This window comes from Pseudomonas sp. B13(2017) (assembly GCF_002113245.1).
Classification (GTDB): Bacteria; Pseudomonadota; Gammaproteobacteria; order Pseudomonadales; family Pseudomonadaceae; genus Aquipseudomonas; species Aquipseudomonas putida_Z.
Map to the genome: position 1 here is coordinate 1 of NZ_NEJX01000023.1, position 55,602 is coordinate 55,602.

Consider the following 55,602-nt stretch of genomic DNA (forward strand, 5'->3'; position numbering starts at 1 on the left):
AAGGGGTGGGGCGAGTTCTCCCACGGTCTGTACTGCTGTGAACAGTCAGATTCGGCTTTTTCGTCCCACCACCCCTTCGAGTATCACCATACAAGCGGCTTTAGCCGCGAAGAGGCCGGCACAGGTTTGCACCTATGACCGAAAGAGGAGGGATACAAAAATCGCAGGCAAGAAAAAACCCACTAGCAAGCTAGTGGGTTTTTGTATGGTGCCCAGGAGAAGACTCGAACTTCCACGACCGTTAAGTCACTGATACCTGAAACCAGCGCGTCTACCAATTCCGCCACCTGGGCAAAGCTTTACATCATCTGGAGAAGGCGACTATCGTTCGCTTTCACACAGTAGTAACAGATCCTTGGTCATCTGTTACTTGAAAATATTTGGTGCCCAGGAGAAGACTCGAACTTCCACGGCCGTTAAGCCACTGATACCTGAAACCAGCGCGTCTACCAATTCCGCCACCTGGGCACACATTCGAGATTACTTGATGCTTTACAGCGCCGCTCATCTCTACTACAACTTCGGGGTTGTCCGTCGTTGTGGTGCGCACTATACGGACGGTCCGGGGGGCTGTAAACCCCCCAAGCGAAAAAAATTTCAAAAAATTCAACTTGTTGATTCCGCAGGCCTATTCCTGCTCGCCGGAGGCGCCGGTGGGGCTGTCCAAGGCTGACATTTCCGGTTTCAATACGCCTATGCCAGAATTCCTATCTATATACCCCAAGGTGAACCCCTTCTGATGGCCGATTGGCAATCCCTCGATCCCGAGGCCGCTCGCGAAGCGGAAAAATACGACAACCCCATTCCCAGCCGTGAGCTGATCCTGCAGCGCCTCGCCGACCGTGGCGAACCGGCCGCACGCGAGGAGCTGGCGGCCGAGTTCGGTCTTTACGACGAAGACCAGATCGAAGCCCTGCGCCGCCGACTGCGTGCAATGGAGCGCGATGGCCAGCTTATCTATACCCGGCGCGGCACTTATGCCCCGGTAGACAAGCTGGACCTGATCTGCGGTCGCGTCTCCGGTCACCGCGATGGCTTCGGCTTCCTTATTCCGGACGACGGCAGCGAAGATCTGTTCCTCAGCCCGTCGCAGATGCGCCTGGTGTTCGACGGTGACCGCGGCCTGGCCCGCGTATCCGGCGTCGACCGCCGTGGCCGCCGTGAAGGCGTGCTGGTCGAAATCATCTCCCGTGCCCACGAAAGCGTGGTCGGCCGTTACTTCGAAGAAGGCGGTATCGGCTACGTGACCCCGGACAACCCGAAGATCCAGCAGGAAGTGCTGGTCACCGCCGGGCGCAACGGCGGTGCCAAGATCGGCCAGTTCGTCGAGATCAAGATCACCCACTGGCCGACCCCGCGCTTCCAGCCGCAAGGCGATGTGGTCGAGGTCATCGGCAACTACATGGCGCCGGGCATGGAAATCGACGTTGCCCTGCGCAGCTACGATATCCCGCACGTCTGGCCCAAGGACGTGATCAAGGAAGCGCGCAAGTTCCGCTCCGAAGTCGAAGAGAAGGACAAGGAGAAGCGCGTCGACCTGCGCCACCTGCCGTTCGTCACCATCGACGGCGAGGACGCCCGTGACTTCGACGACGCCGTCTATTGCGAACCGCTGGGCAAGCTGCGCCTGTTCTCCGGTGGCTGGCGCCTGTATGTGGCCATTGCCGACGTGTCCAGCTACGTGCGCCTGGGCTCGGCCCTGGACGTCGAGGCCCAGCAGCGCGGCAACTCGGTGTACTTCCCCGAGCGCGTGGTACCGATGCTCCCCGAAGAGCTGTCCAACGGACTGTGCTCGCTGAACCCGCATGTCGATCGCCTGGCCATGGTCTGCGAAATGACCATGAACAAAGCCGGCCAGATGGTCGACTACCAGTTCTACGAAGGCGTCATCCACTCCCACGCCCGCCTGACCTACAACAAGGTCAGCAGCATGCTCGAGCACTCCCGCACCCGTGAGGGCAAGGCGCTGCGCGAGGAGTACAAGGCAGTCGTGCCGGACCTGAAGAACCTGTACAACCTGTACAAGGTGCTGGTGGAGGCCCGTCACACCCGCGGCGCGATCGACTTCGAGACCCAGGAAACCCGCATCATCTTCGGTGACGAGCGCAAGATCGCGGAAATCCGCCCGACCGTGCGCAACGACGCCCACAAGCTGATCGAGGAATGCATGCTGGCGGCCAACGTGGCCACCGCCGAGTTCCTGCAGAAGCATGGCGTGCCGGCCCTGTACCGCGTGCACGACGGCCCACCGCCAGAGCGTCTGGAAAAGCTGCGCGCCTTCCTGGGCGAACTGGGCCTGACCCTGCACAAGGGCAAGGACCCGTCGCCGAAGGATTACCAGGCACTGCTGGCGAGCATCGCCGGGCGCCCGGACTTCCACCTGATCCAGACCGTGATGCTGCGTTCGTTGAGCCAGGCGGTGTACAGCACCGACAACAACGGCCACTTCGGCCTGAACTACGAGGCGTACACCCACTTCACCTCGCCGATCCGTCGCTACCCGGACCTGCTGGTGCACCGCGCCATCCGCAGCATCATCCGTTCCAGGGTCGAAACCCCGCACGTCAAGCGTGCCGGCGCCATGAGCATCCCCAAGGCGCGCATCTACCCGTACGACGAGAACACCCTCGAGCAGCTTGGCGAGCAGTGCTCGATGACCGAGCGCCGGGCCGATGAAGCCACCCGTGACGTGGTCAACTGGCTCAAGTGCGAGTTCATGAAGGACCGCGTGGGCGAGACTTTCCCGGGTGTGATCACCGCGGTGACCGGTTTCGGCCTGTTCGTCGAGCTGACCGATATCTATGTGGAAGGCCTGGTGCACGTCAGTGCGCTGCCGGGCGACTACTACCACTTCGACCCGGTGCACCACCGCCTGTCTGGCGAGCGTACCGGGCGCAGCTTCCGCTTGGGCGACACGATCGAGGTCAAGGTCATGCGCGTCGACCTCGACGAGCGCAAGATCGACTTCGAAGTGTCGGAAAAGACCCTCGCCGCCCCGATCGGCCGCAAACAACGTGGTGCCGCACCGGCTGCCGGCCAGGCCGAGCAGGCCCCGGTCGAGGCCAAGGCCACGCCGAAGCCGCGCAGCCGCAAGAGCGAGACCGCCGAGGCGTACTTCCCGAAAGACGCTGTGCAGCGTAACGCCGAAGTGCGCAAGAGCCGCGAAATGAAGAAGGCGCTGATGAGCGAGGCGCGCAGTGGCGGCCATGCCAGCAGCAAGTCGGAAAAGGGCGGCAAGGCCTCCGGCAAGCCGACCAAGCACCGTAAAGGCCCGTCGAAGTCCGGCGCGCCACGCAAGAGCAAGAGCAAGTCATGAGTCAGCTGGAAAAGATCTACGGCGTGCACGCCGTGCAGGCATTGCTGCAGCACCATCCGAAACGGGTCAAGCAGATCTGGCTGTCGGAAGGACGCAGCGAGCCACGCCTGCAGGCGCTGCTGGCGCTGGCCGCGGAAAATCGCGTGGCGGTCGGCCAGGCCGAGCGCCGTGAGATGGATGCCTGGGTAGAGGGCGTGCATCAGGGTGTGGTTGCCGAGGTGAGCCCGAGCCAGGTCTGGGGCGAGTTGATGCTCGAGGAATTGCTCGAACGCACCGAAACACCACCGCTGATCCTGGTGCTGGATGGCGTGACCGACCCGCACAACCTTGGCGCCTGCCTGCGTACCGCCGATGCCGCCGGTGCCACGGCAGTGGTGGTGCCCAAGGACAAGTCTGCAACCCTGACGCCGGTCGTGCGCAAGGTGGCCTGTGGCGCTGCGGAGGTCATCCCGCTGGTGGCCGTGACCAACCTGGCGCGCACCCTGGAAAAACTGCAGCAGCGTGGCCTGTGGGTGGTAGGTACCGCCGGCGAGGCCGAGCAGGAGATCTACCAGCAGGACCTGACCGGGCCGCTGGTGATGATCATGGGCGCGGAAGGCAAGGGCATGCGCCGGCTGACCCGCGAGCATTGCGATTTCCTGGTGAAGTTGCCGATGGGCGGTAGTGTCAGCAGCCTGAACGTGTCGGTGGCGACAGGCGTGTGCCTGTTCGAGGCTGTGCGTCAGCGTCAGGCCAAGCGCTGATCTATAACCTGCGCCGGCCTCTTCGCGGGCGCGCCCGCTCCCACAGGTAATCTGCAATGCCAAAGGCAGCAGTTGATCTGTGGGAGCGGGCGTGCCCGCGAATCGGGCCTGACACATTCTGAATATTTTTCAGGCTGTTCAAATATTCACCAATCACCTTGCTTGTACGCCTCGCCTTCTCTACAATTGCGCCCCTTGCCGAGCTGGCAGGCGCACATGTGCCTCCCCTCCGTGCAAGACATACAGTGTCATTCACTCCTTGTCTGACCAGATTCGCTGGCAGACTACTAACCCGTAAGGAGCATTCATGCGTCATTACGAAATCATCTTCCTGGTTCACCCGGACCAGAGCGAGCAAGTCGGCGGCATGGTTGAGCGTTACACCAAGCTGATCGAAGAAGATGGTGGCAAGATCCACCGCCTGGAAGACTGGGGCCGTCGTCAACTGGCCTACGCAATCAACAATGTTCACAAGGCTCACTACGTGATGCTGAACGTTGAGTGCACCGGCAAGGCCCTGGCCGAGCTGGAAGACAACTTCCGCTACAACGATGCCGTTATCCGTAACCTGGTCATCCGTCGCGACGAAGCCGTTACCGGCCAGTCCGAGATGCTGAAGGCTGAAGAAAACCGCAGCGAGCGCCGTGAGCGTCGTGAGCGTCCTGAGCATGCTGAATCCGCCGATGGCGACGACAGCAATGACAGCGACTCCAGCGATAACGCTGACGAGTAATCCACGGACCTTTAGAGGAGCCTATTAAATGGCACGTTTCTTCCGTCGTCGTAAATTCTGCCGCTTCACTGCTGAAGACGTGAAAGAGATCGACTTCAAAGATCTCAACACCCTGAAAGCTTACGTATCCGAAACCGGCAAGATCGTTCCAAGCCGTATCACCGGTACCAAAGCTCGTTATCAGCGTCAGCTGGCTACCGCTATCAAGCGCGCCCGCTTCCTGGCCCTGCTGCCCTACACCGACAGCCACGGCCGCTGAGACCGGGTCGTCGACAAGCAGTAAGGGATTAGCATGCGAGCGTTAGCAAGTTTCATCATGCGCGGTCGTGTGCAGGCCACCCTGGTGGTGGTCATCAGCGCGGTACTGCCGCTGCTGTTCTGGTTGAGTGCCGCTGCCGGCAGCCTTGTGCTGCTGCGGCGTGGGTTCAAGGATGCTACAACGGTCATCGCCGGCGGCCTGCTGGCCGGGCTGGCCGTGTGGGTCATGGGCGATCCCATCACCTTTCTGGTGATCGCGGGTGCCTTGGGCCTGGCTGCGCTGTTGCGCGCCGAGCATCCCTGGAGCCGGGTGTTGCTGGTCAGTGCCGTGTTCGCCGTGGCTTTCAGCCTCGTGCTCGATCTGGCGCTGGCACAAACCTTCGATGTGCTGGCCAAGGCGTTTGCCGAAGCCATGCCGAAAATCGAGGGGCAACCGGTGCTCTCCGGTGAGCTGATCCGCCCTGTGCTGGTCGCTTCCACAGCAGTGACGGTGCAATTGTTCAGTGTGCTGGCCCTGGTGCTGGCGCGCTACTGGCAGGCAGCGTTGTACAACCCTGGAGGCTTCGGTCGCGAGTTTCGCGCGCTGAGGTTGCCGAAACAGACCATGGCGGTCTTGGTGGCAGTGATGGTGGTGGCCCCGTTCATCGGGCCGCAGTTCATCGTCCTGGCATCGGCCTCCAGCCTGGTACTGGTGCTGGCCGGCATCGCCTTGATGCACGGGCTGGTGGCGCAGGGGCGACTGGCCGGTTTCTGGCTGGTGGGCATGTACGTGACGTTGCCGCTGATCATGCAGCTGATTTATCCGTTGCTGGTGGTTTTGGCCATTGTCGACAGCCTGATTGATTTTCGCGGTCGCAAGTCCCCCAAGGGGAATGACTCCGCGAACGGTGAAGGTTAAAAGTTAAGAGGTTTTACCAAATGGAACTGATCCTGCTGGAAAAAGTCGCTAACCTGGGCAACCTGGGCGACAAAGTAAAAGTTAAGGCTGGTTACGGCCGTAACTTCCTGCTGCCATTCGGCAAGGCCACCGTTGCCAACGCCGCCAACCTGGCTGCGTTCGAAGAGCGTCGCGCCGAGCTGGAAAAAGCAGCTGCTGACAAGAAAGCTTCGGCTGAAAGCCGCGCTGCCCAACTGGCCGAGCTGGAAGTGACCATCACTGCCACCGCTGGCGACGAAGGCAAGCTGTTCGGTTCGATCGGCACCCACGACATCGCTGACGCCCTGACCGCCTCCGGCGTTGAAGTGGCCAAGGCTGAAGTTCGTCTGCCGAACGGCACCATCCGTCAGGTTGGCGAATACGACGTAGCCGTGCACCTGCACAGCGACGTTGAAGCCACCGTACGCGTGGTCGTCGTAGCTGCCTAAGCTGCGCTGACTGGCTGGCTCCTTGTGGGTCAGGCGGTTAACATCGGGCACGGTCCTGTTTTCGACAGGCCGTGCCCTTTGTCTTTTTCATCCTCCAGAATTCTTTCGTGGCCATGAACGAGATCACCACCTCCGAACAGCTAGACCTGCAAACCGCAGCCCTGAAGGTACCGCCGCATTCCATCGAGGCCGAACAGGCCGTGCTCGGTGGCCTGATGCTGGACAACAATGCCTGGGAGCGGGTGCTGGACCAGGTATCGGATGGCGACTTCTACCGGCATGACCACCGCCTGATCTTCCGTGCCGTGCACAAGTTGGCCGACGCCAACCAGCCATTCGACGTGGTGACCCTGCACGAGCAGTTGGACAAGGAAGGCCTTTCTTCGCAAGTCGGTGGGTTGGCGTACCTGGCCGAGCTGGCCAAGAACACCCCGTCGGTAGCCAACATCAAGGCCTACGCCGCGATCATTCGCGAGCGCGCCACCCTGCGCCAGCTGATCAGCATCAGTACCGATATCGCCGACAACGCGTTCAACCCGCAAGGGCGCAACGCCGAAGAGATTCTCGACGACGCCGAGCGGCAGATCTTCCAGATCGCCGAGGCCCGCCCGAAAACCGGCGGCCCGGTGGGGGTCAACGAACTGTTGACCATGGCCATCGACCGTATCGACACGCTGTTCAACTCCGACAGTGACATCACCGGCGTGTCCACCGGCTTCACCGACCTCGACGAGAAGACCAGCGGCCTGCAGCCAGCCGACCTGATCATCGTCGCCGGCCGACCGTCGATGGGTAAGACCACCTTCGCCATGAACCTGGTGGAAAACGCCGTACTGCGTACCGACAAGGCGGTGCTGGTGTTCTCCCTCGAGATGCCAGGTGAATCGCTGATCATGCGTATGCTCTCGTCCCTGGGCCGTATCGACCAGACCAAGGTGCGTTCCGGCCAGCTGGACGACGACGACTGGCCGCGCCTGACCTCGGCGGTGAACCTGCTCAACGACCGCAAGCTGTTCATCGACGATACCGCCGGCATCAGCCCCTCGGAAATGCGCGCCCGTACCCGCCGCCTGGCCCGCGAGCATGGCGAAATCGCCATGATCATGGTCGACTACCTGCAGCTGATGCAGATCCCGGGTTCGGCCGGCGACAACCGGACCAACGAAATTTCCGAGATCTCCCGCTCGCTCAAGGCCCTGGCCAAGGAGTTCAACTGCCCGGTCATCGCCCTGTCGCAGCTGAACCGCTCCCTGGAACAGCGCCCGAACAAACGCCCAGTGAACTCCGACTTGCGTGAATCCGGTGCGATCGAGCAGGACGCCGACGTGATCATGTTCGTGTACCGCGACGAGGTGTACCACCCCGAGACCGAGCACAAGGGCGTGGCGGAAATCATCATCGGTAAACAGCGTAACGGCCCTATCGGCTTCGTGCGCCTGGCGTTTATCGGTAAGTACACCCGCTTCGAGAACTTGGCGCCGGGCATGTACAACTTCGACGATGACGAGTAACGCCCGTTTCATGAAGTTGCGCATGATTCACTGAGTTAGCAGAAACCCTGTGGGAGCGGCTTTAGCCGCGAAGAATCCACCGCGTTAGCTGGAACCGGCTGCGCCGGTGTTCGCGGCTAAAGCCGCTCCCACAGGGTGTGCGGATCGCCGGCTAGCTCAGCGTTATGAGCGATCTTTGCTTTCACTTGGCTGACTATCCGTCCCTCGCTCATGGTGATCACCCGATCAAAACGTGACAGGGCATTCTGATCATGCGTCACGCATATCAGCCCCCTCCCTCGGAATGTTTCGAACAGCAGATCCCAGGTACGCGCAGCCGATCCGGCATCAAGCCCAGCTGTGGGTTCGTCAAAGAAATTGAATTCGCCTGGCTGATTTAGGAGGCGTAGCAACGTCAGCCTGCGTGCTTCTCCACCCGAAATGGATTCTGCGCGTGCATCCAGATCAAGTTCGTACCAGTCTTTGCTCAGGCCCAGTTGTTCAAGCCATCGTTCGATTTGAGCGCGATCATGAGCATGTTCGAACAGCACTGCGCGGGGCAGTGGGCCGGGTAGGAAGTGCGTATCCTGAGGGCAGAGTCGTAAACGGCTGAACTGCTCACAAGCGTCGAGCGCAGCCAGGCACCTGCCGTGCAAGTGAACATGCCTACGCAACTGGAATACCGTTCCTGCCAGCGCATGCAGAAGTGTCGATTTACCACAACCGCTGGGCCCAACCAGCGCGACACGTTCTCCCGCACGTAGCACCAAGGGCTTATCGATCTGCAGTTGCAGCGCGTTTCGAGCGCTGAGTTGGCAGGGGGTAATGCGAAGCCCTGCGTTTTCATTTTGGGGCTCTGTCTCTATGGAAAGTGTCGGGCCGAACACAGGGAGTTGAAGCCAGTGTTCGAGCTTGCGTTTGTCGAGCCGGAACTGGTCGAGTACTCGCCAGGCTTCCGCCAGTTGTGCAACGCCTGCGAGCAATCCACTCACCAGAGTAAAGAGGGCAACAAGCTCGCCCAGGCTTAAATGCGGTGTTGCCTGAGATTGATCATGAATACCCCACAAGAGCAAACCACCACTGCCCAAGCCAATGAACAGAGTACGCAGTCCTTGAAGCCATCCGCCACTGTAGGCAACCCCTACCGCTGAGTCGGCATAGCCCGACAGTGTCTGGTTGACGGGAATCATTGCTGCATCCTCAGCCTTCTCCAGTTTGACCGTTGACGCGCTGGCGAAGGTATCTACCCATTGTTCCGCCAGTTCGTCTTCCTGCGAGTTGACTGCCTCGATATGGGGGCGACGCCAGCGCACCAGGCGATCGTTTGCCCACAGATACGCCAAGCTCAAGGGGACGAGGCCGATCAATACCGAGGTAGCCCCGAGGTATGCGAACAGCGTGACCAGCACCACAGCTTCAGCCAGCACCGGCCATGCCGAGCCAATCAGAAAACCTAACCACCGCTCTTGTGCCGTTATTCCTCTATCCAGAACCTTTACCAGTGTTCCTCCATGGAGTTGTCCATAGGCCTCGAAGCGTTTGTCCAGCAATGCTCGGCACCAGCGGATGGATAGTTGCTTCACGCGTTCTTGGCAGAGCCGCGCCAGGCACCAGGCTTGCAAAGGGGTCAGTGAGGCTTGTAATGCGACAAGGCATATGAAGGCTCCGAGCAAAAGCTGGGGAGGCGAGGCCGAGGTGGACAGGTTGTCAATAATGTCAGCCAAGATCAGGGCAGGTACGACGGTCGCGATTTTCAGTACTAATGTTGCGCTCAGGGCGGCGAAGATACCTCGATAGATATGCATGTCATTGCCTTATGCCTTTGAATGCGCTCTGCGGAGCGACTGGAATGCCAGACCTGATCAAGTGGAATCGCTCCAGGCCGGGTATGAAAACTTGCACAATCGTTGCGAGATTCGGATGCTCATAAAGTGTGCGATAGAATACAGCTTTGTTTTGATTTCCCAAGTTGATCAGTGTGCGCTTGATCTGCCCGCGTACGCTGAGCTCGGTGCGTGGTGGATGAAGAATCGGTACGGAGTGAGTTGGGCTCGGATGTAGAAGTGAAGCAAGACGTGCTGAGCGGGAAAGCATCTTCTCTGCAGCGAGGTCCTCTTGTTTTTCAGTCGGACCATAAAGTTGCGCGCACTGAAGCTGCTCCGTAACGGCACGATACATTGCAATGGACGGGTTGATGGAGCTGCCGGAGCCTACGCTGCTAAGTGAGACTTTATTTTTATCCCGAGAAATGGCAATGCAAAATGGCACATCATAAAAGTCGTGTGTCAAGAAAATGTCTAAGTTCCTTGCATGACGAAAAAGCGCGGTGTCATGTGCGAAGGTTTCTTCCAGAAAGGAACTCGAGGGTTGGTAAAGCTCTGGTGGGGAGATCAGGTCGCAAAGAGACAGATAGTACATCGACAGGGCATGGCGCTCGATAGCTTCATTTATGGCGTGTAGCAGAGCCTCGCTCTCTGTGCAGCCAAGTGCTGTTCCTGAGTTGGTGCCATATTTGGCAAGGAAGCCAGCAGCCGTTTTTTCGATCTCATCAATATTTCTGAATGAAGGAGCAATCATTATCGCAGGTAAATTTATCTTGTCGTAGCTATTCAGGGCTTCCAGTTTGAAATACGGTATCTGGCAAGCAGGCGGTATGGATTTGAGCAGCCAGTCGTCAAACGGGGCTATCGACTTCAAGATTTGGTCGCTGTCGATGGTCGCTGGGGTAGTCTTGTCGACGAAATAATGCTCTAGGCTTTCGGCAAGTGCCCCGAGTTCACAGTGCTCTCCTTTACCTGCGCCGCAAGAAACCTCTTTGTAGGCGCTGTCGTATAGGTGGCAAGTGGCGACCAATCCATTAGGTTTTGATAGTTTTATTTTTGAATGAAGTCCCAAATGCTGAAGCAGCCTTGTCAGCCGGTTGTAGGCTTCTTCTGTATTTAGCTCGCGCTCGGTAATCATCTTTGGCTCCTTGATATGGACAGAAGGGGCTAGGCCCCTTCTGGCTTATTGCTTACAGCAGGTTAAGGAACTCGGTCTCGGATTCGGTGAATGTGTAGTTCATCACGCGAGGGATTTGCAGAGTATGGATTTCAGAACGACGACGTCCCATGGCTAGTGCTCCTATAGAGTTGGTTTGAGTACGCTTTTCAGCGCAGGAGTTTTGTATCACTTGTTTTTTCCTTGGTTCAATATCTGCCCGGCATTCGTTGGGGAAAGTTGACGTAAGAATTATTTCTGGTGCTTGTAGTTCAGCTCCTACAATTTTCCGGAGGGCAGAAAAATCACCTATTAATGAATCGGTTAGCGCTTGAAGAGGGTTGGAGGGGTTAAATATTTTGTAAAAAACTGAAAGGATTACCGTCTCTCAGCAGGGGGGCGCGGTCATGATTGGTCCGAGCGGACATAGTTTTTCTGTGGGGAATCGCCTAGCTCTCGGGGCTCACCTCGATATAGCGCCGAACCTTTGAGCTGCGCTGTTGCGTAGAGAACAAAGCCTCATCAAGCGCCGCTTTATCCTGTGGGAGCGGCTTTAGCCGCGAAGAATCCAGCGCGGTGCATGGCACCGGCTACGCCGGTGTTCGCGGCTAAAGCCGCTCCCACAGGGTTTCTGCTAAATCAGTGAGTTATGTGTTGTTCTATGCAAGCAGCCTTGTGCTGCGAAGCGCCGCGCGGGCGGCGCTCGGTTGGCGCGCCACCGCAAACCCAAAACCAGGCACTTGGCGACCCATCCCCAACCGTCGCCCACCCCACCAATCCCCACGAATCCAGTCGGATTTGGTCAAAATTTGTGCTATCCTCCGCGCCCGCGATTTCCCTGCACACCAGAACCGGTCACTGACATGCAAGCAGCCAAACCACTCTACGACTATCCCAAGTACTGGGCCGAATGCTTCGGGCCAGCACCTTTCCTGCCGATGAGCAGGGAGGAGATGGATCTGCTCGGCTGGGATTCCTGCGACATCATCATCGTGACCGGTGATGCTTACGTCGACCACCCGTCGTTCGGCATGGCCATCATCGGCCGCCTGCTGGAGGCCCAGGGCTTCCGCGTGGGCATCATCGCCCAGCCGAACTGGCAGTCGAAAGACGACTTCATGAAGCTCGGCGAGCCGAACCTGTTCTTCGGCGTGGCCGCGGGCAACATGGACTCGATGATCAACCGCTACACCGCGGACAAGAAGATCCGTTCCGACGACGCCTACACCCCTGGTGGCCTGGCCGGCAGCCGACCGGACCGCGCCAGCCTGGTGTACAGCCAGCGCTGCAAGGAAGCCTACAAGCATGTGCCGATCGTGCTTGGCGGCATCGAGGCCTCGCTGCGCCGCATCGCCCACTACGACTACTGGCAGGACAAGGTCCGCCACTCGATCCTGATCGACGCCAGCGCCGACATCCTGCTGTTCGGCAACGCCGAGCGCGCGGTGGTCGAGGTGGCCCAGCGCCTGTCCAACGGCGAGAAGATCGAGACCATCACCGATGTGCGCGGCACTGCTTTCGTGCGTCGTGATACACCTCAGGGCTGGTACGAGATCGATTCGACCCGCATCGACCGCCCGGGCCGCGTCGACAAGATCATCAACCCGTACGTGAATACCCAGGACACCCAGGCCTGTGCCATCGAGCAGGCCAAGGGCGACCAGGAGGACCCGAACGAAGCCAAGGTCGTGCAGATTCTCGACAGCCCGAGCATGACCCGGGAAAAGTCGGTGATCCGCCTGCCGTCGTTCGAGAAGGTGCGTAACGACCCGGTACTCTATGCCCATGCCAACCGGGTGCTGCACCTGGAGACCAACCCGGGCAACGCCCGCGCCCTGGTGCAGAAGCATGGCGAAGTGGATGTGTGGTTCAACCCGCCACCCATCCCCATGAGCACCGAGGAAATGGACTACGTGTTCGGCATGCCCTATGCCCGTGTGCCGCACCCGGCCTACGGCAAGGAGCGCATCCCGGCCTACGAGATGATCCGCTTCTCGGTGAACATCATGCGTGGCTGCTTTGGTGGCTGCACCTTCTGCTCGATCACCGAGCACGAAGGCCGCATCATCCAGAACCGCTCGCACGAGTCGATCCTGCACGAAATCGAAGAGATGCGTGACAAGGTGCCGGGCTTCACCGGCGTGGTCTCCGACCTTGGCGGCCCGACTGCCAACATGTACCGCATCGCCTGCAAGAGCCATGACATCGAGAAGCACTGCCGCAAGCCGTCGTGCGTGTTCCCGGGCATCTGCGAAAACCTCAACACCGACCACAGCTCGCTGATCGAGCTGTACCGCAAGGCTCGTGCCCTGCCGGGTGTGAAGAAGATCCTGATTGCCTCTGGCCTGCGTTATGACCTGGCGGTGGAGTCGCCGGAGTACGTCAAGGAACTGGTCACCCACCATGTCGGCGGTTACCTGAAGATTGCCCCGGAGCACACCGAGCGTGGCCCGCTGGACAAGATGATGAAGCCGGGCATCGGCACCTATGACCGCTTCAAGCGCATGTTCGAGAAGTTCTCGAAAGAGGCGGGCAAGGAGCAGTACCTGATCCCGTACTTCATCGCCGCGCACCCGGGCACCACCGACGAAGACATGATGAACCTCGCCCTGTGGCTGAAGGGCAACGGCTTCCGTGCCGACCAGGTGCAGGCGTTCTACCCGTCGCCGATGGCCTCGGCCACGGCCATGTACCACTCGGGCAAGAACCCGCTGCGCAAGGTGACCTACAAGAGCGAAGGTGTGGATATCGTCAAGAGCGAGGAGCAGCGCCGCCTGCACAAGGCGTTCTTGCGTTACCACGACCCGAAGGGCTGGCCGATGCTGCGTGAGGCGTTGCAGCGCATGGGCCGCGCCGACCTGATCGGGCCGGGCAAGCACCAACTGATCCCGCTGCACCAGCCGCAGACCGATACCTACCAGAGTGCACGCCGCAAGAACTCGACCCCTGCGGGTAGCCACAAGGTGGGCAAGGAGCAGAAGGTTCTTACCCAGCACACCGGCCTGCCGCCGCGTGGCAGTGATGGCAGCAAGCCGTGGGACAAGCGTGAAAAGGCCAAGGCCGAAGCGTTTGCGCGTAACCAGCAGGCGGCCAAGGAGCGCAAGGAAGCGGCCAAGGGTGGCAAGGGCAACAAGAAGCCGCGTCAGCCAGTGATCCCGCGCTGATTTCGGGGGCCGCTTTGCGGCCCAATCGCCGGCAAGCCAGCTCCCACAGGAATTGCACAAAGCCCAAGGCTTGCGCTGTACTTGTGGGAGCTGGCTTGCCGGCGATTGGGCTGCAAAGCAGCCCCTGTTACAGGTTTAGTCAGGCTTCTTGTCGACCCACTTCGGCGCCACCGGCGCAACAAAGCTGTCCATCCCGTCCAGCAGCTCATCAGGCTGCTGCCCCAGCAGCAACATCGCCCGATGCTGCGGCCGCACGAAGCCTTCTTCGACGATATGGTCGAGGAACCCGCCCAGCTTCTCGTAGAAGCCGTTCACATCCAGCAGCCCCAGCGGCTTGGCGTGATAGCCCAATTGGCCCCAGGTCCATACCTCGAACAACTCCTCCAGCGTACCCAGCCCACCGGGCAGGGCGATGAAGGCATCGCTCAGCTCGGCCATGCGTGCCTTGCGCGCGTGCATGCCGTCGACCACTTCCAGGCGGCTGAGGCCCTTGTGGCCGATTTCGGCATTCATCAGGCTCTGGGGGATGATCCCGATCACTTCGCCACCGGCCGCCATGGCCGCGTCGGCTACGGTGCCCATCAGGCCGACCGCGCCACCGCCATAGACCAGGGTCAGGCCGCGACGGGCAATCGCCTGGCCCAGCGCGATGGCCGCTTCACGGTAGGCAGGGTTGGCACCAATGCTGGCGCCGCAGAACACACAAACGGAACGTACGGGCATTGCTCATCTCCAGTCACTCAGGCTGACAGGGTAAGGCCCATGTCCTACAGTTCCAAGGCTGCTTTCACTCCGGTCGGGAGAATTCGCAGATGGCGCCGGTCGCTCCATGGGCGTAGGCCGCCAGCAGGCTGTTCATCAGGCTTCCAAGGGTCATTTCGTATTGCTCCTAAATGAGAGGTTGTCCCATCGTCCAATAAAAGGGCATGATGTGCCCTTGAATTGGTTGTATACAATCCATTGAACAATTCTACTGGCTGGCCTCTTGACAGCCCCTTGACCCATATCAGCAAGGGGCTGAACGGTTTCAGGCAGTCTCGCAATTGATAAAACCCTGCCAAGGAGATTCATGATGTTTGCGAAAGCTGTAGCGGTATCCCTGCTGACCCTCGCCAGCGCCTCTGTCTTCGCAGCCGAGTGCTCGGTGACTGTCGACTCCACCGACCAGATGTCCTACAACACCAAGGAAATCACCGTCGACAAGAGCTGCAAGGAATTCACCGTCAAACTGACCCACTCCGGCAACCTGCCGAAGAACGTCATGGGCCATAACCTGGTGATCAGCAAGACTGCCGACATGCAGGGCATTGCCACCGAAGGCATGAGCCAGGGTCTGGAAAAGGACTACATCAAAGCTGACAACGCCGCGATCATCGCCCACACCAAGATGATTGGTGCTCCTGAGAAGGAGACCGAGGTGAAGTTCGACGCTACCAAGCTGGAAGCCGGTGGCGACTACAGCTTCTTCTGCACCTTCCCGGGCCACATCTCGATGATGAAGGGCAAGGTCGTCGTCAAGTAATCAAAGGCTGACGGTGAACCCTGTGGGAGCGGGTTCATCGGGGCCGCCGCGAATACGTCGGTGGGTTCACCATTGCATTCGCGGCGGTTCGGCGTCCCGATGAACCCGCTCCCACAGGTCCGTCTATAGCCTTATCAAGGGGCGAACGGCAGTTCGCGCTTGTGCTGGGTCTTACGGTAGGTGGCGACGATAATGTCGAACGCTTCCTGGTCAACCGGCTGCCCATGCAGGAAGGCATCGATCTGCTGGTAGGTCACGCCATGGGAGGCTTCGTCCGGCTTGCCCGGCGCCAGGTCTTCCAGGTCCGCAGTCGGCACCTTTTCCACCAGTGACTCCGGCGCACCGAAGCTGCGCGCAATCGCCCGCACCTGGTTCTTCACCAGTCCGCTCAGCGGCGCCAGGTCGCAGGCACCATCACCGAACTTGGTAAAGAACCCCATCACCGCCTCGGCGGCGTGGTCGGTGCCGATCACCAAGCCTGCGCGGGCACCGGCGATGGTGTACTGGGCGACCATGCGGGTGCGCGCCTTGACGTTGCCGACCACGAAGTCCACCAGCGTCGGCGAGCCGTTCTTCAACTCCACCACTTCAGCCGCCAGCGCCCGTACTGCCGGGGCGATATCCACGGTGTGCACTTCGTCGGCCTTGATCACTTCCAGGCACGCCTGGGCGTCATGCTCGTCATGCTGGACCTGGTAAGGCAGGCGCACGGCGATGAAGGTGTAGGCCTTGTCGCCGGTTTCGGCGCGCAGCTCGTTGATGGCGCGTTGGGCTAGCAGGGCGGCGGTCAGCGAGTCGACGCCGCCGCTGATGCCCAGCACCAGGGTCTTGAGCCGGGCGTTGGCCAGGCAATCCTTGATGAACGCCACGCGCCGGGCCACTTCGGCCTCGAGCGCGGCGGCGTCGGCGAACGGCGGCTGTACCTTCAGCGCCTGGGCAATCTCTTGCTGAACCGCTTGCATGGGTTACTCCTTGCTGGGGACTTTGAATACATGGCGCATGTAGGCGACGAAGTTCTCGTCGCGGCATTGGGTCTTGGCGGCTTCGTCCGAGATCTTCGCCACCGGCGCGCCGTTGCAGTCGGTCATTTTAAGCACGATGCTCATCGGGGCCACGCCCGGGATATCACAGGTCAGGTTGGTGCCGATGCCAAAGCTGACGTTGATGCGACCGCGCAGGGCACGGAAGATTTCCAGCGAGCGGGTCAGGTTGAGACCGTCGGAAAACACCAGGGTCTTGGTCATCGGGTCGATACCCAGTTTCTGGTAATGGGCAATGGCCTTTTCCGCCCAGGCCACCGGTTCACCCGAGTCGTGGCGCAGGCCGTCGAACAGCTTGGCGAAGTACAGGTCGAAATCGCCGAGGAAGGCATCCATGGTGATGCAATCGGTCAGGGCGATGCCGAGCAGGCCGCGGTACTCGCGCACCCAGCAGTCCAGCGCGGCGATCTGGCTGTCGATCAGTCGCGGGCCGAGTTGCTGGTGGGCCATGATCCATTCATGGGCCATGGTGCCCAGCGGCTTGATATCCAGTTTCCATGCCAGGTCGACGTTGCTGGTGCCGACAAAGCGGCCCGGGAAATCGTCGCGCAGCACACGCACCACTTCTTCCTGCACACGGCTGGAAAAGCGCCGACGGGTGCCGAAGTCGGCCACCTGCAGTTCGGCCAGTTCATCGTCGCTGGCATGTGCGCGCAGCCAGTCGAACTTGCGGTACAGCTGGTCGCGGGCCTCGGCCAGGCGCATGCGCGGGTGCAGGTGGCGGTTGCGCACTTCGCTGATGATCGCCAGCAGCGGCACTTCGAACAGGATCACATGCAGCCACGGGCCTTTCAGGCGCAGAAACAGCTGGTCGTTTTCTATCCCCAGGCGTACGTAGCGCAGGTTGAAGCGGAACAGGCGCAGAAAGCGCAGGAAGTCAGGCTTGAGGAAGCTGATACGTTCGAGGAAGGCCAGCTGGCCGTCATCCAGGGTGAGGTCGCTGAGCAGTTCGAGCTGGTTGCGGATCTCGCCGAGGTAGGGGCGCAGGTCCTCGCCGTTGCGGCAGCGGAATTCCCACTCGACGTCGGCGTCCGGGTAGTTGTGCAGCACGCCCTGCATCATGGTGAGTTTGTAGAAGTCGGTGTCGAGCAGGTTGTGCACGATGCGCTCGGCGAATGCGCTCTCGCTCATCAATGGGGCTCCGGAAGCGGCGAATGGCGGACATTGTGCCAGCCTTTTCGTCCTTGTTGTGCCTGTTGCGGCCCTATCGCCGGCAAGCCAGCTCCCACAAGTAACCCACACGGCCGAAATTTGCAGTGTTCCTGTGGGAGCTGGCTTGCCGGCGATAGGGCCGGAACTGCCAAAACAGAGGTGTTTTTTCGTGCACCAGCTAGCCTTGAAACGGTGCCGCCTGTAGCAGTCGCGCACCAGCTGTGTGCAGTTCGGTGACGTCCGCTGTTACAGGGCGGTTGCACGTAAACACTTGCCAGGGTTGCAATGATGGCACTCGATGGTTGCTCCTTGTCTGTACGTGTGGTGGCGCCTGCCGCGTGGCAGACGGTTGCACGCTCAATAAAGAAAAGGCCGTCGGTCGCCTGCCGGCAACCTGCACAGTGTGTTTTCCCGGAAGACAAAACCTATGGCACGGCCCTTGCTCGGAGCACAGGGCTGAGAAGTTGTAGTGCCAACCAAAAAAAACTCTAGGAGCACCACCTCATGTCGCAGACGTTTTACAAGAAAGGTTTCCTGGCTCTGGCCGTAGCTACGGCACTGGGTGTTTCTTCGTATGTTCAGGCCGACGTCAAGATCGGTGTAGCGGGCCCGATGACCGGGGCTAACGCAGCGTTTGGCGAGCAGTACATGAAAGGTGCGCAGGCAGCGGCCGACAAGATCAACGCCGCCGGTGGCGTGAACGGCGAGAAAATCGTGCTGGTCAAGGGCGATGACGCCTGCGAGCCGAAGCAGGCCGTGGCCGTGGCCAACCGCCTGGTCGACCAGGACAAGGTGATCGGCGTGGTCGGCCACTTCTGTTCCTCCAACACCATCCCGGCCTCCGAGGTGTATGACGAGGCTGGCGTCATCGCCATCACCCCGGGCTCCACCAACCCACAAGTCACCGAGCGCGGCCTGGGCGCCATGTTCCGCATGTGCGGCCGTGACGACCAGCAGGGCATCGTCGCCGGCGATTACATCGTCGACGTGCTCAAGGGCAAGAAAGTCGCGGTGCTGCACGACAAGGACACCTACGGCCAGGGCCTGGCCGACGCGACCAAGGCACAGCTGGAGAAACGCGGCGTCAAGCCGGTGCTGTACGAAGGCCTGACCCGCGGCGAGAAGGACTTCAGCGCCGTCGTCACCAAGATCCGTTCCACCGGTGCCGACGTGGTCTACTTCGGCGGCCTGCACCCGGAAGCCGGCCCGCTGGTACGCCAGCTGCGCGAGCAGGGCCTGAAGGACGTCAAGTTCATGTCCGATGACGGCATCGTCACCGACGAACTGGTGTCCACCGCCGGCGGCGCGCAGTACGTCGATGGTGTGTACATGACCTTCGGCGCCGACCCGCGCCTGCTGCCGGACAGCAAGGCGGTGGTGGAGGAGTTCCGCAAGGCCGGTACCGAACCTGAAGGCTACACCCTGTACGCCTACGCCTCGCTGCAGGCCTTGGCTGCCGCGTTCAACGGCGCCAAGTCGAACAAGGGCGAAGCGGCTGCCGAGTGGCTCAAGGCCAACCCGGTTCAGACCGTCATGGGCGAGAAAAAGTGGGACAAGAAGGGTGACCTGACCGTGTCCGACTATGTGGTCTACCAGTGGGATGCCCAAGGCAAGTACCACCAGCTGGAAAAACAAAAATAACAACGGCCCACGGCCCGGGCGCGTCAGCCCCCGGGCCAAAGCCCCGCGGTACCTGTCTTTATCCGTAGATCTGCACAGTACTGCGCTGCGAGGGCCGCCTTGTCCCAGGCCCGCCGTGGTCGGCGCTCGTGCAATCTCAATCAGGTGAGATTGCGTTATGGATGGTATTTTCCTGCAGCAACTGGTCAACGGCCTGACCCTCGGGTCGGTCTATGGCCTGATCGCCATCGGCTACACAATGGTCTATGGCATCATCGGCATGATCAACTTCGCGCACGGCGAGGTGTATATGATTTCCGCGTACCTCGCGGCGATCAGCCTGGCATTGCTGGCTTATTTCGGTATCGAGTCGTTCCCCCTGTTGATGCTGGGCACCCTGTTGTTCACCATCGTCGTCACCGGCGTGTACGGCTTCACCATCGAACGCATCGCCTACAAACCCCTGCGCAACTCCACCCGCCTGGCACCGCTGATCAGTGCCATCGGCATCTCGCTGATCCTGCAGAACTACGCGCAGATCAGCCAGGGTGCCCGCCAGCAAGGCGTGCCAACCCTGCTGGAAGGTGCCTGGCGTGTCGAAGTGGGCACCGGCTTCGTGCAACTGACCTACACCAAGATCTTCATCCTGGTGGCAGCCTTCGTTGGCATGGGCCTGCTCACCTACGTGATCAAGTACACCAAGCTCGGCCGCATGTGCCGTGCCACCCAGCAAGACCGCAAGATGGCCTCGATCCTGGGCATCAACACCGACCGGGTGATCTCCTACGTGTTCGTCATCGGTGCGGTGATGGCCGCCCTGGCCGGCGTGCTGATCACCATGAACTACGGCACCTTCGACTTCTACGCCGGCTTCATCATCGGCATCAAGGCGTTCACCGCCGCGGTGCTCGGCGGTATCGGCTCGCTGCCTGGCGCCATGCTCGGCGGGATCATCCTGGGTATTTCCGAGTCGCTGTTCTCTGGCCTGATCAACTCCGACTACAAGGACGTGTTCAGCTTCTCGCTGCTGGTGATGATCCTTATCTTCCGCCCACAAGGCCTGCTGGGTCGCCCGCTCGTGGCTAAGGTGTGAACATGTCCATTGCCAAAACTGCCTCCGTTACTGAAACCAGAAGTTTCGACATCAAACGCAGCCTGCTGGAGACGATCGTCGCCGGCCTGCTGGCACTCATCGTATTTGGCCCTGTGGTCGGCGTGGTGCTCGACGGCTACACCTTCAATGCCGAGCCGCGGCGTGTGGCCTGGCTGGTCGGCGGGGTGATGCTGGGGCGCTTCCTGCTCAGCCTGTACCTGCAGACGGCCGCCGGCTCGCGCATGCTCCAGGGCTTCGAAAGCGGTGGCTCGGGCGTGCATGTGCGCGCGCCGGACTACGTATCGCGGCTGCGCTATATCATCCCTGCGCTGGTGGTGATTGCGATCATCTTCCCGATCTTCGCCAACAAGTACCTGCTGACCGTGGTCATCCTCGGCTTGATCTACGTGCTGCTGGGCCTGGGGCTGAACATCGTGGTCGGCCTGGCCGGCCTGCTCGACCTGGGCTACGTGGCGTTCTATGCCATCGGTGCGTACGGCCTGGCGCTGGGTTACCAGTACCTTGGCCTGGGCTTCTGGAGCGTGCTGCCACTGGCGGCCATAGCTGCGGCGCTGGCGGGGTGCATACTCGGTTTCCCGGTGTTGCGGATGCACGGCGACTACCTGGCGATCGTGACCCTGGGCTTCGGCGAGATTATCCGCCTGGTGCTGAACAACTGGTTGTCGTTCACCGGCGGCCCGAACGGCATGCCGGCACCGGCGCCGACCTTCTTCGGCCTGGAGTTCGGCCGTAGGGCCAAGGACGGTGGGGTACCGATCCACGAGTTCTTCGGCTTCGATTACAACGCCAACCTCAAGTTCGTGTTCATCTACGCAGTGCTGTTCATCGTCGTGCTGGCCGTGCTGTACATCAAGCATCGCCTGACCCGCATGCCGGTCGGCCGTGCCTGGGAAGCGCTACGCGAAGACGAGATCGCCTGCCGCTCGATGGGCCTGAACCACGTGCTGGTCAAGCTCTCGGCGTTCACCCTGGGCGCTTCCACCGCTGGCCTGGCCGGGGTGTTCTTTGCCACCTACCAGGGCTTCGTCAACCCGTCGTCGTTCACCTTCTTCGAGTCGGCGCTGATCCTCGCCATCGTCGTGCTCGGTGGCATGGGCTCGACCGTAGGTGTGGTGATCGCGGCCTTCGTGCTGACCGTGGCGCCCGAGCTGCTGCGCAGCTTCTCCGAATACCGCGTGCTGCTGTTCGGTGTGCTGATGGTGCTGATGATGATCTGGCGACCGCGTGGGCTGATCCGCATCAGCCGTACCGGTGTGACCCCGCGTAAAGGAGTGGCGCCATGAGCGACGATATCATTCTCTCGGTCGACAACCTGATGATGCAGTTCGGTGGCATCAAGGCGCTCAGCGATGTCAGCCTGAAGGTCCGGCGCAACCAGATCTTCGCCCTGATCGGCCCCAACGGTGCGGGCAAGACTACTGTGTTCAACTGCCTGACCGGGTTCTACAAGGCCAGTGGCGGGCGCATCGAGCTGAACGTGCGCGGCAGCCACACCAATGTCATCCAGCTGCTCGGCGAGCGCTTCCAGGTGGCGGACTTCGTCTCGCCGGCGCGCTTTGCCAACCGCATGTACTACAAGATGTTCGGCGGTACCCACCTGGTCAACCGCGCCGGCCTGGCACGCACCTTCCAGAACATTCGCCTGTTCAAGGAAATGTCGGTGGTGGAGAACCTGCTGGTGGCCCAGCACATGTGGGTCAACCGCAACCTGCTGGCCGGGGTGCTCAACACCAAGGCCTACCGCAAGGCCGAGAGTGACGCACTGGACCACGCGTTCTACTGGCTGGAGGTGGTCGACCTGGTCGATTGCGCCAACCGCCTGGCTGGCGAGTTGTCGTACGGCCAGCAGCGCCGCCTGGAAATTGCCCGGGCCATGTGCACGCGGCCGAAGATCATCTGCCTGGACGAACCGGCAGCTGGCCTTAACCCACAGGAAACCGAAGCTCTCAGCCGCATGATCCGCGTGCTGCGCGACGAGCACGACATCACCGTGGTGCTGATCGAACACGACATGGGCATGGTCATGAGCATTTCCGACCATATCGTGGTGCTCGACCACGGCAACGTGATTGCCGAAGGCGCGCCGCAGGATATCCGCCACAACCCGACGGTGATCGCTGCCTACCTGGGTGCCGATGAAGAGGAACTGGTATGAGTGCACCCATTCTCGAACTGAAGGACCTGGACGTGTTCTACGGCCCGATCCAGGCGCTGAAAAAGGTCTCGATGCACATCAACGAGGGCGAGACGGTCAGCCTGATCGGCGCCAACGGTGCTGGCAAGTCGACCCTGCTGATGTCGATCTTCGGCCAGCCGCGGGCGGCGTCGGGGCATATCGTGTACCGCGGCACCGACATCACTCGCAAGTCGTCGCACTACATCGCTTCCAACGGCATCGCCCAGTCGCCGGAAGGGCGCCGGGTGTTCCCCGACATGACCGTCGAGGAGAACCTGATGATGGGTACCATCCCCATCGGTGACAAGCATGCCGATGAAGACATGCAGCGCATGTACGAGCTGTTCCCGCGCCTGAAAGAGCGGCGTAACCAGAGGGCCATGACCATGTCCGGTGGCGAGCAGCAGATGCTGGCTATTGCCCGCGCGCTGATGAGCCGGCCAAAGTTGTTGCTGCTGGATGAGCCATCGCTGGGGCTGGCGCCGATCGTGGTCAAGCAGATCTTCTCGACCTTGCGTGAATTGGCCAAGACCGGGATGACCATCTTCCTGGTGGAGCAGAACGCCAACCATGCGCTGAAACTGTCGGACCGGGCTTATGTGATGGTCAACGGGCAGATTCGCATGAGCGGCACGGGGCAGGAGCTGTTGGTCAACGAGGAAGTGCGCAACGCCTATCTCGGCGGGCATTGAGTTGCATTCGGGGGCCGCTTTGCGGCCCTTTCGCCGGCAAGCCAGCTCCCACAGGTACTGCACTGCCCTCAGGGCCTGTGTGGTCCCTGTGGGAGCTGGCTTGCCGGCGATGGGCTGCAAAGCAGCCCCATTCTCGATGTGGACAACTTCTACCACGCCTCTCCGTTCACGCATCACCACCCCATCCCAAGCCCTTGTTTCCACAGGCCCGATCTTTTCCACGGATAATGTGGAACCGCCTGTGGAAAACATGGTGGCATCTCGCTCAAGCCCTTTGATACCAAGCCCTGCAGCTTCATGATCATTTTTTGATCACAGGCGCCTTGTGGATGATTTTCCCAGGTTTTTCAAAGCCCTGCGTTCATTCCAAGGCTCGCGCAAAGCCTGTGGATAACCCTGTGAAAAAACCTTGGACAGACCGCTGCAGGCGGCATGCTTGAAAGCCTTGCGCCATCACCGAAAAGATATCCACCGACCACAAGTCGCTGAAAGGGTTCCGCACCATGGACAAGTTGCCCCCAATCCGTGGGGAAAGCCTTGTGGATAACGTGCGCATAGCTGGTGCCGAGCCCTCTGCTGCAAGGGTTTGCCGCATATGATCAAAAAATGAACAGTGCCCCGGGCGGGTTGCTGCAAGCGCCCGGCGCGGGCATGCTGCAAGACTGCCGATGACAATCCACCGTGAGGAACAGAGCATGACGTCCACCGTATTCATCACTGGCGCGACTTCCGGTTTCGGCGAGGCCACTGCCCGCCGCTTCGCCGAAGCCGGCTGGAAGCTGGTGCTCACTGGCCGCCGCAAGGAGCGCCTGGACGCCCTGTGCGCCGAACTGTCGGCAAAGACCGAAGTACACGGCCTGGTGCTCGACGTGCGTGACCGCAAGGCCATGGAGCAGGCCATCGCCAGCCTGCCGGCCGGCTTCGACAAGCTGCGCGGCCTGGTCAACAACGCAGGCCTGGCGCTGGGTGTGGACGCGGCGCAGAACTGCAGCCTGGACGACTGGGAAACCATGGTCGACACCAACATCAAGGGCCTGATGTACACCACCCGCCTGCTGCTGCCACGGCTGATCGCCCATGGCCGTGGGGCGTCGATCCTCAACGTAGGTTCGGTGGCGGGCAACTACCCGTACCCGGGCAGCAACGTGTACGGCGGCACCAAGGCCTTCGTCGGCCAGTTCTCGTTGAGCCTGCGCTGCGACCTGCGGGGTACGGGCGTGCGCGTGAGCAACATCGAGCCGGGCCTGTGCGAGAGCGAGTTCTCGCTGGTGCGCTTCGGCGGTGACCAGGCCAAATACGACGCCACCTATGCCGGTGCCGAGCCGATCCAGCCGCAGGACATTGCCGAAACCATCTTCTGGATCCTCAACCAGCCGGCGCATATCAACATCAACAGCCTGGAGCTGATGCCGGTGAGCCAGGATTGGGCAGGGTTCTCGATCGACCGATCGGTCAAGGGCTGATCAGAAAAGCGGGGCCGCTATGCGGCCCATCGCCGGCAAGCCAGCTCCCACAGGATGGCGCATTTCTCAAGGCCGCACTGTACCTGTGGGAGCTGGCTTGCCGGCGATGGCGTCAGCTCAGGCGCTGCAGCCCTTCCAGGCAAGTCGCCAAATGATAGGGCGTAGTAGAAGGCATATCATGCCGGCTGACACTACCTTGCCCATCCCGGCACTCATACCAGCCCGCCTCACGCAGGAACCGCGCTTCCAGCGCCTGCAACTGCCCGGCCAGCTTCGCCTCGCCCCCTGCCCGCAACACCAGCGCCCGCAGGTATTCCGCCTGCGCCCAGATCCGCTGGGTGGCGTCGAGCACCTGGCCATCCACATCCAGCATCGCCAGCACAGCGGCATCCTTCACCCCGTATTGCTCGGCGTAGCCGAAAGCCCGGTCGATGGACGCATGCAGCGGCGTATCACGCAGCAGTGGCGAGGTATGCAGCAGGTAGAACCACTCGAACTGGTGCCCCGGCTCGAACCAGTTATCCACAGTGCCGCGTGGCTTTTCCAGCATCAGGCCGTGGGCGGGGTCGATGAAGTGTTCCTGCAGCGCCGCGCACAGGTGCAGCAACGACTGCTGGGCATGCTCGTCGTCACGCACCGCCAGCACCTGCAGGAAGGCTTCGGCCAGGTGCATCTGCGGGTTTTGCAGCGGGCCGCTGCCAAGGTCTGCCCAGTCTTCAGCGAGGCTGGCTTCGTACAGGCCGTCGTCGCGGGCAAACTGCTGGTCGATGATGTCCAGCGCGGCGTTCAGCGTGGACTCCACCAGATTTTCACCCACCTTGCCCCAGTAATGTGCACAGGCGAAGACGATGAAGGCGTGGGTGTAGAGGTCCTTGCGCCGGTCCAGCGGTTTGCCCTGGGCGTCGATGCTGTAGAACCAGCCGCCGTGTTCGGCGTCGTGGAAGTGCTTCTGCAGCGAGCGGAACAAGGCGGCCGCACGCTCGGCTGCGCCCGGTTGCCCGATGCGGCTGCTGAACAGGTACAGCTGACGCGCGCAGGCCATGGCCCGGTAGCGCTGCACCGGCAATGGCTGGTGCTGGGCGTCCAGTGCCTCGTAGGGCAGGGCCATGTCGGCGTTCCAGCCCGGGCCTTGCCACAACGGCACGATGCGTTCGGCGAAGTGCTGGTTGAAGCGGGCCAGTTCGGGCAGGGTGGGGCGGGGGTCGGACATTTCGGCGCTCGTCGCTGTCGGGCAGGGCGCCATGGTAGCAGAACTGGGTTGTGGGTAGCCTGTGCCGGCCCTATCGCCGGCAAGCCAGCTCCCACAGGTACTTCACATTGCGCGGGCCTGTGGTGATCCTGTGGGAGCCGGCTTGCCGGCGATAGGGCCAGTACAGGCTACCGATCAGCCCGGGTTGCCCAACCCCTGCCAATGCCGCGCCCCCACGAAGATGAAGCGCAACTGCTGGGTGATCTTTTCCTGTGGCGTCAACGCCTGTGGATAACCCGCTTCGGGGCTGTCGATAAGCTCTGGCAGGGTGGCGAACACGGTTTTCACCACCAGGTCGGCCATCACCGCCAGCGCGGCGCCGTCCAGGTGCTGCCAGCGCTTCATCCGCGCCAGGTCGGTGGCCAGGTCGTCGCTGATGTCCTGGCGCAGGCGGGCAATGGCCTGGCGTACGGCCTGCGAACCGCCGTACTGCTCACGGGCGAGGAACAGGAACTGCGCACGGTGGGCGGCGACCACGTCGAGGAAGATGCGCACCGAGGCGTCGGTGATGCCGCCCAGTTCGAATTCGTTCTGGCGCACCAGGCGGATGGTCTGGCGGAAGGTAGTGTCGACCTCGGCAACCAGGGCCAGGCCCAGGGCGTCCATGTCGGAAAAATGCCGGTAGAAGCCGGTGGGTACGATGCCGGCCGTCTTCGCCACTTCGCGCAGGCTGATACTGCCGAAACCACGGCCACTCTCCATGAGCTGGCAGGCGGCATCGAGCAGGGCCTGGCGGGTCTGTAGCTTCTGTTCGGCGCGCGGCAGCATGGTGCGGGCTTCTGTGGCGGTAAGGCTGGGCACTCTAGTTAAAAAAACAAAGCCCGGTCAATGGACCGGGCCTGGAGGGGAGCAAGCGTTGTGACAGAGGTTGTTCTTTTCGGCCATGGTGATCAGCTCACACGGCTGAGTTCAACCAGGCGATCGGAGCCACCTTCGGCAACGCGGCCACTACGTTCGATCAGGCGATCGGAGCCACCTTCGGCAACGCGGCCACTACGTTCGATCAGGCGATCCGAGCCACCTTCGGCAACGCGGCCACTACGTTCGATCAGGCGATCGGAGCCGCCTTCGGCAACACGGCCACTACGTTCGATCAGGCGATCGGAGCCACCTTCGGCAACACGGCCACTACGTTCGATCAGGCGATCGGAGCCACCTTCGGCAACACGGCCACTACGTTCGATCAAGCGATCCGAGCCGCCTTCGGCAACACGACCACTACGTTCGATCAGGCGATCCGAGCCGCCTTCGGCAACACGACCACTACGTTCGATCAGGCGATCAGCACCACCTTCGGCAACGGTTTTCAGCGGCTGGGCGATTTCGGCAGCGCTGGAGCGCGATTCGGCGGTCAGGTGTTGCTCGTCGGCTGGCAGGGCAAAAGCGTTGGCGGCCAGGATGGACAGGGTCAGGGTCAGCAGATGGCGTTTCATGATTTCGGTGCTCCTCTCGGGGGCTGGAAAGTGGGTACGGAGCCAATGCTACGCCGGGTAACGCCAGAGAGAAGTTCATACGGGTAATGGTAACAATCGACCGTATTGATAGAGGTTGCAAGCTGCTCTAGACAGCACTTTCCAGGCCGGAAGGTGGCAATTTGATGGCGATGTTTGCGGGTAACACGTATGGCCTGTCGCGACGAATTGCTGAGCAAAAGGCCAGGAAAAACTTCGCTATCATGGCGCCATCGATAAAACCCCACGGGTTTTCATCAGTCCGAGATATTGAGTGCCACCGCTGCACCTGTTCTGTGCCATACCGCAAGGAGAATCACGCAATGACGCGTCCCGCCAGAATCCTCGTCTGGACCTTCACCAGCCTGCTGACCCTGCTGGCGATTCTGGTGGTGGTGATCGCCACCTTCGACTGGAACCGCGTCAAGCCCCTGCTCAACGAGAAAGTCTCCGAGGCCCTGCAGCGACCCTTCGCGATCAATGGCAACCTTGCCGTGGACTGGCGCACCGAACCAGAAGAGGGGGGCTGGCGTGCCTGGGTGCCCTGGCCGCACTTCATTGCCGAAGACCTGACCCTGGGCAACCCCGAGTGGCTCAAGGAACCGAAGATGGTCGGCCTGGAGCGCGTGGCGTTCCGCCTGGCGCCGTTGCCGCTGCTGTTCCAGCAGATCAGCATCCCGCGCATCGACCTGACCAAGCCCACAGCCAGCCTCACCCGCCTGGCCGATGGCCGCGCCAACTGGATCTTCGACTTCGGCCCCAAGGATGAAAACGCAGAGCCTTCCAAATGGCAGCTGGACATTGGCGCCATCGGCTTCGACCAGGGCAATGTCAGCTTCGATGACCAAACCCTGAAAACCAGCATGAAGGTGCAGATCGACCCGCTGGGCAAGCCTGTCCCGTTCAGCGACATCGTCGGCAAGGCCAGCGCCGAGAAGGCCGGTGCCGCACAGGACTACGCCTTCGGGCTCAAGGCCCAGGGCCGCTACAAAGGCCAGCCGGTGTCCGGTACCGGCAAGATCGGCGGCCTGCTGGCCCTGCAGGACGCCAGCCAGCCGTTCCCGCTGCAGGCTGACGTGCGCATCGCCGACACCCATGTGGTGCTCGCCGGCACCCTGACCGACCCGCGCAACCTCGGCGCCCTCGACCTGCGCCTGCGCCTGTCCGGGGCCAGCCTGGGCAACCTCTACCCGCTGACCGGCGTAACCTTGCCCGACACCCCGGCCTATTCCACCGACGGCCACCTCAGCGCCAACCTGCACGCGGCGCAAGGGGCGACCTTCAACTACCAGGGCTTCAACGGCAAGATCGGTGACAGCGATATCCACGGCGACCTGGCCTTCGTTGCCAGCCAGCCACGGCCCAAGCTGTCCGGCAACCTGGTGTCCAACCAGTTGCTGTTCAAGGACCTGGCGCCGCTGATCGGCGCCGACTCCAACGCCGAGCAGAAGGCCCGTGGGGGTGCCAGCAAACAGCCGGCGGGCAAGGTGCTGCCGGTGGAAGAGTTCCGCACCGAGCGCTGGCGCACGATGGACGCCGACGTCACTTTCGCCGGCAAGCGCATCGTGCACAGCGCACAACTGCCGTTCAACGATCTGTCGGCCCACGTGATACTGGAGGACGGCCTGCTGCGCCTGGAGCCCCTGCGTTTTGGCGTGGCTGGCGGCAACCTCGCTTCCAGAATCCGCCTGGATGGCCGCAACGTACCGTTGCAGGGGCGTGCCCGGCTGACGGCGCGGGGCTTCAAGCTCAAGCAGTTGTTCCCTTCCTTTGCGCCGATGCAGACCAGCTTCGGTGAGTTGAATGGCGATGCCGATATCACTGGCCGGGGCAACTCGGTGGCCGCCTTGCTGGGCACGGCCAATGGCGACCTGCGCATGTTGATCAACGATGGCGCCATCAGCCGCAGCCTGATGGAGATTGCCGGGTTGAACGTGGGCAACTATGTGGTCGGCAAGCTGTTTGGTGATGAGGATGTGAAGATCAACTGTGCAGCGGCTGACGTGGGCATCAAGGATGGCCTGGCGACCACGCGCCTGTTCATCTTCGATACCGAGAACGCGATCATCTACATCAACGGCACGGCCAATTTCGCCACGGAGCAGCTGGACCTGAAAATTACCCCTGAATCGAAAGGGCTGCGGCTGTTCTCGCTGCGCTCGCCGCTGTATGTACGCGGGCCGTTCGCCAAGCCCAGTGCCGGGGTGCAGGCGGTGCCGCTGGCGTTGCGCGGGGCGGGGATGGTGGCGTTGGGTGTGGTTGCCGGGCCGGCGGCGGGGTTGCTGGCGCTGATTGCGCCTAGCAGCGGGGATGATCCCAACCAGTGCACGCCGCTGTTGCAGCAGATGAAGGCGGGCAAGGCGCCGGCGGTGGTGAAAGAGCGGAAATAGCAGGGGGCCGCTTCGCGGCCCATCGCGACACAAGGCCGCTCCCACAGGTATTTCACAGCCCTAAAGACTTGTGAAATACCTGTGGGAGCGGCCTTGTGTCGCGAAAGGGGCGCAAAGCGCCCCCAAGAATCACAAGCCTTGCAACAGGTCGGACATATCGTCCGCGTGCTCTTCTTCCTGCGCAAGGATGTCTTCAAAAATCCGCCGCGTAGTCGGATCTTTATCCCCTATGTACCGAATGATCTCGCGATAGCTATCGATGGCGATCCGCTCCGCCACCAGGTCTTCCAGCACCATCTCCTTCAATGAAGTGCCCGCCACATATTGGGCATGAGACCGCTTGCTCAGGTTGTCCGGGTTGAAATCCGGCTCTCCACCTAACTGCACGATCCGTTCGGCAAGCTTGTCGGCGTGCTCGGCTTCCTGGTTGGCATGCTCGAGGAATTCATCGGCAGCCACGCTGGCCTTGATGCCGCTGGCCATGAAGTAGTGACGCTTGTAGCGCAGCACGCAGACCAGTTCGGTGGCCAGTGAATCATTGAGCAGGCGCAGGATCTGTTGGCGATCAGCATCGTAACCCTCGGTCACCGCACCTTGCTCGACATGCTGGCGGGCACGTTCGCGCAGGGTTTGCACATCGGTCAGTTCAGTCGCATTCATGTTCATCTCCTGGAACATCAGGGTGGTCATGGATATGGCCTGGAAGGCTCAGGCGCCGTGGACGGCGTCGCTGTCTTCTTCGCGTTGTTTGCAAGTCTTGAAGCCCTTGGCGTCGACATGGCCGGTGGCGTCGAAGCGCACGTAGTAGGGCTGCTGGTGGCCATCGTGGTTGAGGATGTAGTCGTTGCAGGTGCCGCCATGGGGGAGGTCGATCACGTTGGACGGGCTGCCGCCGATGGCGATGACTTTCTGCATGGTCATGCCTTTTTCCACCTGCTTGACCAGCGGCTCGTCGCGGTAGGTGACGTAGTCCACGGGGTTTTCCGGGCGGCTGCCGCAGGCGGCGAGGGTGGCGCTTGCCAGAAGGATTGCCAGGGTCTGCTTGTACATGGTCCCGCTCCTTGCAAAGGGTATGTGTGGTTTGGAACCGCAGCGCGCGCCGGGAGTTCGATTGCGATGGTCATCAAGGCCGCTGTAGTGTTGGCCGGTCGTCCACGGAAAGGGGCTGGGGCAATGCAGCAGGAATTGGCCACGCGATACCCGTTGGTGCTGGTGCCGGGCATGCTCGGTTTTGTCCGGGTAGTGCTCTACCCCTACTGGTTCGGCATCGTGCCGGCCCTGCGCAAGGGCGGGGCGCAGGTGTTCCCGGTGCAGGTTTCGCCACTGCATTCCAGCGAGGTGCGCGGCGAGCAGTTGCTGGCCATCATCGAAGACATCTGCCTGCGCACCGGAGCTGAAAAGGTCAACCTCATCGGCCACAGCCAGGGTGCCCTGAGCGCGCGCTACGCGGCCGCCAGGCGGCCCGGGCGGGTGGCTTCGGTCACTTCGGTGGCGGGGCCCAACCATGGCTCGGAACTGGCCGACTACCTGGAGCGTACGGCACCGGGCGATTCCCCGCAGGGGCGCATCCTGAAGGCTGTGCTGCATGGCTTGGCCGTGCTGCTGGTGTGGCTGGAAACCGGCTGGCGCCGCGACCCGCTGCCGGTGGATGTACACGCCTCGCACCAGTCGTTGACCAGCGCCGGGGTGGCGCTGTTCAACCAGGCTTATCCACAGGGGTTGCCAGGCACCTGGGGCGGGGAAGGGGACTATGAGGTCGATGGCGTGCGCTATTACTCCTGGTCCGGCACCCTGCAGCCCGGCCTGACCGACCAGCGGCGCAACCGTTTCGACGGCAGCAGCCACTTCTGCCGCCTGTTCGCGCGCAGTTTCGTCAAGGAAAAGGGCCATTGCGACGGTATGGTCGGGCGCTTCAGTTCGCACCTGGGGCAGGTGATCGGCGACGATTACCCGCTCGACCACCTGGATATCGTCAACCAGTCGCTTGGTGCGGTGGGCAAGGGTGCCGAACCGGTGCGGCTGTTCACCGAACATGCCGCCCGGCTCAAGGCGGCAGGGCTCTAACGACGGATCGGTGTGGTCCAGCGCTCGGCCAGCACCACGCCCGCCAGGGTCAGCAGGCCGCCGACCAGGTGATAGCGGGCCAGCTGCTCGTCGAGCACCACGGCGGCGATCAGTGCCGTGACCAGCGGCAGCAGGTTGAAGAACAGCGTGGTGCGGCTGGGCCCCAGGCGGTGCACGGCCTGCATCCACACCAGGGGCGCGATCATCGAGGCCAGCACGCAGGCGTACAGCACCAGGCCGATGTTGCGGCTGTTCAGGCCAGTCTTGTCCGACAGCAGGAACAGCGGCAGCAGTACGACGATGGCTACCAGCACCTGCAGGTACAGCAGTTGCATCGGCGGCAGGCGCAGCTGCCATTTCTTCAGCAGGAAGCTGTACAGCGCGTAGGCCAGTGTGGCCACCAGCATCAGCAGATCGCCGCTGTTCAGGCCTTGTTGCAACAGGCTGGCGGGGTGGCCGGCGCTGACCACTTCAAGCACGCCGCAAAATGACACCAGCGCGCCCAGCAGGGCGCCGTAGCTCAGGCGTTGGCCCAGCCAGGCGATGGACAGTGCCAGTGACATCAGTGGCATCAGCGAAAGGATGATGCCCATGTTGGTGGCGCTGGTGATGCCGGCGGCGAAGTAGGCCAGGCTCTGATACAGCGCCATGCCCAGCACGCCCAGCACGAAAACCTTGCCCAGGTGCGGGCGAATGGCCGCGCGATTGCGCCACACGGCGGGCAGCAGGAACGGGGTGAACAACAGCGCGGCCAGCAGCCAGCGGTAGAAGCCGATCTCGGCGGGGTGGATGGCGCCGGCGGACATCTTGGTGACCACGGTGTTGCCGGCCCATATCAGGATGGCGGTCAGGGGGAACAGGTAGTTCATGTAGCAGGTTACTCGTTGGGGCTTGGATTGGGGCTGCTTTGCAGCCCTTCGCGGGCTTGCCCGCTCCCACAGGGATATCACAGGCCTGAAAGCTGGCGCAGATCCTGTGGGAGCGGGCAAGCCCGCGAAGGCCTGCGCAGCAGGCCCCGATGGCAGCCATTATCAACTGTCTGTCAACAAGCCTATACTCCTATCCAGACAACCCACCCCGCAAAGCAGACAGCATGCCGCGCAAATACCTCGACATTCCCCAGTTCACCCGGCTCCCGGCCCCGGTGTACTTCCGTCACGACGAGTTCGGTGCCGACACCCGCAGCGCCCTGCATCGCCACGCCTGGGGCCAGCTCAACTACACCGCCCACGGCGTGATGCACCTGGAGGTCGCCGGCCAGCACTTCCTGTCGCCGCCGCAATACGCCGTGTGGGTGCCGCCCGACACCGAGCATGGCTGCTACAACCCGCAGGCCATCGTCTACCGTTCGGTCTACCTGGACCGCAGCCTGTGCGCCGCACTGCCGCAGCAACCGTGCAGCCTGATGATCAGCGACATCCTCAAGGCCATCCTCGCCGACTTTGCCCGGCGCGACCTGCGGGTGGCCGAGGGTGAGCGCGACCAGCGCCTGGTGCAAGTGCTGCTCGACCAGTTGCTGCTGGCGCCCACCCAGGCCTGCTACCTGCCGTTTGCCCACAGCGAGGGCTTGCGCCAGGTGCTCGATGCCCTTGGTGCCCAGCCGGGCGACAACCGCCCGCTGGGCGAATGGGCCGCCCAGATTCATGTCAGCGAACGTACTTTGGCCCGGCAGTTCCTGCGCGAGCTGGGCATCAGTTTTGGTGAATGGCGGCTGCGCCTGCGCTTTTTGCGCGCCATCGAAGCGCTGGAGGCCGGCCAGCCGATCCAGGCCATCGCCTTCGACCTGGGCTACAGCAGCGCCTCGGCGTTCATCGCCATGTTCCAGCGCCAGGCCCAGTGCACGCCCGAGCAATACCGCCGCCAGGCACGGGCAGGGCGTTGAAATTCTTGGCTACACTCAGCTCGACCCCCGTGCATCGGGCGCGGAGCCAAGGAGACTACTCCATGAAAGTGCTGCAAATCCCCTTACTGGTGTTGGCGGTGTTGTTCAGCGCCCAAGGCTTCGCCGCCAATACCGCGCAGCAGGAAAAAATGAAAACCTGCAACGCCGACGCCACCGCCAAGGCCCTCAAGGGCGATGAGCGCAAAGCCTTCATGAGCACCTGCCTGAAGAAGGATGTGCCGCAAACCCAGCAAGAGAAGATGAAAACCTGCAACGCCGACGCCACCACCAAGGCCCTGAAGGGTGATGAGCGCAAAGCGTTCATGAGCGACTGCCTGAAGAAGAAATGACCTGCGCCTATGCCTGCAGACGTAAGGCTGGCAGACTGCGGGTCTTTCCCGTTGTCTGCCGTTGAGGCTGTATGACCTTCACCCCCCGCCAGGTCACCCTGGCCAGCTGGATCATCGTGTTTGCCGGCCTGTTGCTGGCGTTGCCCCTGAAATTGCTGCCGAGCCTGCTGGCCGGCCTGCTGGTGTTCGAGCTGGTCAACATGCTCACGCCGCGGTTGCAGCCGCTGATTGCCGGGCAGCGTGCCCGCTGGCTGGCTGTAGCGCTGCTCGGCACGCTGGTGGTCAGCACACTGACCCTGCTGTTTGCCGGTGCTTTCAGCTTTTTGCTGCACGAGGCGGAAAACCCCGGGGCTTCGCTGGACAAGTTCATGGCCCTGGTGGAGCGCGCCCGCGGGCAGCTGCCGCCGTTCATCGAAGGCTACCTGCCGGCCAGTGCGGCGGAGTTCAAGGTGGCCATCGGTGACTGGATCAAGAGCCACCTGAGCGACCTGCAGCTGGTGGGCAAGGGCATGGCGCACATGTTCGTCACCCTGTTGATCGGCATGATCCTTGGCGCCATCGTCGCCTTGCAGCGCATCCCCGACATCTCCCGGCGCAAGCCGCTGGCGGCGGCGCTGTTCGAGCGCCTGAGCCTGCTGGTGCAGGCGTTTCGCAACATCGTCTTCGCGCAGATCAAGATTTCGCTGCTTAACACTACCTTCACCGGCATCTTCCTGGCCGTGGTGCTGCCGATGTTCGACGTGCACCTGCCGCTGACCAAGACGCTGATCGTGCTGACCTTCCTGCTGGGCCTGCTGCCGGTGATCGGCAACCTGATGTCGAATACCCTGATCACCATCGTCGGCCTGTCGCTGTCGATCTGGGTGGCGGCGGCGGCGCTGGGTTACCTGATCGTCATCCACAAGGTTGAGTACTTCCTCAACGCGCGGATCGTGGGCGGGCAGATCAGTGCCAAGTCGTGGGAACTGCTGCTGGCGATGCTGGTGTTCGAAGCGGCGTTCGGGCTGCCGGGGGTGGTGGCGGGGCCGATCTACTATGCCTACCTGAAGAGTGAGCTGAAGCGGGCCGAACTGGTCTGATTCTTCATTAGCCTGTACCGGCCTCTTCGCGGGCTTGCCCGCTCCCACAGGTACTGCACAGGTCTTGGGTACTGTGCGGTCCCTGTGGGAGCGGGCAAGCCCGCGAAGGGGCCGGCACAGGCTGAAGAGCCTGGCTCAGGCTACGCCGTAGCGCTTGCGCGCCTCGATGGCCAGCCCGCTACCAATGCTGCCAAAGATGTTGCCTTCCACATGCCGCGCATTCGGCAGCATCGCCGACACGCTGTTGCGCAGCGCCGGAATCCCGCTGGAACCGCCGGTGAAGAACACCGTATCGACCTGTGTTTCGCTCACCCCAGCCTTGGCCAGCAGTTCGCTCACGCTACCACGCACCCGCTCCAGCAACCCTTCGATAGCCCCCTCGAACAGCGCCCGTGACAGGTCCACGCCCAGCTCGCGCTCGATGCGGCCGAGGTCGACGTGGCGGCTCTGCTGCTCGGTCAGCTCGATCTTGCTGGCCTCCACTTCCATCGCCAACCAGTGCCCGGCACGCTCTTCGATCAGCTTGAACAGGCGGTCGATGCCCAGCGTGTCCTCGATGTCATAGCGCATGCTGCCCAGCGCCAGCTGCGACTTCTGCGAGTACAGGGCGTTGATGGTGTGCCAGGTGGCGAGGTTGAGGTGATAGCTGGTCGGCATCAGCGCGCCGCTCTTCATGCGGCTGCCGTAGCCGAACAGCGGCATCACGCCCTGCAGGCTCAGCTGCTTGTCGAAGTCGGTACCGCCAATGTGCACACCGCCGGTGGCGAGGATGTCGCTCTGGCGCTCGGCCACCAGGTGGCGCTCGGGCGACAGGCGGATCAGGGTGAAGTCCGAGGTACCACCGCCAATGTCGACGATCAGCACCAGCTCTTCGCGGCTGATGCTCGACTCGTAGTCGAAGGCCGCGGCAATCGGCTCGTACTGGAACGACACATCCTTGAAGCCGATCTTGCGCGCCACTTCGGCCAGGGTGTCCTCGGCCTCCTGGTCGGCGGCCGGGTCTTCGTCGACGAAGAACACCGGGCGGCCCAGCACCACCTGCTCGAACTCACGCCCGGCAGCGGCCTCTGCGCGTTTTTTCAGCTCGCCGATGAACATGCCCAGCAGGTCCTTGAACGGCAGGGCGCTGCCCAGCACGCTGGTGTCGTGCTTGATCAGCTTGGAACCCAGCAGGCTTTTCAGCGAACGCATCAGGCGGCCTTCGTAGCCTTCCAGGTACTCATGCAGTGCCAGGCGGCCATATACCGGGCGACGCTCCTCGATGTTGAAGAACACCACCGAGGGCAAGGTGATCTTGCCGTCTTCCAGGGCAATCAGCGACTCGGCGCCTGGGCGGTGCCAGCCGACCGTGGAGTTGGAGGTGCCAAAGTCGATGCCCAGGGCGCGGGCCGGGGATACGTCAGACATGGGGAATGAGCTTCCGGAGGCAAAACGGCCGCGCAGTGTATGCCAGTTGGCTACAGAATCAAGACCGGTCGTCTGCCATGGAGCAAACCCAAGGCGGTCTTGAAAGGCTATGCTTGACCCCTATCTTCTTTTGCAACACGCACATTCACATTGGTGATCCATAGATGGACTTCAAAGACTATTACAAGATACTCGGCGTAGAGCCCACGGCGGACGACAAGGCGATCAAGGCCGCGTACCGCAAGCTGGCGCGCAAGTATCACCCCGATGTCAGCAAGGAGCGCGACGCCGAGGAAAAATTCAAGGAGGCCAACGAGGCCTACGAAGTGCTGGGCGACGCGCAGAAACGTGCCGAATTCGACGAAATCCGCAAGTACGGCGGCCAGCATGGCCGGCCGTTCCAGGCACCACCGGGCTGGGAAAGCCGCGGCGGTGGCGGTGGTTTCGAAGGCGGTGATTTTTCCGACTTTTTCAGCTCGATCTTTGGTGGCCGGGGCGGCAACCCGTTCGGTGGTGCCCGGCAGCAGCAACGCAGCGCCGGCAGGCGGGGGCAGGACGTGGAGCTAGAACTGGCGGTATTCCTTGAGGAGACCCTGAGCAAGGAGTCCAAGCAGATCAGCTTCCAGGTGCCGCAGACCAATGCCATGGGCCAGCGCACCGGCTTCACTACCAAGACCCTGAACGTGAAGATCCCGGCAGGGGTGACCGACGGCGAGCGCATCCGCCTCAAGGGCCAGGGCGCGCCGGGCAGTGGTGGCGGGGCCAATGGCGACCTGTTCCTGACCATTCGCATGGCACCGCACCCGCTGTTCGATGTCGAAGGTCATGACCTGATCATCACCGTGCCGCTGGCACCGTGGGAGGCAGCCCTGGGCGCCAAGGTGGCCGTGCCGACCCTGGACGGCAAGATCAACCTCACCATCCGCCCCGACAGCCAGAGCGGCCAGCGCCTGCGCGTACCGGGCAAGGGCCTGGCCAACAAGAGTGGCGAGCGCGGCAACCTTTACGCGCAGCTGAAAGTGGTCATGCCGCCAGCATCCGACGAGTCTGCCCGCGAATTGTGGACCAAGCTTTCCGAGAAGGCTGCGTTCAACCCGAGGACACAATGGAGTAAGTGATCATGAGCAGCACCCTGATCGTTCAACTGGACATGCGTACCTTGTGTCAGGAGGCCGATATCACGGCTGACTGCGTGATCGAAATCGTCGAGCACGGCATTGTCGAACCTTCCGGCCGAACGCCGGAGGACTGGTTGTTCGACGATCAGGCGCCGTTGTTGGCCAAACGTGCGGCGAAGCTGCATCAGGAGCTGGAACTGGAGTGGGAAGGGGTGGCGCTGGCGCTGGAGCTGCTGCAGGAAGTGCAGCAGTTGCGCAGCGAGAACAACATGCTGAGGCAGCGGTTGGGCAGGTTTACCCAGATGTGAGGTTTGCAGGCCCGGCCTCTTCGCGGGCTTGCCCGCTCCCACAGATACTGCACAGGCCTCGGAAAATGTGCGGTCCCTGTGGGAGCGGGCAAGCCCGCGAAGAATGTCACACAAGACTTAGCTTGGTTCTGCCCCCGGGTTCAGCACCAGCTGCATGAAGGTCAAGTCCAGCCACCGGCCAAACTTCACCCCCACCTGCGGCATCTGCCCGGTCACCACGAAGCCCAGCCGCTCGTGCAGGCGCACCGACGCTGCATTGCCGCTCTCGATGGCCGCCACCATCACATGCTTGCCACACTCGCGCGCACGCTCGACCAGCGCTGCCATCAGCACCGGCCCCAGCCCCTTGCCACGCTGGTCGCCGCGGATATACACCGAATGCTCAACGGTAAGGCGAAAGCCCTCGAACGGCCGCCAGTCGCCGAACGACGCATAGCCCAGCACACCGCTCTCATCCACCGCCACCAGGATCGGGTAACCCTGCTGCGCACGTGCGGCAAACCAGGCCAGGCGGTTGGCCAGGTCCACCGGGTTTTCGTTCCAGATCGCCGTGGTGTTGCGCACCGCGTCGTTGTAGATGTCGAGGATGCCCGGCACGTCGGTAGGCAGGGCGTCGCGGATTTCATGACTCATGACAGCGTCTCGCAGGGTAGTTGCTTGCAGATTAAATGGTTACCAGCCCGCGCACACCTTCGGCCTGCATGTTTTCGCCGCGGCCCCGCTGGATGATCTCGCCACGGGCCATCACCAGGTACTGGTCGGCCAGCTCCTCGGCGAAGTCGTAGAACTGCTCCACCAGCAGGATTGCCATGTCGCCACGCTCGGCGAGGCGGCGGATGACTGCGCCGATCTCCTTGATCACCGAAGGCTGGATGCCCTCGGTGGGCTCGTCGAGGATCAGCAGGCGCGGACGGCTGGCCAGGGCGCGGCCGATCGCCAGCTGTTGCTGCTGGCCGCCGGACAGGTCACCGCCACGGCGTTGTTTCATCTGTTCCAGCACGGGGAACAGTTCGTAGATGAAGGGCGGTACCTCCCGAGCTTCACGGGCGGGGAAGCGCGAAAGACCCATCAGCAGGTTTTCTTCGACAGTGAGACGCGGGAAGATCTCGCGGCCCTGGGGCACGTAGGCGATGCCGGCGTGGACCCGTTGCTGGGGCTTGAGGCTGGTGATCGGCTTGCCTTCCCATTCGATGTTGCCGTCGCGAGCCGGGACCAGGCCCATCAGGCAGCGCAGCAGGGTGGTCTTGCCAACGCCGTTGCGGCCCAGCAGGCAGGTGACTTCGCCGACCTTGGCCTCGAAGGACAGGCCCCGGAGGATATGGCTGCCGCCGTAGTACTGGTGCAGGGTGTCGATCTTGAGCATGTGTGTATTCCTGAAATTGTTGCTGTGCCTGTGCCGGCCCTTTCGCGGGCTTGCCCGCTCCCACAGGTACTACACAGGGCTCGAAAACTGTGGGTTTCCTGTGGGAGCGGGCAAGCCCGCGAAGAGGCCGGTACAGGCTTCAAAAATTCAAATGCCGGTCACCGGCCCAAGTAGACCTCGACCACCCGCTCATCCGCCTGCACCTGCTCCAGCGACCCTTCCGCCAGCACGCTGCCCTGGTGCAGCACGGTTACATGGTCGGCAATGCTGCCGACAAACCCCATGTCATGCTCCACCACCATCAGCGAATGCTTGCCTGCCAACCCCTTGAACAGCTCGGCGGTGAACTCGGTCTCGGCATCGGTCATGCCCGCCACCGGCTCGTCCAGCAACAGCAGTTGCGGCTCCTGCACCAGCAGCATGCCGATCTCCAGGAACTGCTTCTGCCCATGTGACAGCAAGCCCGCCTGGCGCTGGGCCAGCGGCAGCAGGCGCAAGGTGCCCAGCACCTCCTCGATGCGCTGGCGCTGCTCACCACCCAGGCGCGCTGCCAGGCTGGCCCATACCGACTTGTCGGTCTTCAGCGCCAGCTCCAGGTTTTCGAACACCGTCAACGCCTCGAACACCGTGGGCTTCTGGAACTTGCGGCCTATGCCGGCCTGGGCGATCTGGTATTCGCTCATGCGGGTCAGGTCGAGGGTGTCACCGAAATAGGCCGTACCGTTGTCGGGCCGGGTCTTGCCGGTGATCACATCCATCATCGTGGTCTTGCCGGCCCCGTTGGGGCCGATGATGCAGCGCAGCTCGCCCACGCCGATGTACAGGTTCAGCGCGTTCAGCGCCTTGAAGCCATCGAAGCTGACGCTGATGTCTTCCAGGCTCAGCACCGTGCCATGGCGGGTATCGAGGCCGGCCTTGCGGCTGTGGCCCAGGCCGATGGCGTCGCGGCCGGCGCCGAGGTTGTCGAACACCGGTTCGAGCATGAATTCCGGGTGGACCGGGGGCACGCCTCTCATGGCTGGCTCCTTTTCTTCAACAGGCCGACCACGCCCTTGGGCAGGTACAGGGTGACGAGGATGAACAACGCGCCGAGGAAGAACAGCCAGAACTCCGGGAAGGCCACGGTGAACCAGCTTTTCATGCCATTGACCAGGCCGGCGCCGAGCAGCGGGCCGATCAAGGTGCCGCGCCCGCCCAGGGCCACCCATACGGCGGCTTCGATGGAGTTGGTCGGCGACATCTCGCTGGGGTTGATGATGCCCACCTGCGGTACGTACAGCGCACCGGCCAGGCCGCACAGTACGGCGCTTAGCACCCACACCAGCAGCTTGAAACCGCGTGGGTCGTAGCCACAGAACATCAGGCGGTTTTCGGCGTCGCGCACGGCGGTGAGCAGGCGGCCGAACTTGCTGCGGGTGAGGCGCCAGCACAGGTACAGGCTGGCCAGCAGCAGGCCGACGGTGAGCAGGAACAGCACCGCGCGGGTGCCTTGGGCGGCAATGTCGAAGCCAAGGATGGTGCGGAAGCTGGTAAAGCCGTTGTTGCCGCCAAAGCCGGTTTCGTTGCGGAAGAACAGCAACATGCCGGCGAAGGTCAGCGCCTGGGTCATGATCGAGAAGTACACGCCCTTGATCCGCGAGCGGAAGGCGAACCAGCCGAACACCAGCGCCAGCAGCCCGGGCGCCAGCACCACCAGGCACAGGGCCCAGGCGAAATGCTGGGTGCCGGCCCAGTACCAGGGCAGCTCGCTCCACGACAGGAAGGTCATGAACCCTGGCAGGCCGTCACCGGCGGCCTGGCGCATCAGGTACATGCCCATGGCGTAGCCACCGAGGGCGAAGAACAGCCCGTGGCCCAGCGACAGCAGCCCGGCGTAGCCCCAGACCAGGTCCAGAGCCAGCGCGACGATGGCGTAGCAGAGGATCTTGCCGACCAGGGTAAGGGTGTAGGCCGACACTTGCAGGGCATGGTCCGCCGGCAGCAGCGACAGCAGCGGCAGGGCCACCAGCAGCAGGACGACGACGGCGCCGATGGCCAGGGTCAGGCGTGGCCCGGCCTTTTGCGTAGCGGTGACAAGCAGTGGCTGGTTCATCAGTCGATTACCCGTCCCTTGAGGGCGAACAGGCCTTGCGGGCGCTTCTGGATGAACAGAATGATCAACGCAAGGATGAGGATCTTGCCGAGCACGGCGCCGATCTGCGGCTCCAGCAGCTTGTTGGCGATGCCAAGGCCAAAGGCTGCCCACAGGCTGCCGGCCAACTGGCCGACGCCGCCGAGCACCACCACCAGGAACGAGTCGATGATGTAGCTCTGGCCCAGGTCCGGGCCGACGTTGCCGACCTGGCTCAGGGCCACGCCGCCTAGCCCGGCGATGCCCGAGCCGAGGCCGAAGGCGAGCATGTCTACGCGCCCGGTGGACACGCCGCAACAGGCGGCCATGTTGCGGTTCTGGGTGACTGCGCGCACGTTCAGGCCCAGCCGTGTGCGGTTGAGCAGCAGCCAGGTGAGCAGTACCACGGCCAAGGCGAAGCCGATGATCACCAGGCGGTTGTATGGCAGCACCAGGTTGGGCAGCAACTGGATGCCCCCCGACAGCCAGGCCGGGTTGCTGACTTCGACGTTCTGCGCGCCGAACAGCAGGCGGATGGCCTGGATCAGGATCAGGCTGATGCCCCAGGTCGCCAGCAGGGTTTCCAGTGGGCGGCCATACAGGTGGCGGATTACCGTGCGCTCCAACGCCATGCCGACCCCGGCACTGATGGCGAACGCCACCGGCAACGCGATCAGCGGGTAGAACTCGATGGCGCCGGGGGCGTAGCGCTGCAGCAGTACCTGGACCATGTAGGTGCTATAGGCGCCGAGCATCAGCATTTCGCCGTGGGCCATGTTGATCACCCCGAGCAGGCCGAAGGTGATGGCCAGGCCAAGGGCTGCCAGCAGCAGGATCGAGCCCAGCGACAGGCCGCTGAAGGCCTGGCCGAGCAGTTCGCCCACCAGCAGCTTGCGCTGCACCTGGGCCAGGCTGGTTTCGGCGGCGGTGCGCACGCCCGGGTCGGTTTCCGCGTTGGGTTGCAGCAAGGCTTCGAGGCGGGTGCGGGCCAGCGGGTCACCGGTTTCGCCGAGCAGGCGAACGGCGGCCAGGCGTACTGCCGGTTCGCTGGCGCCCAGTTGCAGGTTGGCCAGGGCCAGGCCGAGGGCGGCATGCACGGCGGCATCCGGTTCGCTGGCGAAGCGCCGGTCGAGGAAGGCCATTTGCGCCGGTTGCGCGCTTTTCTGTAGTTGTTGGGCAGCGGCCAGGCGGATGTCGCTGTTGTCGCTGAGTAACTGGTGGCTGGCCAGGGCGTTATCGATCAGGCCGCGCAGGCGGTTGTTCAGGCGCACCTTGCGCGTGTCGTCGGCGGCGATGCGGCCTTGGCGCAGGTTGTCCAGCAGCGGCAGGCGGGCGGCATCGGGTTGCGCGGCCCAGCCTTCGAGCAGGCGGGCTTGCTCGGCGGGCTTGGCAGCGAGGAAGAATTCGCCCTCGCTGGCCTGGGTTGCCAAGGGCATCAGCAGGAGCAGGGTGAGCAGCAGTCTGAGCATGCGGGTAATCCTGGAAATCGGCGGTGGATTCTTCGCGGGCGTGCCCGCGAATGGGCTGCAAAGCAGCCCCAGTGCACTCAGTTACCTTTCACGGCGTAATCAGGGCGCTTGTCGTTACCGGGAATGAACGGGCTCCATGGCTGCGCCCGCAGCGGTTGCTCGGTTTCCCAAACCACGCTGAACTGCCCGTCATCCTGGATCTCGCCGATCATCACCGGCTTGTGCAGGTGGTGGTTGGTCTTGTCCATGGTCAGGGTGAAACCGGACGGCGCCTCGAAGCTTTGCCCGGCCAGTGCTTCGCGCACCTTGTCGACATCGGTGGACTTGGCTTTCTCCACCGCCTGCGCCCACATGTGGATGCCCACGTAGGTGGCCTCCATCGGGTCGTTGGTCACCGCCTTGTCGGCGCCTGGCAGGCCCTTGGCCTTGGCGTAGGCCTTCCAGTCGGCGACGAATTTCTGGTTGACCGGGTTATCCACCGACTCGAAGTAGTTCCACGCCGCCAGATGGCCCACCAGCGGCTTGGTGTCGATGCCGCGCAGTTCTTCTTCTCCCACCGAGAACGCCACCACCGGCACGTCGGTGGCCTTCAGGCCCTGGTTGGCCAGCTCTTTGTAGAACGGCACGTTGGAGTCGCCGTTGACCGTGGAGATGACCGCGGTCTTGCCGCCGGCGGAGAACTTCTTGATGTTGGCGACGATGGTCTGGTAATCGCTGTGGCCGAACGGCGTGTACACCTCTTCGATGTCCTTGTCGGCCACGCCCTTGCTGTGCAGGAAGGCACGCAGGATCTTGTTGGTGGTGCGCGGGTAGACGTAGTCGGTGCCCAGCAGGAAGAAGCGCTTGGCGCTGCCGCCGTCCTCGCTCATCAGGTACTCCACGGCCGGGATGGCCTGCTGGTTGGGCGCGGCGCCGGTGTAGAACACGTTCGGCGACATCTCTTCACCCTCGTACTGCACCGGGTAGAACAGCAGGCCGTTAAGCTCTTCGAACACCGGCAGCACCGACTTGCGTGACACCGAGGTCCAGCAGCCGAACACCACTGCCACCTTGTCCTGGGTCAGCAGCTGTCGGCTCTTTTCGGCGAACAGCGGCCAGTTGGAGGCCGGGTCGACCACCACCGGTTCGAGCAGCTTGCCGTTCACGCCGCCCTTGGCGTTGATCTGCTCGATGGTCATCAGCGCCATGTCCTTGAGCGAAGTCTCGGAAATGGCCATGGTCCCCGACAGCGAATGCAGGATGCCGACCTTGATGGTTTCGGCGGCCTGGATGCTCCAGCTCAGGCCCATTGCGGCAATCGATGCGCTAAGGGTGAAGGCCTTGATCAGACTGCGTCGCTTCATGTGCTCTCTCCGCTGAGTTTTTATGTGTTGGGCAAGCGGGGAGGGGTGTTGCAAGGGGTGTGCCTAACGGCGGAAGGTGCGCAATAGAGGGGTTGTGCGAGGTGTTGGGGCGTTGGTTGGATCCAGGTTGGTGCCTGATGGATTTGTGTGCACAGGATTGGGGCCGCTGTGCGGCCCATCGCTGGCAAGCCAGCTCCCACCTCGACCGCATCGGCCTCGAGCCATGCGCTGTCCCTGGGGGAGCTGGCTTGCCGGCGATGAGGCCAGTACAGGCAACACAAGACAGTTGATAACGCATGACTTGAGGTCGATGCGGTCGAGGTGGGAGCCTGGCTTGCCGGCGAAAGGGCTGCAGAGCAGCCCCCAGGGTCATCAGCCGTTACGCACTGCCGTGCGCGGATGGCGCTTGCTGCGCACACCCTGATAGGTCACCGCCAGCAGCACGAACCAGATCGGCGTCACCAGCAACGCCGCGCGGGTATCGTCCTCCAGGCTCAGCAACACCAGGATGAAGGCAAAGAACACCAGGCACACGTAGCACATGAAGCGCCCGCCCGGCATCTTGTACTTCGAGGCCTGGTGCAGTGCCGCGCGGTGCTTGCGGTACTTCAGGTACGACAGCAGGATCAGTGTCCAGACGAACATGAACAGCACCGCCGAAACGGTGGTGACCAGAGTGAATGCCTCGACCACGTTCGGCACCAGGTAGATCAGCACTGCGCCCAGCAGCAGGCAGGTGCAGGAGAAGTACAGGCCGTTGGCTGGTACCGAGCGGCTCGACAGTTTCTCGAACGCCTTGGGTGCGTCACCCTCCTGGCTCAGGCCGTAGAGCATGCGGCTGGTGGAGAACACGCCGCTGTTGGCCGACGAGGCCGCCGAGGTCAGCACCACGAAGTTGATGATGCTCGCCGCCGCCGGCAGGCCGGCCAGCACGAACAGCTCCACGAACGGGCTCTTGCCCGGCACCACGTCGCGCCATGGGGTCACGGCCATGATCGCGATCAGCGCCAGCACGTAGAACACGATGATCCGTACCGGGATCGAGTTGATCGCCCGTGGCAGGGTGCGTTCCGGGTTCTTCGCTTCGGCGGCGGTGGTGCCTACCAGCTCGATGCCGACGAAGGCGAACACGGCGATCTGGAAGCCGGCGAAGAAGCCCATCAGGCCATTGGGGAACATGCCGCCGTCATTCCACAGGTTGGCCAGTTGCGCGGTGCGCCCGCTGGGCGAGGTGAAGCCGGTGATGACCATGTACAGGCCGGTGACGACCAGGCCGATGATGGCGACGATCTTGATCAGGGCGAACCAGAATTCCATTTCACCGAACATCTTCACCGTCACCAGGTTCAGCGACAGCAGCAGCCCTACGCAGGTCAGCGCCGGTATCCACTGCGGCAGTTCGGGGAACCAGAACTGCGTATAGGCCGCGATCGCGACCACGTCGGCGATGCCGGTGACTACCCAGCAGAACCAGTAGGTCCAGCCGGTGAAGTAGCCCGCCCAGGGGCCGAGCAGGTCGGCGGAGAAATCGATGAAGGACTTGTAGTTGAGGTTCGACAGCAGCAGTTCGCCCATGGCGCGCATGACGAAGAACAGCATGAAGCCGATGATCATGTAGACGAAGATGATCGACGGCCCGGCCAGGCTGATGGTCTTGCCCGAGCCCATGAACAGGCCGGTACCGATCGCGCCACCGATGGCGATCAGCTGGATGTGGCGGTTGGTCAGGTTGCGCTGCAGATGCTGTTCATCTGGCGCTGTGGGTGAGGTTTGCGTCATAGGCTGCATTCCGTTGGACAGTCGGTCGTCTTGTCAGAGGTAGCCGGCTAGGCTAACACGCGCGTTCCAGTTCGGGGCGCGACAGATCGACTCGACTTTTGGGGAGCAGTGTTGTGCCTTTGCCGGCCTCTTCGCGGGCTTGCCCGCTCCCACAGGTGCACCACAGGCCTCGAAATCTGTGGTGACCCTGTGGGAGCGGGCAAGCCCGCGAAGAGGCCGGTACAGGCCAGAACTCAAGCGCTGGCCAGCACCCGGCCGCGCCTTACCACCAGGCTATCCACCAGCCACATCACCACCATCGACACCCCCACCAGCGGGAACATCAACCCCAGCACCAGCATCACCCCCACCGCCGCCTTCCAGCGCGGCAAGTCATGGCGCAGCGGCGGCACACCCAGCCCGCCGGCCGGCCTGCGCTTCCACCACATCACCAGCCCGCTCACCGAGCCCAGCAAGATCATCAGGCACACCAGCAGGATGATGATCTGGTTGAACGCCCCGAACATCTTGCCTTCATGCAGCATCACACCCAGCTCGGTGGCACGGGCGACCGGGCTGTAGTCCTGCCAGCGCACATCGGCCAGCACCTTGCCGGTGTACTGGTCGACATGCAGGGTGGCGTCGTTGCGCGGGTCGTCGGCGAATACGGCGATGGTGAACACGCCATCGGCCGTGGTCGGCGCGGTGATGCTGTAACCCGGTTCGACCTGGCGCGCGGTAGCGATGTCTTCGACCTGCTGCAGGCTTATCTGTGGCGCTGCCGGCGCGCTCGACATCATGTGATGCCCGGCATGTTCGGCGTGTGCACCGGACTGCGGCATCGGCGTGTTTTCCATCGCCCAGGGCACAGTCTGGCGGTGCGCGCTGTTGAGTTCACCCGCCTGCTGGTCCGACTTGGGCACGTCATTCCACATGGCCGCCGGAAAGCGGTTCCACAAGTCGGCGTACTGCTTGCCCCACAGGCCGGTCCAGGTCATGCCGCTGACCAGCATCAGCAGCAACAAGGCCGAGCCCCAGAAACCGGTTACCGCGTGCAGGTCGCGCCAGAACAGTCGGCCGCGTGCCGACAGCCGTGGCCACAGCACGCCAGCACCATTGCGCCCGCGTGGCCACCACAAGTACAGGCCCGACACCACCAGCACGATGCCCCAGCCCGCGGCCAGTTCTACCAGGCGGTCACCGACCGTGCCGACCATCAGTTCGCCATGCAGGGCGCGGGCGATGGCCTGCAGGTTCTGCTTGCCATCCTGTTCGCCGAGGACTTTGCCGCTATAGGGGTCGACGAACACGTTCAGTTCGCGTCCGGCGTCATGTACCACGAATTGTGCGCTGCGTTCGGCGTCCAGCGGCGGCAGGTACTGGCCAACGTGGCCCTCGGGGTAGGCCTTGCGCACCTCGGCCAGCATCGTGTCCGCGCCCTGTCGGTGGTGGCCGGCTTCGACCACCATCAGCTCGCGGTACAGCAGCGGGTCGAGCTGCGGCTTGAACAGGTAGATGATCCCGGTAATTGCCAGCAGGATCATGAACGGGGCCACGAACAGCCCCGCATAGAAGTGCCAACGCCAGGCCAGGTTGTAGAAGTTGATGCGTGTTCCTCTCATGGGAACCTCCTGTTTGACCAGCAGAAGGGGCGCGATCTGCGCCGCGCCCGTTGTTGTCAGAAGCTGAAGTCGACCTTGGTCCAGAAGGTCCTGCCTGGCTCATTGACCGGCTGTGGATCGGTTGCCGGGTAGCCGAACCCGGCGTTCCCGGCCAGGTTCAAGTGCTCGGCGTAGGTCTTGTCGAACAGGTTGTCGACCCCCGCGCTGAGCTTGAGGTGGTTGCTTACCTTGTAGGCGCCATTGAGCGAGAACACGCCGAAGCCGGCGCTCTTGTCGTAGTCCTTGCCGACCACGTTGCCCTGGTTCTCGGCGATGCGGTTCTGCGCCGCCACCAGCCGCCACAGTGCGCCGACGCTCCACACATCGCGGCTGTAGGTCAGGCCCAGGCGGCTTTCCAGAGGCGGCATTTGCGGCAGTGCTGTGCCGTCACTGCTGTTCTTGCCCCAGGCGTAGGCCAGCGTTGCGTCGGCCTTCCAGTTTTCCGTCAGCTGGTAGGCCGCGCCCAGTTCGCCGCCCATGATGCGGGCGTCGATATTGCGGGCCCGGGAGCTCATCCCCTGGTAGTCGAACAGGATGTAGTCGCGGATCTGCCCCACGTAGCCGGAAGCCCAGGCTTCCATGCGCTCGTCGCGGTACTGGACACCGAAGTCGAGCTGGGTGGTCTTCTCCGGCTTGATGCTGTCGAAGGCATTGACCGAGCCGGTGGGGCCGCCCGCCGAGAACAGCTCCCAGTAGTCGGGGAAGCGTTGCGCATGGCCGAGGCCGATGTAGGTGGTGGCTGGCAGCGCAGCCAGGTCGTGCTCGTAGCGCACGAAACCGCTGGGCAGGGTGTCGGCGCGGGTGTTGCCGTTGGTGGCGCTGGTCGCGCGGAAGTCGCGGGCCGAGGCGCGGTCCAGGCGGGCACCGCTGATCAACCGGTCCTCGCCGCTGACGTACCAGGTCAGCTCGCCGAAAGCACCGTAGTTGTGGAAGTCGGCGTCCTTGGTCCAGGCCTGGCCCTTGTGCGCGTCCACACCCATGCCACCGCGCTTGCGATGTTCGTTGGTCTGCGCGTCGATGCCGCCGATCAATTGCACGTCGGCCCAGCGCCAGGTGGCCTTGATGCGTGCGCCCATGGTGCGGCGGTCGACGTTGCTGACCATCGGCATGCCCATCATGCCGCTGCCCGAAGGCGTGCGCAGGCTGTAGTTGTCCATCACGTGGTCGGCGTAGTTGTAGTAGACCTGCGCCTCGACCTTGTCGAGCACCTCGCCGAGGTTGGACTTTTCGAAACGCAGGCCCAGGCTTTCGCGCTTGAACTGCGAGCCGTCCATGCCGCGGCCGGCATAGCGGGCCTCGCCATCGCCCTTGCCGGCGGTGAGTTCCAGCAGGGTGTCCTGGTCGGGGGTCCAGCCGAGGGCGACATCGCCGTTCCACTTGTCCCAGCGTGACGGCACGGTGTTGTCACCGCCGTCGTGGTAGTCGTCCGAGCGCGACTGGTTGCCGACGAAGCGGGCGTAGGCCTGGTCGTTGCCGACGGCAGTGTCCAGCACCTTGTCGAAGCGTCCGTTGGAGCCGGCCAGCAGGCTGGCATTGACCCGGCTGCCGAGGGTGCCGAACTTCTCCGGCTCGCGCTCGAAGAGGATGGTGCCCGCCGAGCCGCCCGGGCCCCAGATCACGCTTTGCGGGCCTTTGATGACGGTCAGGCGGTCGTAGGTTTCCGGCGAAATGTACGACGTGGGGGCGTCCATGCGGTTGGGGCAGGCGCCCAGCATCAGGCCGCCATTGGTGAGGATGTTCAGGCGCGAGCCGAACATGCCGCGCAGTACCGGGTCGCCGTTGGTGCCGCCGGCGCGGATGGCCGAGAAGCCGGGGATGGTCTTCAGGTAGTCGGCGCCATCGCTGGCCGGTACCGGCTGGCGCGGGTCTTTCGGGTTGGTGACCACGGTCAGCGGCGAGCTCGGGGCCACCGCGGTGATCACCGTCGGGCTCAGCTCGGGGGCGTCGTGTGCATGGCCTTCATGGCCTGGGTCGGCGGCCAGGGCCACCGGCGCGAGCAGCGAGCCGCACACGGCGGCGATGGTCCCACGCAGGGACAAGGCAAAAACAGGGGTGCAGCCGGACATAATGATTCCAGTCGATCAGTCATGAGTCAGCGCGAAGCCTCCTGGCTCCGTGCGCAAAAAATGTGGGTTCAGACGTTGACCGAGGAAGGAGGGGCGCGGCTGCGCGCGCCGGGGAATACAGCCTGCCGGGCATGGCCCTGGCGCGTGGGTGCGAACAGGTGGGTGGTGGGTACGACGCTGCCGGCACTGAGCGGGCTGAGGGCCTGGGGCAGGGCCGGGCAGTTGAACAACAGGCTGCAGTAACCGCACTTTTCCCACATCACATGCAGCTGGCCATCTCCAGCCTGGCCGTGATGGGTGTCGCCGCCATGCTGATGGGCGGTGGCCATCGGCATGTCCATCGGCATGCTCATGCCGGCGTGGTGGTCCATCGGCATCGACTGGGAAATCAGCGGGCCGATGAAGATCATCCACATGGCGAACAGGCTCAGCCATCCGCCACCGGCGCGCCTGCGGTCAGGGCGGGTGGTACGACTGATGCTGTGGCGCGGCAGGCTCATGGCGAGTGCCTTTCAGCGGGTGATCAGTGCGCGTGTTCGTGGGCTTGCGGCTGGTCCGTCGGCGCCTGCTTCTGCACGGCCACATCAACGGTGATATCGCCGGCCTTTTCGAAGTGCAGGGTCAGCGGGAAGCGCTTGCCGTCGCTGAGCAGGCTGCGGTCCTTGGGCTGCATCAGCATCACATGGTAGGCGCTGGGGGCGAAGGTCAGGTCCTTGCCAGCGGGCACCACCACGCTGGGCACCTGCTGCATCTTCATGGCACCGCTGGCGCTCATGGCATGCTCGTGCAGTTGTGCGTCATCGCTGATGGGGCTGTCGACACCGAGCAGGCGGTCGTCGGCCTGGCCATTGTTGTGCACCACGAAATACGCCGCGACGTTGGGGGCGTTGGGGGGCAGCTGCAGTGACCAGGGGTGGGCGATGTGCAGGTCACCCACGCTGTATTCGTGGGCATTGGCAAAGGCGCCGGGCAGCAGCAGGGCGGCCATGACGAGGGCGTGCTTGAGCATGGTGAATCTCCGTTTCTGTTCAGGTTCAGGCAGACAGCGTGAAGAACTCAGGCCAGCGGAGAGGCACGGGGGTTGAGCGCCGGCCAGAGTTGGCGCGGCGTGGCGTGGTAGTCGGCGGGTGGCGGCAGCAGGCCGGCGAGCAGTATCGGCGGGTTGTGCAGCTGCGGCGGGTAGCCGGGCAGGGCCAGCAGTGGCGCGGCACCGGAGCAGCACCAGCAATTCATCATGCTGGCGCTGTCGTCGCTTTGCGGGCCGAGGTCGATCTTGGCCAGGGCCTGGACGTCGACCTTGGCCTTGTTGGCCATGCTGGAACAGAAGGCCCCCCACAGCAGCTGCTCGGCCGGGCCCTTGGGCGCGGCGGAAGACAGCGGCATGGCCAGCAGGTTGAACAGCACTGCAAGGCAGGCTATCCAGGCGATGTGCCGACGTGGGGGCATGGAGAGATCCGGTCAGGAATCGTGGTGGTTATTGTAAGGCGGAGTATAGGTAAAAATGGCGGGGTGCGGTGAAGTGACGCAGGCCGGGCCCTTCGAGGGGCTGCTTTGCAGCCCAATCGCCGGCAAGCCAGCTCCCACAGGTTTACCACAGGCCTTTAAATTTGTGCGGTCCCTGTGGGAGCTGGCTTGCCGGCGATGAAGGCAAAGGTACCCTCAAGCCTTGCCACGCCCCATCAGCCCACGCACGGTCTCTTGCAGGTCCGCCGGCAGCACCACCACCTTGGCATTGCTGCTGCCCGCCAGGTTCTCCATCGCCCCCACATAGCGCTCGCCCAGCAGGTACATCGCCGGCACGGTCTCGTTGCCGACCGCGTCCTTGACCAGCGTAATCGCCCGCGCCGAGGCCTCTGCCAGGCTGATCTGCGCTTCGGCATCCAGCCTGGCAGCCTGCAAGCGTGCTTCTGCTTCCAGGATCGCCGCCTGCTTGGCCCCTTCGGCACGGGTCACGTCGGCCTTGCGCTCACGCTCTGCTGCCGCCTGGCGCTCCATGGCCAGTTGCATGTTCTCCGAGGGCTTGATGTCCTGGATTTCCACCGAGCGTACGGTCACGCCCCAGTCTTCGGTCTGCTCGGACATCGCCTCGCGCAGGCGTGCCTTGATCTGCTCGCGGCTGGACAGCGCTTCGTCCAGGTCCATGGCGCCGACGATGGCGCGCAGCGAGGTCATGGTCAGGCTGGTGACGGCGAACGAGAAATCCTGCACGCCATAGGAGGCCTTCTGCGGGTCGACCACCTTGGCGAAGCACAGGGCGTTGGCGACGATCACCGCGTTGTCCCGGGTGATGATTTCCTGCTGCTGCACATCGAGGATGATGTCCTTGGTCGGCAGGCGGTAGGCGACCACGTCCATGTACGGGATGACGATGTTCAGGCCGGGCTTTAGGGTGCTTTGGTAGCGGCCCAGGCGCTCGACGACCCATTCCTCGCCCTGGGGCACGATGCGCACCCCCTTGAACACGGTGATCAGGACGAACAGGGCGATGGCGACGACGACGATGAGGCTGGTCATGATGCGAAATTCCTTTTAGTGCGGATTCAGGCCCGGATGACCCGGGCGGTGTTCCCTTCGATGGCGGTCAGGCGTACCCGCTCGCCGGCCGCGATCTCGCTGTTGGCGACGCAGGTCCATTCCTCGTTGCCTAGGATAGGCTTCTGGAAGCGCACTCGGCCTTTCTGGAACTCCGATACACCAGCAGTCAGCAGCCCCACTTCACCGATCACGCTTTCGGCGGTCCAGCGCACGTCTGGTTGCTTGCGCCGGAACAGCTTGAACCACAGTGCCGTGGTGACTGACGACATCAGCACCCACAGCAGCACCTGCATGTCCAGTTGCAGGCTGGGGACGGCCAGCGAAATGAGCGACACCAGCACGGCGCCGATGCCGAACCAGAGGATGAAGAACGTCGGCAGGACCAGTTCGAGCAGGATCAGCGCGATGCCGAAGACCAGCCAGATCCACCATTGCATTTCCATATGGGTAGCGCCTTCCGGGAGGGAGTGCCGAGTTTAAGGTAGCAGTGCGGCACATGGCCACTTCATGGTTTGAAAGAAAAGTCCGAAATGGCTGTAGGAGCAACTGTCCTGTGCAAATACATGAAAGTTGCCGCGTCCCCTGTGGGAGCGGGTTCACCCGCGAACACCGGCGAAGCCGGTGCCATGCACCGCGTTGATTTCTTCGCGGGTAAACCCGCTCCCACAGGGATCTGCGGTGCGCTTACGGAATTTGTTATCCGCGCAGGTCGAGTGCCGCAGCCAGGTCGGCTGGCGAGTCGAATGCCCGGTCCACATCCGGCAAAGCCGGTCGCTTCAGGATCAGCACAGGTATCCCCAGCTCCCGCGCCACTTCCAGCTTCGGTTCGGTCGCCACGCTGCCGCTGTTCTTGCTGATCAGTACATCGATCTTGCGGCGCTGGAACAACGCCCGCTCATCGTCGATATGGAACGGCCCGCGCGCGCCAATCACTTCGCAGCGATCATTGCCAGGGCACGCCTCCAGCGCACGCAAGGTCCAGAACTGCTCCAGCGGTATCTCGTCCAGATGTTGCAGCGGCTCACGCCCCAGCGTGAACAATGGCCTGCGAAACGGCTTGAGTGCCTCGATCAACCCCGCCCAGTCCTCGACCTCGCGCCAGTCGTCCCCCGTTTGTGTCTGCCAGGCCGGGCGGCGCAAGGCCCAGCACGGAATACCGGCCAAGCGTGCGGCGTTGGCCGCGTTGCGGCTGATCTGCGCGGCATAGGGATGGGTAGCATCGATCAGCAACGTGATGCCTGCATCGTGCAGGTAGTTCGCCAGCCCTTCGGCACCGCCAAAGCCGCCGACCCGAACCTGGCATTGCAGGTCCTTCGGCACCCGGCCGATGCCCGCCAGGCTGTAGACATGCTGCGGGCCCAGGCGGCGAGCGATGGCCAGGGCTTCGGTGACGCCGCCCAGCAGCAGGATGCGCCCGTTCATTGCACACCCGCCCGGCCGACGATGCCACCCTGGCGATCGATGGCGAACACCTCCACCTGCACCTGCGCCGGCACCACGCTGCGGGCGAAGGCCAGGGCGTGGGCGCACACCGCGTCACCCAAGGGAATGCCGGCCGCATGGGCCAGTGCCAGGGCCTGTTGGCTGGTGTTGGCAGTAATGATCGATGCCTGCAGCGCTGCGTCGGCGCCGATGTCCGCCGCCCAGCCGGCCAGTTGCGGCAGATCGATGCTGGAATGACGGCTGTGCAGGTCCATGTGCCCGGCAGCCAGCTTGCTGATCTTGCCGAAACCGCCGCACAGGGTCAGGCGTGGCACCGGTACTTTGCGCAGGTGCTTGAGCACCGCACCGACGAAGTCGCCCATTTCGATCAGGGCTATTTCCGGCAGGCCATAGACGCGGCGCATGGTGTCCTCGCTGGCGTTGCCGGTGCATGCGGCGATATGCGTGTAGCCGTTGGTGTGGGCGACGTCGATGCCCTGGTGGATCGAGGCAATGTAGGCCGCGCAGGAAAACGGCCGCACGATGCCGCTGGTGCCGAGGATCGACAGACCGCCGAGAATGCCCAGGCGCGGGTTCATGGTCTTCAGGGCCAGTTGCTCGCCGCCCTGCACATTGACCGTCACCTCGAAGCCGCCGGGATAGCTGCATTCGTCCGCCAGGCGTTGCAGGTGGTCGCTGATCATGCGCCGTGGCACCGGGTTGATGGCCGGCTCACCCACCGCCAGCACCAGCCCCGGGCGGGTCACGGTGCCGACGCCGGTGCCGGCGACAAAACGGATGCCCGGTTCGGCCAGCAGGCGAACCTGGCTATAGAGCAGGGCGCCGTGGGTCACGTCCGGGTCGTCGCCGGCGTCCTTGAGCGTGCCCGCTTCGGCACCTTGGCTGGTGAGGCGGCAGAACTCCAGGCGCATCTGCACCACCTTGCCCTTGGGCAGGGTGATGCTGACGGCGTCGCTGCTCTCGCCGCCCAGCAGCAAGCGCGCTGCCGCCAGGCTGGTGGCAGTGGCGCAGCTGCCGGTGGTCAGGCCGCTGCGCAGGGGGGCGGGCTGTTCGCGGGTTTCTTCACGCATCGGCGGGTTTCACCACGTCCAGCAAGGTGATCGGCAGCGCCTGGCGCCAAGTGTCGAACGCGCCCAATGGCTGGGCATGGGCGACATGGATGCGGGTCAGCTCGCCACCGTGGCGTTCACGGAAATGCGCCAGGGCCAGTTCGCTTTGCAGGGTCACCGCATTGGCTACCAGCCGGCCGCCGGGGCGCAGGCTTGCCCAGCACAGGTCGAGCACACCTTCGCGGGTGACGCCGCCACCGATGAAGACAGCATCCGGTTGCTCCAGGCCCTCCAGCGCCGCTGGTGCCTTGCCGCGGACCAGTTGCAGGCCGGGTACACCCAACGCATCGCGGTTGTGTTCGATGAAGCCCTGGCGGCCTTCGTCGGCCTCGATGGCCAAGGCGCGGCAGGCCGGGTGGGCGCGCATCCATTCGATGCCGATCGAGCCGCAGCCGGCGCCCACGTCCCACAGCAGTTCGCCGGGCTGTGGTGCCAGGCGGGCCAGGGTGATGGCGCGGACGTCGCGCTTGGTCAGCTGGCCGTCATGCCGGAAGGCGCTGTCCGGCAACCCGGCCAGCCGGTGCAGGCGCGGCGCCTCGGGCGTGGCCAGGCACTCGATGGCTACCAGGTTCAGCGCGGCGACGTTGCTGTGCGGCCAGTCCTGGGCGGTGCCGGCCAAC

51 protein-coding genes and 2 tRNA genes (1 of these 53 only partly in view) are annotated in these 55,602 nt (G+C 63.0%); 22 read left to right on the top strand and 31 right to left on the bottom strand.

Annotated elements, in window-relative coordinates:
• Window positions 1–206 precede the first annotated feature (206 nt).
• Window positions 207–293, bottom strand: a tRNA-Leu gene (locus CAG44_RS23740).
• An 88-nt stretch (window positions 294–381) separates the two neighbouring features.
• A tRNA-Leu gene (locus CAG44_RS23745) sits at window positions 382–468 on the bottom strand.
• A gap of 271 nt (window positions 469–739) precedes the next feature.
• Between CAG44_RS23745 and rnr the strand changes: the two genes are divergently transcribed.
• From rnr to dnaB, 7 genes are all read left to right on the top strand, one after another.
• Complete coding sequence (rnr, locus tag CAG44_RS23750) at window positions 740–3,316, top strand: ribonuclease R (RefSeq protein ID WP_013974421.1); 2,577 nt, start codon at window positions 740–742, stop codon at window positions 3,314–3,316.
• The gene (gene rlmB / locus CAG44_RS23755; RefSeq protein WP_003259007.1) at window positions 3,313–4,059 is read left to right on the top strand and encodes a 23S rRNA (guanosine(2251)-2'-O)-methyltransferase RlmB; all 747 of its coding nucleotides are present in this window, start codon (window positions 3,313–3,315) and stop codon (window positions 4,057–4,059) included. The genes rnr and rlmB overlap by 4 nt, the downstream gene beginning before the upstream one ends.
• 307 nt (window positions 4,060–4,366) lie before the next feature.
• Complete coding sequence (gene rpsF, locus CAG44_RS23760) at window positions 4,367–4,792, top strand: 30S ribosomal protein S6 (protein WP_013974420.1); 426 nt, start codon at window positions 4,367–4,369, stop codon at window positions 4,790–4,792.
• A 28-nt stretch (window positions 4,793–4,820) separates the two neighbouring features.
• On the top strand, window positions 4,821–5,051 hold the full coding sequence (gene rpsR, locus CAG44_RS23765; protein WP_003249563.1) for a 30S ribosomal protein S18: 231 nt from the start codon (window positions 4,821–4,823) through the stop codon (window positions 5,049–5,051).
• A gap of 33 nt (window positions 5,052–5,084) precedes the next feature.
• The gene (locus tag CAG44_RS23770) at window positions 5,085–5,948 is read left to right on the top strand and encodes a hypothetical protein (protein ID WP_025340821.1); all 864 of its coding nucleotides are present in this window, start codon (window positions 5,085–5,087) and stop codon (window positions 5,946–5,948) included.
• A 20-nt stretch (window positions 5,949–5,968) separates the two neighbouring features.
• Window positions 5,969–6,415 (top strand): 50S ribosomal protein L9, encoded by a 447-nt coding sequence (rplI, locus tag CAG44_RS23775; protein WP_003249568.1) that lies wholly within the window; start codon window positions 5,969–5,971, stop codon window positions 6,413–6,415.
• 113 nt (window positions 6,416–6,528) lie between these two features.
• Window positions 6,529–7,926, top strand: a complete 1,398-nt coding sequence (dnaB, locus tag CAG44_RS23780; RefSeq protein WP_015271992.1) for a replicative DNA helicase — start codon at window positions 6,529–6,531, stop codon at window positions 7,924–7,926.
• Window positions 7,927–8,042: 116 nt separating this feature from the next.
• On the opposite strand, the gene CAG44_RS23785 is transcribed toward dnaB, so the two are convergent.
• Together CAG44_RS23785 and CAG44_RS23790 are read right to left on the bottom strand one after the other, a co-directional pair.
• The gene (locus CAG44_RS23785) at window positions 8,043–9,710 is read right to left on the bottom strand and encodes an ATP-binding cassette domain-containing protein (protein ID WP_085693110.1); all 1,668 of its coding nucleotides are present in this window, start codon (window positions 9,708–9,710) and stop codon (window positions 8,043–8,045) included.
• Between the two features lies 1 nt (window position 9,711).
• On the bottom strand, window positions 9,712–10,866 hold the full coding sequence (locus CAG44_RS23790; RefSeq protein WP_085693111.1) for a YcaO-like family protein: 1,155 nt from the start codon (window positions 10,864–10,866) through the stop codon (window positions 9,712–9,714).
• An 881-nt stretch (window positions 10,867–11,747) separates the two neighbouring features.
• Here CAG44_RS23790 and CAG44_RS23800 point away from each other — a divergent pair.
• The gene (locus tag CAG44_RS23800; RefSeq protein WP_025340820.1) at window positions 11,748–14,048 is read left to right on the top strand and encodes a YgiQ family radical SAM protein; all 2,301 of its coding nucleotides are present in this window, start codon (window positions 11,748–11,750) and stop codon (window positions 14,046–14,048) included.
• 135 nt (window positions 14,049–14,183) lie between these two features.
• Here CAG44_RS23800 and CAG44_RS23805 read toward each other — a convergent pair whose 3' ends face one another.
• A complete protein-coding gene (locus CAG44_RS23805; protein ID WP_025340819.1) occupies window positions 14,184–14,771 on the bottom strand; it encodes a TIGR00730 family Rossman fold protein in 588 nt (195 codons plus the stop codon).
• Between the two features lie 349 nt (window positions 14,772–15,120).
• Between CAG44_RS23805 and azu the strand changes: the two genes are divergently transcribed.
• Complete coding sequence (gene azu / locus CAG44_RS23810) at window positions 15,121–15,570, top strand: azurin (protein WP_015271990.1); 450 nt, start codon at window positions 15,121–15,123, stop codon at window positions 15,568–15,570.
• A 134-nt stretch (window positions 15,571–15,704) separates the two neighbouring features.
• Here the strand turns inward: azu and nadE are convergent, their stop codons facing one another.
• Both nadE and pncB read right to left on the bottom strand, forming a co-directional pair.
• The gene (gene nadE / locus CAG44_RS23815; RefSeq protein ID WP_013974414.1) at window positions 15,705–16,532 is read right to left on the bottom strand and encodes an ammonia-dependent NAD(+) synthetase; all 828 of its coding nucleotides are present in this window, start codon (window positions 16,530–16,532) and stop codon (window positions 15,705–15,707) included.
• 3 nt (window positions 16,533–16,535) lie between these two features.
• Window positions 16,536–17,741, bottom strand: a complete 1,206-nt coding sequence (gene pncB / locus CAG44_RS23820) for a nicotinate phosphoribosyltransferase (protein ID WP_025340817.1) — start codon at window positions 17,739–17,741, stop codon at window positions 16,536–16,538.
• Window positions 17,742–18,266: 525 nt separating this feature from the next.
• On the opposite strand from pncB, the gene CAG44_RS23825 reads away from it, so the two are divergent.
• The 6 genes from CAG44_RS23825 to CAG44_RS23850 all read left to right on the top strand — a co-directional run bounded on the left by CAG44_RS23825 (window position 18,267) and on the right by CAG44_RS23850 (window position 24,827).
• Window positions 18,267–19,403, top strand: coding sequence for a branched-chain amino acid ABC transporter substrate-binding protein (locus CAG44_RS23825; protein ID WP_075046518.1), 1,137 nt, complete (start codon window positions 18,267–18,269; stop codon window positions 19,401–19,403).
• 157 nt (window positions 19,404–19,560) lie between these two features.
• On the top strand, window positions 19,561–20,475 hold the full coding sequence (locus CAG44_RS23830) for a branched-chain amino acid ABC transporter permease (protein ID WP_013974411.1): 915 nt from the start codon (window positions 19,561–19,563) through the stop codon (window positions 20,473–20,475).
• 2 nt (window positions 20,476–20,477) lie between these two features.
• On the top strand, window positions 20,478–21,779 hold the full coding sequence (gene livM, locus CAG44_RS23835; RefSeq protein ID WP_085693113.1) for a high-affinity branched-chain amino acid ABC transporter permease LivM: 1,302 nt from the start codon (window positions 20,478–20,480) through the stop codon (window positions 21,777–21,779).
• On the top strand, window positions 21,776–22,651 hold the full coding sequence (locus CAG44_RS23840) for an ATP-binding cassette domain-containing protein (protein WP_025340815.1): 876 nt from the start codon (window positions 21,776–21,778) through the stop codon (window positions 22,649–22,651). The genes livM and CAG44_RS23840 overlap by 4 nt, the downstream gene beginning before the upstream one ends.
• On the top strand, window positions 22,648–23,364 hold the full coding sequence (locus CAG44_RS23845; protein ID WP_015271986.1) for an ABC transporter ATP-binding protein: 717 nt from the start codon (window positions 22,648–22,650) through the stop codon (window positions 23,362–23,364). The genes CAG44_RS23840 and CAG44_RS23845 overlap by 4 nt, the downstream gene beginning before the upstream one ends.
• 695 nt (window positions 23,365–24,059) lie before the next feature.
• Complete coding sequence (locus CAG44_RS23850) at window positions 24,060–24,827, top strand: SDR family oxidoreductase (RefSeq protein WP_075046516.1); 768 nt, start codon at window positions 24,060–24,062, stop codon at window positions 24,825–24,827.
• A 112-nt stretch (window positions 24,828–24,939) separates the two neighbouring features.
• Here the strand turns inward: CAG44_RS23850 and CAG44_RS23855 are convergent, their stop codons facing one another.
• The 3 genes from CAG44_RS23855 to CAG44_RS23865 form a co-directional block, all read right to left on the bottom strand.
• Window positions 24,940–26,037 carry an AGE family epimerase/isomerase gene (locus CAG44_RS23855; protein ID WP_085693114.1) on the bottom strand — a complete coding sequence of 366 codons (1,098 nt, stop codon included), beginning with the start codon at window positions 26,035–26,037 and terminating at the stop codon, window positions 24,940–24,942.
• A 174-nt stretch (window positions 26,038–26,211) separates the two neighbouring features.
• Window positions 26,212–26,844: a TetR family transcriptional regulator gene (locus CAG44_RS23860; RefSeq protein WP_085587934.1), complete on the bottom strand. Its 633-nt coding sequence runs from the start codon at window positions 26,842–26,844 to the stop codon at window positions 26,212–26,214.
• Between the two features lie 122 nt (window positions 26,845–26,966).
• Window positions 26,967–27,509 carry a phage infection protein gene (locus CAG44_RS23865; RefSeq protein ID WP_085599702.1) on the bottom strand — a complete coding sequence of 181 codons (543 nt, stop codon included), beginning with the start codon at window positions 27,507–27,509 and terminating at the stop codon, window positions 26,967–26,969.
• A gap of 341 nt (window positions 27,510–27,850) precedes the next feature.
• Between CAG44_RS23865 and CAG44_RS23870 the strand changes: the two genes are divergently transcribed.
• Window positions 27,851–29,917 carry an AsmA family protein gene (locus tag CAG44_RS23870; protein ID WP_085693115.1) on the top strand — a complete coding sequence of 689 codons (2,067 nt, stop codon included), beginning with the start codon at window positions 27,851–27,853 and terminating at the stop codon, window positions 29,915–29,917.
• Window positions 29,918–30,046: 129 nt separating this feature from the next.
• Here CAG44_RS23870 and CAG44_RS23875 read toward each other — a convergent pair whose 3' ends face one another.
• Together CAG44_RS23875 and osmE are read right to left on the bottom strand one after the other, a co-directional pair.
• Entirely contained in the window at window positions 30,047–30,577 is a 531-nt protein-coding gene (locus CAG44_RS23875) for a bacterioferritin (protein WP_025340810.1), read from the bottom strand.
• Window positions 30,578–30,625: 48 nt separating this feature from the next.
• Entirely contained in the window at window positions 30,626–30,967 is a 342-nt protein-coding gene (gene osmE, locus CAG44_RS23880) for an osmotically-inducible lipoprotein OsmE (protein WP_015271980.1), read from the bottom strand.
• Window positions 30,968–31,090: 123 nt separating this feature from the next.
• Here osmE and CAG44_RS23885 point away from each other — a divergent pair, with 123 nt between their 5' ends.
• The gene (locus CAG44_RS23885) at window positions 31,091–31,981 is read left to right on the top strand and encodes a triacylglycerol lipase (protein ID WP_085587940.1); all 891 of its coding nucleotides are present in this window, start codon (window positions 31,091–31,093) and stop codon (window positions 31,979–31,981) included.
• Here CAG44_RS23885 and CAG44_RS23890 read toward each other — a convergent pair.
• Window positions 31,978–32,850 (bottom strand): DMT family transporter, encoded by an 873-nt coding sequence (locus tag CAG44_RS23890; protein WP_085693116.1) that lies wholly within the window; start codon window positions 32,848–32,850, stop codon window positions 31,978–31,980. The genes CAG44_RS23885 and CAG44_RS23890 overlap by 4 nt on opposite strands.
• A 224-nt stretch (window positions 32,851–33,074) precedes the next feature.
• Between CAG44_RS23890 and CAG44_RS23895 the strand changes: the two genes are divergently transcribed.
• The 3 genes from CAG44_RS23895 (at window position 33,075) to CAG44_RS23905 (ending at window position 35,292) form a co-directional block, all read left to right on the top strand.
• Entirely contained in the window at window positions 33,075–33,863 is a 789-nt protein-coding gene (locus CAG44_RS23895) for a helix-turn-helix transcriptional regulator (RefSeq protein WP_085587944.1), read from the top strand.
• Between the two features lie 62 nt (window positions 33,864–33,925).
• On the top strand, window positions 33,926–34,213 hold the full coding sequence (locus CAG44_RS23900; protein ID WP_003258250.1) for a PsiF family protein: 288 nt from the start codon (window positions 33,926–33,928) through the stop codon (window positions 34,211–34,213).
• 71 nt (window positions 34,214–34,284) lie between these two features.
• The gene (locus CAG44_RS23905) at window positions 34,285–35,292 is read left to right on the top strand and encodes an AI-2E family transporter (protein WP_025340806.1); all 1,008 of its coding nucleotides are present in this window, start codon (window positions 34,285–34,287) and stop codon (window positions 35,290–35,292) included.
• 135 nt (window positions 35,293–35,427) lie between these two features.
• On the opposite strand, the gene CAG44_RS23915 is transcribed toward CAG44_RS23905, so the two are convergent.
• On the bottom strand, window positions 35,428–36,699 hold the full coding sequence (locus tag CAG44_RS23915; RefSeq protein WP_085693117.1) for an Hsp70 family protein: 1,272 nt from the start codon (window positions 36,697–36,699) through the stop codon (window positions 35,428–35,430).
• A gap of 164 nt (window positions 36,700–36,863) precedes the next feature.
• Between CAG44_RS23915 and cbpA the strand changes: the two genes are divergently transcribed.
• The gene (cbpA, locus tag CAG44_RS23920) at window positions 36,864–37,817 is read left to right on the top strand and encodes a curved DNA-binding protein (RefSeq protein ID WP_025340804.1); all 954 of its coding nucleotides are present in this window, start codon (window positions 36,864–36,866) and stop codon (window positions 37,815–37,817) included.
• 2 nt (window positions 37,818–37,819) lie between these two features.
• Window positions 37,820–38,125, top strand: a complete 306-nt coding sequence (locus CAG44_RS23925; RefSeq protein ID WP_025340803.1) for a chaperone modulator CbpM — start codon at window positions 37,820–37,822, stop codon at window positions 38,123–38,125.
• A 117-nt stretch (window positions 38,126–38,242) separates the two neighbouring features.
• Here CAG44_RS23925 and CAG44_RS23930 read toward each other — a convergent pair whose 3' ends face one another.
• From CAG44_RS23930 to cbiE, 17 genes are all read right to left on the bottom strand, one after another.
• Complete coding sequence (locus CAG44_RS23930) at window positions 38,243–38,758, bottom strand: GNAT family N-acetyltransferase (RefSeq protein ID WP_085587950.1); 516 nt, start codon at window positions 38,756–38,758, stop codon at window positions 38,243–38,245.
• A gap of 31 nt (window positions 38,759–38,789) precedes the next feature.
• Complete coding sequence (gene urtE, locus CAG44_RS23935) at window positions 38,790–39,488, bottom strand: urea ABC transporter ATP-binding subunit UrtE (RefSeq protein WP_085587952.1); 699 nt, start codon at window positions 39,486–39,488, stop codon at window positions 38,790–38,792.
• A 158-nt stretch (window positions 39,489–39,646) separates the two neighbouring features.
• Window positions 39,647–40,504 (bottom strand): urea ABC transporter ATP-binding protein UrtD, encoded by an 858-nt coding sequence (gene urtD, locus CAG44_RS23940; protein WP_178076921.1) that lies wholly within the window; start codon window positions 40,502–40,504, stop codon window positions 39,647–39,649.
• Complete coding sequence (gene urtC, locus CAG44_RS23945; RefSeq protein ID WP_025340800.1) at window positions 40,501–41,580, bottom strand: urea ABC transporter permease subunit UrtC; 1,080 nt, start codon at window positions 41,578–41,580, stop codon at window positions 40,501–40,503. The genes urtD and urtC overlap by 4 nt, the downstream gene beginning before the upstream one ends.
• On the bottom strand, window positions 41,580–43,067 hold the full coding sequence (gene urtB, locus CAG44_RS23950; protein WP_085587954.1) for an urea ABC transporter permease subunit UrtB: 1,488 nt from the start codon (window positions 43,065–43,067) through the stop codon (window positions 41,580–41,582). The genes urtC and urtB overlap by 1 nt, the downstream gene beginning before the upstream one ends.
• A gap of 77 nt (window positions 43,068–43,144) precedes the next feature.
• Window positions 43,145–44,410 (bottom strand): urea ABC transporter substrate-binding protein, encoded by a 1,266-nt coding sequence (gene urtA, locus CAG44_RS23955; RefSeq protein ID WP_013974390.1) that lies wholly within the window; start codon window positions 44,408–44,410, stop codon window positions 43,145–43,147.
• A 372-nt stretch (window positions 44,411–44,782) separates the two neighbouring features.
• Window positions 44,783–46,189, bottom strand: a complete 1,407-nt coding sequence (gene cycA, locus CAG44_RS23960) for a D-serine/D-alanine/glycine transporter (protein WP_025340798.1) — start codon at window positions 46,187–46,189, stop codon at window positions 44,783–44,785.
• 233 nt (window positions 46,190–46,422) lie between these two features.
• A complete protein-coding gene (locus CAG44_RS23965) occupies window positions 46,423–47,790 on the bottom strand; it encodes a PepSY domain-containing protein (protein WP_085693118.1) in 1,368 nt (455 codons plus the stop codon).
• A gap of 56 nt (window positions 47,791–47,846) precedes the next feature.
• Complete coding sequence (locus CAG44_RS23970) at window positions 47,847–49,895, bottom strand: TonB-dependent copper receptor (RefSeq protein ID WP_085693119.1); 2,049 nt, start codon at window positions 49,893–49,895, stop codon at window positions 47,847–47,849.
• A 68-nt stretch (window positions 49,896–49,963) separates the two neighbouring features.
• Window positions 49,964–50,395, bottom strand: coding sequence for a DUF2946 domain-containing protein (locus tag CAG44_RS23975; RefSeq protein ID WP_085693120.1), 432 nt, complete (start codon window positions 50,393–50,395; stop codon window positions 49,964–49,966).
• Between the two features lie 23 nt (window positions 50,396–50,418).
• Entirely contained in the window at window positions 50,419–50,904 is a 486-nt protein-coding gene (locus tag CAG44_RS23980) for a copper chaperone PCu(A)C (RefSeq protein WP_003257539.1), read from the bottom strand.
• 47 nt (window positions 50,905–50,951) lie between these two features.
• Window positions 50,952–51,341, bottom strand: a complete 390-nt coding sequence (locus tag CAG44_RS23985; RefSeq protein ID WP_024087799.1) for a DUF2946 domain-containing protein — start codon at window positions 51,339–51,341, stop codon at window positions 50,952–50,954.
• A 213-nt stretch (window positions 51,342–51,554) separates the two neighbouring features.
• The gene (locus tag CAG44_RS23990; RefSeq protein ID WP_075046500.1) at window positions 51,555–52,409 is read right to left on the bottom strand and encodes an SPFH domain-containing protein; all 855 of its coding nucleotides are present in this window, start codon (window positions 52,407–52,409) and stop codon (window positions 51,555–51,557) included.
• A gap of 26 nt (window positions 52,410–52,435) precedes the next feature.
• A complete protein-coding gene (locus CAG44_RS23995; RefSeq protein WP_085587962.1) occupies window positions 52,436–52,873 on the bottom strand; it encodes an NfeD family protein in 438 nt (145 codons plus the stop codon).
• Between the two features lie 253 nt (window positions 52,874–53,126).
• Entirely contained in the window at window positions 53,127–53,852 is a 726-nt protein-coding gene (locus CAG44_RS24005) for a cobalt-precorrin-6A reductase (RefSeq protein ID WP_085693121.1), read from the bottom strand.
• Window positions 53,849–54,943, bottom strand: coding sequence for a cobalt-precorrin-5B (C(1))-methyltransferase (locus CAG44_RS24010; RefSeq protein ID WP_085693122.1), 1,095 nt, complete (start codon window positions 54,941–54,943; stop codon window positions 53,849–53,851). Before CAG44_RS24010 ends, CAG44_RS24005 begins: the two co-directional genes overlap by 4 nt.
• On the bottom strand, window positions 54,936–55,602 hold the 3' portion of the coding sequence (gene cbiE / locus CAG44_RS24015) for a precorrin-6y C5,15-methyltransferase (decarboxylating) subunit CbiE (RefSeq protein WP_085693123.1). The gene runs 545 nt beyond the window's last position; only the last 667 of its 1,212 coding nucleotides appear in the window; its start codon lies beyond the right edge, outside the window — the gene reads right to left on this strand; its stop codon occupies window positions 54,936–54,938. Before cbiE ends, CAG44_RS24010 begins: the two co-directional genes overlap by 8 nt.

What these genes read in the sequence shown, in the direction of transcription:
- livM (WP_085693113.1), top strand. Translation starts at nt 20,478, where the DNA reads ATGTCCATTGCCAAAACTGCCTCCGTTACTGAAACCAGAAGTTTCGAC.
- rpsF (WP_013974420.1), top strand. Translation starts at nt 4,367, where the DNA reads ATGCGTCATTACGAAATCATCTTCCTGGTTCACCCGGACCAGAGCGAG.
- azu (WP_015271990.1), top strand. Translation starts at nt 15,121, where the DNA reads ATGTTTGCGAAAGCTGTAGCGGTATCCCTGCTGACCCTCGCCAGCGCC.
- CAG44_RS23875 (WP_025340810.1), bottom strand. Translation starts at nt 30,577, where the DNA reads ATGAATGCGACTGAACTGACCGATGTGCAAACCCTGCGCGAACGTGCC.
- CAG44_RS23890 (WP_085693116.1), bottom strand. Translation starts at nt 32,850, where the DNA reads ATGAACTACCTGTTCCCCCTGACCGCCATCCTGATATGGGCCGGCAAC.
- urtE (WP_085587952.1), bottom strand. Translation starts at nt 39,488, where the DNA reads ATGCTCAAGATCGACACCCTGCACCAGTACTACGGCGGCAGCCATATC.
- cbpA (WP_025340804.1), top strand. Translation starts at nt 36,864, where the DNA reads ATGGACTTCAAAGACTATTACAAGATACTCGGCGTAGAGCCCACGGCG.
- CAG44_RS23855 (WP_085693114.1), bottom strand. Translation starts at nt 26,037, where the DNA reads ATGTCCGACCCCCGCCCCACCCTGCCCGAACTGGCCCGCTTCAACCAG.
- CAG44_RS23825 (WP_075046518.1), top strand. Translation starts at nt 18,267, where the DNA reads ATGTCGCAGACGTTTTACAAGAAAGGTTTCCTGGCTCTGGCCGTAGCT.
- CAG44_RS23800 (WP_025340820.1), top strand. Translation starts at nt 11,748, where the DNA reads ATGCAAGCAGCCAAACCACTCTACGACTATCCCAAGTACTGGGCCGAA.
- CAG44_RS23995 (WP_085587962.1), bottom strand. Translation starts at nt 52,873, where the DNA reads ATGGAAATGCAATGGTGGATCTGGCTGGTCTTCGGCATCGCGCTGATC.
- CAG44_RS23985 (WP_024087799.1), bottom strand. Translation starts at nt 51,341, where the DNA reads ATGCCCCCACGTCGGCACATCGCCTGGATAGCCTGCCTTGCAGTGCTG.
- pncB (WP_025340817.1), bottom strand. Translation starts at nt 17,741, where the DNA reads ATGAGCGAGAGCGCATTCGCCGAGCGCATCGTGCACAACCTGCTCGAC.
- CAG44_RS23905 (WP_025340806.1), top strand. Translation starts at nt 34,285, where the DNA reads ATGACCTTCACCCCCCGCCAGGTCACCCTGGCCAGCTGGATCATCGTG.
- osmE (WP_015271980.1), bottom strand. Translation starts at nt 30,967, where the DNA reads ATGTACAAGCAGACCCTGGCAATCCTTCTGGCAAGCGCCACCCTCGCC.
- CAG44_RS23990 (WP_075046500.1), bottom strand. Translation starts at nt 52,409, where the DNA reads ATGACCAGCCTCATCGTCGTCGTCGCCATCGCCCTGTTCGTCCTGATC.
- rlmB (WP_003259007.1), top strand. Translation starts at nt 3,313, where the DNA reads ATGAGTCAGCTGGAAAAGATCTACGGCGTGCACGCCGTGCAGGCATTG.
- CAG44_RS23805 (WP_025340819.1), bottom strand. Translation starts at nt 14,771, where the DNA reads ATGCCCGTACGTTCCGTTTGTGTGTTCTGCGGCGCCAGCATTGGTGCC.
- dnaB (WP_015271992.1), top strand. Translation starts at nt 6,529, where the DNA reads ATGAACGAGATCACCACCTCCGAACAGCTAGACCTGCAAACCGCAGCC.
- CAG44_RS23965 (WP_085693118.1), bottom strand. Translation starts at nt 47,790, where the DNA reads ATGAGAGGAACACGCATCAACTTCTACAACCTGGCCTGGCGTTGGCAC.
- urtC (WP_025340800.1), bottom strand. Translation starts at nt 41,580, where the DNA reads ATGAACCAGCCACTGCTTGTCACCGCTACGCAAAAGGCCGGGCCACGC.
- urtA (WP_013974390.1), bottom strand. Translation starts at nt 44,410, where the DNA reads ATGAAGCGACGCAGTCTGATCAAGGCCTTCACCCTTAGCGCATCGATT.
- cycA (WP_025340798.1), bottom strand. Translation starts at nt 46,189, where the DNA reads ATGACGCAAACCTCACCCACAGCGCCAGATGAACAGCATCTGCAGCGC.
- CAG44_RS23870 (WP_085693115.1), top strand. Translation starts at nt 27,851, where the DNA reads ATGACGCGTCCCGCCAGAATCCTCGTCTGGACCTTCACCAGCCTGCTG.
- urtD (WP_178076921.1), bottom strand. Translation starts at nt 40,504, where the DNA reads ATGAGAGGCGTGCCCCCGGTCCACCCGGAATTCATGCTCGAACCGGTG.
- CAG44_RS23975 (WP_085693120.1), bottom strand. Translation starts at nt 50,395, where the DNA reads ATGAGCCTGCCGCGCCACAGCATCAGTCGTACCACCCGCCCTGACCGC.
- CAG44_RS23970 (WP_085693119.1), bottom strand. Translation starts at nt 49,895, where the DNA reads ATGTCCGGCTGCACCCCTGTTTTTGCCTTGTCCCTGCGTGGGACCATC.
- CAG44_RS23900 (WP_003258250.1), top strand. Translation starts at nt 33,926, where the DNA reads ATGAAAGTGCTGCAAATCCCCTTACTGGTGTTGGCGGTGTTGTTCAGC.
- CAG44_RS24005 (WP_085693121.1), bottom strand. Translation starts at nt 53,852, where the DNA reads ATGAACGGGCGCATCCTGCTGCTGGGCGGCGTCACCGAAGCCCTGGCC.
- CAG44_RS23865 (WP_085599702.1), bottom strand. Translation starts at nt 27,509, where the DNA reads ATGAAACGCCATCTGCTGACCCTGACCCTGTCCATCCTGGCCGCCAAC.
- CAG44_RS23860 (WP_085587934.1), bottom strand. Translation starts at nt 26,844, where the DNA reads ATGCTGCCGCGCGCCGAACAGAAGCTACAGACCCGCCAGGCCCTGCTC.
- CAG44_RS23915 (WP_085693117.1), bottom strand. Translation starts at nt 36,699, where the DNA reads ATGTCTGACGTATCCCCGGCCCGCGCCCTGGGCATCGACTTTGGCACC.
- CAG44_RS23930 (WP_085587950.1), bottom strand. Translation starts at nt 38,758, where the DNA reads ATGAGTCATGAAATCCGCGACGCCCTGCCTACCGACGTGCCGGGCATC.
- CAG44_RS23895 (WP_085587944.1), top strand. Translation starts at nt 33,075, where the DNA reads ATGCCGCGCAAATACCTCGACATTCCCCAGTTCACCCGGCTCCCGGCC.
- CAG44_RS23840 (WP_025340815.1), top strand. Translation starts at nt 21,776, where the DNA reads ATGAGCGACGATATCATTCTCTCGGTCGACAACCTGATGATGCAGTTC.
- CAG44_RS23850 (WP_075046516.1), top strand. Translation starts at nt 24,060, where the DNA reads ATGACGTCCACCGTATTCATCACTGGCGCGACTTCCGGTTTCGGCGAG.
- CAG44_RS23925 (WP_025340803.1), top strand. Translation starts at nt 37,820, where the DNA reads ATGAGCAGCACCCTGATCGTTCAACTGGACATGCGTACCTTGTGTCAG.
- CAG44_RS23980 (WP_003257539.1), bottom strand. Translation starts at nt 50,904, where the DNA reads ATGCTCAAGCACGCCCTCGTCATGGCCGCCCTGCTGCTGCCCGGCGCC.
- urtB (WP_085587954.1), bottom strand. Translation starts at nt 43,067, where the DNA reads ATGCTCAGACTGCTGCTCACCCTGCTCCTGCTGATGCCCTTGGCAACC.
- CAG44_RS23830 (WP_013974411.1), top strand. Translation starts at nt 19,561, where the DNA reads ATGGATGGTATTTTCCTGCAGCAACTGGTCAACGGCCTGACCCTCGGG.
- CAG44_RS23770 (WP_025340821.1), top strand. Translation starts at nt 5,085, where the DNA reads ATGCGAGCGTTAGCAAGTTTCATCATGCGCGGTCGTGTGCAGGCCACC.
- CAG44_RS23845 (WP_015271986.1), top strand. Translation starts at nt 22,648, where the DNA reads ATGAGTGCACCCATTCTCGAACTGAAGGACCTGGACGTGTTCTACGGC.
- rnr (WP_013974421.1), top strand. Translation starts at nt 740, where the DNA reads ATGGCCGATTGGCAATCCCTCGATCCCGAGGCCGCTCGCGAAGCGGAA.
- CAG44_RS23785 (WP_085693110.1), bottom strand. Translation starts at nt 9,710, where the DNA reads ATGCATATCTATCGAGGTATCTTCGCCGCCCTGAGCGCAACATTAGTA.
- CAG44_RS24010 (WP_085693122.1), bottom strand. Translation starts at nt 54,943, where the DNA reads ATGCGTGAAGAAACCCGCGAACAGCCCGCCCCCCTGCGCAGCGGCCTG.
- CAG44_RS23885 (WP_085587940.1), top strand. Translation starts at nt 31,091, where the DNA reads ATGCAGCAGGAATTGGCCACGCGATACCCGTTGGTGCTGGTGCCGGGC.
- rplI (WP_003249568.1), top strand. Translation starts at nt 5,969, where the DNA reads ATGGAACTGATCCTGCTGGAAAAAGTCGCTAACCTGGGCAACCTGGGC.
- rpsR (WP_003249563.1), top strand. Translation starts at nt 4,821, where the DNA reads ATGGCACGTTTCTTCCGTCGTCGTAAATTCTGCCGCTTCACTGCTGAA.
- CAG44_RS23790 (WP_085693111.1), bottom strand. Translation starts at nt 10,866, where the DNA reads ATGATTACCGAGCGCGAGCTAAATACAGAAGAAGCCTACAACCGGCTG.
- nadE (WP_013974414.1), bottom strand. Translation starts at nt 16,532, where the DNA reads ATGCAAGCGGTTCAGCAAGAGATTGCCCAGGCGCTGAAGGTACAGCCG.